At 65.3% G+C, this 54700-nt stretch carries 62 protein-coding genes and 1 tRNA gene (1 of these 63 cut by a window edge); 25 read left to right on the forward strand and 38 right to left on the reverse strand.

From position 1 onward, the window contains the following. Window positions 1-197: 197 nt before the first annotated feature. Together FG94_RS23340 and FG94_RS23345 are read right to left on the reverse strand one after the other, a co-directional pair. On the reverse strand, window positions 198-938 hold the full coding sequence (locus FG94_RS23340) for a beta-ketoacyl-ACP reductase (RefSeq protein ID WP_036216755.1): 741 nt from the start codon (window positions 936-938) through the stop codon (window positions 198-200). Window positions 939-1008: 70 nt separating this feature from the next. Further along, complete coding sequence (locus tag FG94_RS23345) at window positions 1009-2187, reverse strand: acetyl-CoA C-acetyltransferase (RefSeq protein ID WP_036216757.1); 1179 nt, start codon at window positions 2185-2187, stop codon at window positions 1009-1011. A 301-nt stretch (window positions 2188-2488) separates the two neighbouring features. Between FG94_RS23345 and minC the strand changes: the two genes are divergently transcribed. From minC to minE, 3 genes are read left to right on the forward strand one after another with little or no spacing between them, the layout of a single operon-like run. Next, window positions 2489-3283, forward strand: coding sequence for a septum site-determining protein MinC (minC, locus tag FG94_RS23350; RefSeq protein ID WP_036216759.1), 795 nt, complete (start codon window positions 2489-2491; stop codon window positions 3281-3283). 43 nt (window positions 3284-3326) lie between these two features. After that, window positions 3327-4142: a septum site-determining protein MinD gene (gene minD, locus FG94_RS23355; RefSeq protein WP_027864593.1), complete on the forward strand. Its 816-nt coding sequence runs from the start codon at window positions 3327-3329 to the stop codon at window positions 4140-4142. Between the two features lies 1 nt (window position 4143). Beyond that, window positions 4144-4395 carry a cell division topological specificity factor MinE gene (gene minE, locus FG94_RS23360; protein ID WP_027864594.1) on the forward strand — a complete coding sequence of 84 codons (252 nt, stop codon included), beginning with the start codon at window positions 4144-4146 and terminating at the stop codon, window positions 4393-4395. 30 nt (window positions 4396-4425) lie between these two features. Here minE and FG94_RS23365 read toward each other — a convergent pair whose 3' ends face one another. Continuing rightward, complete coding sequence (locus tag FG94_RS23365; RefSeq protein ID WP_051997038.1) at window positions 4426-4986, reverse strand: hypothetical protein; 561 nt, start codon at window positions 4984-4986, stop codon at window positions 4426-4428. Between the two features lie 187 nt (window positions 4987-5173). Here FG94_RS23365 and FG94_RS23370 point away from each other — a divergent pair, with 187 nt between their 5' ends. From FG94_RS23370 to FG94_RS23410, 9 genes are all read left to right on the forward strand, one after another. Beyond that, complete coding sequence (locus FG94_RS23370; RefSeq protein WP_036216761.1) at window positions 5174-5863, forward strand: response regulator transcription factor; 690 nt, start codon at window positions 5174-5176, stop codon at window positions 5861-5863. Window positions 5864-5959: 96 nt separating this feature from the next. Next, the gene (gene hemA / locus FG94_RS23375; protein ID WP_036216763.1) at window positions 5960-7240 is read left to right on the forward strand and encodes a glutamyl-tRNA reductase; all 1281 of its coding nucleotides are present in this window, start codon (window positions 5960-5962) and stop codon (window positions 7238-7240) included. Window positions 7241-7321: 81 nt separating this feature from the next. After that, window positions 7322-8398, forward strand: coding sequence for a peptide chain release factor 1 (gene prfA, locus FG94_RS23380; protein WP_036216765.1), 1077 nt, complete (start codon window positions 7322-7324; stop codon window positions 8396-8398). Window positions 8399-8483: 85 nt separating this feature from the next. After that, window positions 8484-8957 (forward strand): disulfide bond formation protein B, encoded by a 474-nt coding sequence (locus tag FG94_RS23385; protein ID WP_027864598.1) that lies wholly within the window; start codon window positions 8484-8486, stop codon window positions 8955-8957. Then, window positions 8954-9781: a peptide chain release factor N(5)-glutamine methyltransferase gene (prmC, locus tag FG94_RS23390; protein ID WP_036216767.1), complete on the forward strand. Its 828-nt coding sequence runs from the start codon at window positions 8954-8956 to the stop codon at window positions 9779-9781. Before FG94_RS23385 ends, prmC begins: the two co-directional genes overlap by 4 nt. A 58-nt stretch (window positions 9782-9839) precedes the next feature. Beyond that, window positions 9840-11627, forward strand: a complete 1788-nt coding sequence (locus FG94_RS23395; protein WP_051997039.1) for a DUF885 family protein — start codon at window positions 9840-9842, stop codon at window positions 11625-11627. Window positions 11628-11711: 84 nt separating this feature from the next. After that, window positions 11712-13316, forward strand: coding sequence for a glutamate--cysteine ligase (gene gshA, locus FG94_RS23400; protein WP_036216769.1), 1605 nt, complete (start codon window positions 11712-11714; stop codon window positions 13314-13316). A 30-nt stretch (window positions 13317-13346) separates the two neighbouring features. After that, window positions 13347-14339, forward strand: coding sequence for an acetylpolyamine aminohydrolase (locus tag FG94_RS23405; protein WP_036216771.1), 993 nt, complete (start codon window positions 13347-13349; stop codon window positions 14337-14339). Between the two features lie 38 nt (window positions 14340-14377). Continuing rightward, window positions 14378-14830, forward strand: a complete 453-nt coding sequence (locus FG94_RS23410) for a GNAT family N-acetyltransferase (RefSeq protein ID WP_036216955.1) — start codon at window positions 14378-14380, stop codon at window positions 14828-14830. Here the strand turns inward: FG94_RS23410 and FG94_RS23415 are convergent. The 5 genes from FG94_RS23415 to FG94_RS23430 all read right to left on the reverse strand — a co-directional run bounded on the left by FG94_RS23415 (window position 14827) and on the right by FG94_RS23430 (window position 19065). Next, window positions 14827-15204 carry a PEP-CTERM sorting domain-containing protein gene (locus FG94_RS23415; protein WP_161783991.1) on the reverse strand — a complete coding sequence of 126 codons (378 nt, stop codon included), beginning with the start codon at window positions 15202-15204 and terminating at the stop codon, window positions 14827-14829. The genes FG94_RS23410 and FG94_RS23415 overlap by 4 nt on opposite strands. A gap of 134 nt (window positions 15205-15338) precedes the next feature. Continuing rightward, on the reverse strand, window positions 15339-16184 hold the full coding sequence (locus FG94_RS23420) for an HAF repeat-containing protein (RefSeq protein ID WP_036216775.1): 846 nt from the start codon (window positions 16182-16184) through the stop codon (window positions 15339-15341). A 141-nt stretch (window positions 16185-16325) separates the two neighbouring features. Further along, window positions 16326-16508 (reverse strand): hypothetical protein, encoded by a 183-nt coding sequence (locus FG94_RS27470; RefSeq protein ID WP_152571089.1) that lies wholly within the window; start codon window positions 16506-16508, stop codon window positions 16326-16328. 124 nt (window positions 16509-16632) lie between these two features. Then, window positions 16633-17070, reverse strand: coding sequence for an FKBP-type peptidyl-prolyl cis-trans isomerase (locus FG94_RS23425; RefSeq protein WP_036216776.1), 438 nt, complete (start codon window positions 17068-17070; stop codon window positions 16633-16635). Between the two features lie 117 nt (window positions 17071-17187). Beyond that, window positions 17188-19065, reverse strand: a complete 1878-nt coding sequence (locus FG94_RS23430) for a potassium transporter Kup (RefSeq protein ID WP_036216958.1) — start codon at window positions 19063-19065, stop codon at window positions 17188-17190. A 168-nt stretch (window positions 19066-19233) separates the two neighbouring features. Between FG94_RS23430 and rarD the strand changes: the two genes are divergently transcribed. The 3 genes from rarD (at window position 19234) to FG94_RS23445 (ending at window position 22566) form a co-directional block, all read left to right on the forward strand. After that, window positions 19234-20112, forward strand: coding sequence for an EamA family transporter RarD (rarD, locus tag FG94_RS23435; protein WP_036216778.1), 879 nt, complete (start codon window positions 19234-19236; stop codon window positions 20110-20112). An 84-nt stretch (window positions 20113-20196) separates the two neighbouring features. Next, entirely contained in the window at window positions 20197-21864 is a 1668-nt protein-coding gene (ettA, locus tag FG94_RS23440; RefSeq protein ID WP_036216780.1) for an energy-dependent translational throttle protein EttA, read from the forward strand. 168 nt (window positions 21865-22032) lie between these two features. Further along, complete coding sequence (locus FG94_RS23445; RefSeq protein ID WP_036216782.1) at window positions 22033-22566, forward strand: transposase; 534 nt, start codon at window positions 22033-22035, stop codon at window positions 22564-22566. A 49-nt stretch (window positions 22567-22615) separates the two neighbouring features. Here the strand turns inward: FG94_RS23445 and FG94_RS23450 are convergent, their stop codons facing one another. Together FG94_RS23450 and FG94_RS23455 are read right to left on the reverse strand one after the other, a co-directional pair. Then, the gene (locus FG94_RS23450; protein WP_027864610.1) at window positions 22616-23188 is read right to left on the reverse strand and encodes a porin family protein; all 573 of its coding nucleotides are present in this window, start codon (window positions 23186-23188) and stop codon (window positions 22616-22618) included. A 173-nt stretch (window positions 23189-23361) separates the two neighbouring features. Then, entirely contained in the window at window positions 23362-23958 is a 597-nt protein-coding gene (locus FG94_RS23455) for an alpha-ketoglutarate-dependent dioxygenase AlkB (protein WP_036216784.1), read from the reverse strand. 52 nt (window positions 23959-24010) lie between these two features. Here FG94_RS23455 and FG94_RS23460 point away from each other — a divergent pair, with 52 nt between their 5' ends. Beyond that, window positions 24011-24598: a molybdopterin-dependent oxidoreductase gene (locus FG94_RS23460; protein ID WP_027864612.1), complete on the forward strand. Its 588-nt coding sequence runs from the start codon at window positions 24011-24013 to the stop codon at window positions 24596-24598. Here FG94_RS23460 and FG94_RS23465 read toward each other — a convergent pair. The 7 genes from FG94_RS23465 to FG94_RS23495 form a co-directional block, all read right to left on the reverse strand. Beyond that, a complete protein-coding gene (locus tag FG94_RS23465; protein WP_027864613.1) occupies window positions 24589-24951 on the reverse strand; it encodes a hypothetical protein in 363 nt (120 codons plus the stop codon). The genes FG94_RS23460 and FG94_RS23465 overlap by 10 nt on opposite strands. A gap of 120 nt (window positions 24952-25071) precedes the next feature. After that, window positions 25072-25449, reverse strand: a complete 378-nt coding sequence (locus FG94_RS23470) for an MAPEG family protein (protein ID WP_027864614.1) — start codon at window positions 25447-25449, stop codon at window positions 25072-25074. A gap of 157 nt (window positions 25450-25606) precedes the next feature. Next, the gene (locus tag FG94_RS23475) at window positions 25607-26434 is read right to left on the reverse strand and encodes a Rossmann-like and DUF2520 domain-containing protein (RefSeq protein WP_036216785.1); all 828 of its coding nucleotides are present in this window, start codon (window positions 26432-26434) and stop codon (window positions 25607-25609) included. Between the two features lies 1 nt (window position 26435). Then, window positions 26436-27014 (reverse strand): DUF924 family protein, encoded by a 579-nt coding sequence (locus tag FG94_RS23480; RefSeq protein WP_036216786.1) that lies wholly within the window; start codon window positions 27012-27014, stop codon window positions 26436-26438. A 49-nt stretch (window positions 27015-27063) separates the two neighbouring features. After that, window positions 27064-27807: an MgtC/SapB family protein gene (locus FG94_RS23485; protein WP_036216787.1), complete on the reverse strand. Its 744-nt coding sequence runs from the start codon at window positions 27805-27807 to the stop codon at window positions 27064-27066. Between the two features lie 9 nt (window positions 27808-27816). Next, a complete protein-coding gene (locus tag FG94_RS23490) occupies window positions 27817-28083 on the reverse strand; it encodes a hypothetical protein (RefSeq protein WP_036216788.1) in 267 nt (88 codons plus the stop codon). After that, window positions 28083-29897, reverse strand: coding sequence for an aminopeptidase P family protein (locus FG94_RS23495; RefSeq protein ID WP_036216789.1), 1815 nt, complete (start codon window positions 29895-29897; stop codon window positions 28083-28085). Before FG94_RS23495 ends, FG94_RS23490 begins: the two co-directional genes overlap by 1 nt. Before the next feature lie 111 nt (window positions 29898-30008). Between FG94_RS23495 and FG94_RS23500 the strand changes: the two genes are divergently transcribed. Continuing rightward, the gene (locus FG94_RS23500; RefSeq protein ID WP_036216790.1) at window positions 30009-30359 is read left to right on the forward strand and encodes an MmcQ/YjbR family DNA-binding protein; all 351 of its coding nucleotides are present in this window, start codon (window positions 30009-30011) and stop codon (window positions 30357-30359) included. A gap of 76 nt (window positions 30360-30435) precedes the next feature. After that, window positions 30436-31065: a hypoxanthine-guanine phosphoribosyltransferase gene (locus tag FG94_RS23505; RefSeq protein WP_051997040.1), complete on the forward strand. Its 630-nt coding sequence runs from the start codon at window positions 30436-30438 to the stop codon at window positions 31063-31065. A gap of 1 nt (window position 31066) precedes the next feature. Here FG94_RS23505 and FG94_RS23510 read toward each other — a convergent pair whose 3' ends face one another. The 5 genes from FG94_RS23510 to FG94_RS23530 form a co-directional block, all read right to left on the reverse strand. Next, entirely contained in the window at window positions 31067-32023 is a 957-nt protein-coding gene (locus tag FG94_RS23510) for a nitronate monooxygenase family protein (RefSeq protein WP_036216792.1), read from the reverse strand. Between the two features lie 95 nt (window positions 32024-32118). Continuing rightward, the gene (locus FG94_RS23515; RefSeq protein WP_036216794.1) at window positions 32119-33030 is read right to left on the reverse strand and encodes an MBL fold metallo-hydrolase; all 912 of its coding nucleotides are present in this window, start codon (window positions 33028-33030) and stop codon (window positions 32119-32121) included. Window position 33031: 1 nt separating this feature from the next. Further along, entirely contained in the window at window positions 33032-33256 is a 225-nt protein-coding gene (locus FG94_RS23520; protein WP_036216796.1) for a DUF1289 domain-containing protein, read from the reverse strand. Then, the gene (locus FG94_RS23525; RefSeq protein WP_051997041.1) at window positions 33256-34725 is read right to left on the reverse strand and encodes a UbiA family prenyltransferase; all 1470 of its coding nucleotides are present in this window, start codon (window positions 34723-34725) and stop codon (window positions 33256-33258) included. The genes FG94_RS23520 and FG94_RS23525 overlap by 1 nt, the downstream gene beginning before the upstream one ends. Window positions 34726-34812: 87 nt before the next feature. Further along, on the reverse strand, window positions 34813-35259 hold the full coding sequence (locus FG94_RS23530; protein WP_036216800.1) for a thioesterase family protein: 447 nt from the start codon (window positions 35257-35259) through the stop codon (window positions 34813-34815). Window positions 35260-35338: 79 nt separating this feature from the next. Here FG94_RS23530 and FG94_RS23535 point away from each other — a divergent pair, with 79 nt between their 5' ends. Continuing rightward, window positions 35339-36406: a PHB depolymerase family esterase gene (locus tag FG94_RS23535; protein WP_036216802.1), complete on the forward strand. Its 1068-nt coding sequence runs from the start codon at window positions 35339-35341 to the stop codon at window positions 36404-36406. Window positions 36407-36409: 3 nt separating this feature from the next. Here FG94_RS23535 and FG94_RS26855 read toward each other — a convergent pair whose 3' ends face one another. Continuing rightward, entirely contained in the window at window positions 36410-36613 is a 204-nt protein-coding gene (locus FG94_RS26855) for a cysteine-rich CWC family protein (protein WP_081926156.1), read from the reverse strand. Window positions 36614-36723: 110 nt separating this feature from the next. Here FG94_RS26855 and argB point away from each other — a divergent pair, with 110 nt between their 5' ends. Then, entirely contained in the window at window positions 36724-37653 is a 930-nt protein-coding gene (gene argB, locus FG94_RS23540; protein WP_051306276.1) for an acetylglutamate kinase, read from the forward strand. 41 nt (window positions 37654-37694) lie between these two features. Next, window positions 37695-37769: transfer RNA gene (locus tag FG94_RS23545), tRNA-Thr, on the forward strand. A gap of 24 nt (window positions 37770-37793) precedes the next feature. Here the strand turns inward: FG94_RS23545 and FG94_RS23550 are convergent. After that, window positions 37794-38696, reverse strand: coding sequence for a TraB/GumN family protein (locus FG94_RS23550; RefSeq protein WP_036216804.1), 903 nt, complete (start codon window positions 38694-38696; stop codon window positions 37794-37796). Between the two features lie 40 nt (window positions 38697-38736). Here FG94_RS23550 and FG94_RS23555 point away from each other — a divergent pair, with 40 nt between their 5' ends. Genes FG94_RS23555 through pabB form a run of 3 tightly spaced genes read left to right on the forward strand, consistent with a single transcriptional unit; the run spans window position 38737 to window position 41926 of the window. Beyond that, window positions 38737-39465: an HAD-IA family hydrolase gene (locus FG94_RS23555; protein ID WP_036216806.1), complete on the forward strand. Its 729-nt coding sequence runs from the start codon at window positions 38737-38739 to the stop codon at window positions 39463-39465. Between the two features lie 30 nt (window positions 39466-39495). Continuing rightward, window positions 39496-40071 (forward strand): nucleoid occlusion factor SlmA, encoded by a 576-nt coding sequence (gene slmA, locus FG94_RS23560; protein WP_036216808.1) that lies wholly within the window; start codon window positions 39496-39498, stop codon window positions 40069-40071. Between the two features lie 19 nt (window positions 40072-40090). Continuing rightward, window positions 40091-41926, forward strand: coding sequence for an aminodeoxychorismate synthase component I (gene pabB, locus FG94_RS23565; RefSeq protein ID WP_036216809.1), 1836 nt, complete (start codon window positions 40091-40093; stop codon window positions 41924-41926). Window positions 41927-41932: 6 nt separating this feature from the next. Here the strand turns inward: pabB and FG94_RS23570 are convergent, their stop codons facing one another. From FG94_RS23570 to FG94_RS23580, 3 genes are all read right to left on the reverse strand, one after another. Then, window positions 41933-42544, reverse strand: a complete 612-nt coding sequence (locus tag FG94_RS23570) for an OmpW family protein (protein WP_152571091.1) — start codon at window positions 42542-42544, stop codon at window positions 41933-41935. A 110-nt stretch (window positions 42545-42654) separates the two neighbouring features. After that, a complete protein-coding gene (locus FG94_RS23575) occupies window positions 42655-43254 on the reverse strand; it encodes a glutathione peroxidase (protein WP_036216811.1) in 600 nt (199 codons plus the stop codon). A 94-nt stretch (window positions 43255-43348) separates the two neighbouring features. Next, on the reverse strand, window positions 43349-43774 hold the full coding sequence (locus FG94_RS23580; protein ID WP_036216813.1) for a CoA-binding protein: 426 nt from the start codon (window positions 43772-43774) through the stop codon (window positions 43349-43351). Between the two features lie 113 nt (window positions 43775-43887). On the opposite strand from FG94_RS23580, the gene FG94_RS23585 reads away from it, so the two are divergent. Next, on the forward strand, window positions 43888-44502 hold the full coding sequence (locus FG94_RS23585) for a peptidoglycan recognition family protein (protein ID WP_036216816.1): 615 nt from the start codon (window positions 43888-43890) through the stop codon (window positions 44500-44502). A gap of 4 nt (window positions 44503-44506) precedes the next feature. On the opposite strand, the gene FG94_RS23590 is transcribed toward FG94_RS23585, so the two are convergent. The 11 genes from FG94_RS23590 to atpB form a co-directional block, all read right to left on the reverse strand. Next, window positions 44507-46177 (reverse strand): serine hydrolase, encoded by a 1671-nt coding sequence (locus FG94_RS23590; protein WP_036216818.1) that lies wholly within the window; start codon window positions 46175-46177, stop codon window positions 44507-44509. A gap of 102 nt (window positions 46178-46279) precedes the next feature. Further along, window positions 46280-47959 (reverse strand): serine hydrolase, encoded by a 1680-nt coding sequence (locus FG94_RS23595; RefSeq protein ID WP_051997043.1) that lies wholly within the window; start codon window positions 47957-47959, stop codon window positions 46280-46282. Between the two features lie 141 nt (window positions 47960-48100). Beyond that, window positions 48101-48463, reverse strand: a complete 363-nt coding sequence (locus FG94_RS23600) for a hypothetical protein (RefSeq protein ID WP_051997044.1) — start codon at window positions 48461-48463, stop codon at window positions 48101-48103. A gap of 298 nt (window positions 48464-48761) precedes the next feature. Further along, window positions 48762-49184 carry a F0F1 ATP synthase subunit epsilon gene (locus FG94_RS23605; RefSeq protein WP_036216819.1) on the reverse strand — a complete coding sequence of 141 codons (423 nt, stop codon included), beginning with the start codon at window positions 49182-49184 and terminating at the stop codon, window positions 48762-48764. Window positions 49185-49211: 27 nt separating this feature from the next. Then, complete coding sequence (gene atpD / locus FG94_RS23610) at window positions 49212-50615, reverse strand: F0F1 ATP synthase subunit beta (RefSeq protein ID WP_027864640.1); 1404 nt, start codon at window positions 50613-50615, stop codon at window positions 49212-49214. Between the two features lie 45 nt (window positions 50616-50660). Next, complete coding sequence (atpG, locus tag FG94_RS23615; RefSeq protein WP_027864641.1) at window positions 50661-51536, reverse strand: F0F1 ATP synthase subunit gamma; 876 nt, start codon at window positions 51534-51536, stop codon at window positions 50661-50663. Window positions 51537-51592: 56 nt separating this feature from the next. Beyond that, window positions 51593-53134 carry a F0F1 ATP synthase subunit alpha gene (atpA, locus tag FG94_RS23620; protein ID WP_036216821.1) on the reverse strand — a complete coding sequence of 514 codons (1542 nt, stop codon included), beginning with the start codon at window positions 53132-53134 and terminating at the stop codon, window positions 51593-51595. Between the two features lie 76 nt (window positions 53135-53210). Then, on the reverse strand, window positions 53211-53744 hold the full coding sequence (locus tag FG94_RS23625; RefSeq protein WP_036216823.1) for a F0F1 ATP synthase subunit delta: 534 nt from the start codon (window positions 53742-53744) through the stop codon (window positions 53211-53213). Between the two features lie 2 nt (window positions 53745-53746). Continuing rightward, on the reverse strand, window positions 53747-54217 hold the full coding sequence (locus tag FG94_RS23630; protein ID WP_027864644.1) for a F0F1 ATP synthase subunit B: 471 nt from the start codon (window positions 54215-54217) through the stop codon (window positions 53747-53749). A 76-nt stretch (window positions 54218-54293) separates the two neighbouring features. Then, window positions 54294-54536, reverse strand: a complete 243-nt coding sequence (gene atpE, locus FG94_RS23635) for a F0F1 ATP synthase subunit C (RefSeq protein ID WP_027864645.1) — start codon at window positions 54534-54536, stop codon at window positions 54294-54296. Window positions 54537-54622: 86 nt separating this feature from the next. Then, window positions 54623-54700: the 3' end of a F0F1 ATP synthase subunit A gene (atpB, locus tag FG94_RS23640; protein WP_027864646.1), read on the reverse strand. 756 nt of this gene lie beyond the right edge of the window; only the last 78 of its 834 coding nucleotides appear in the window; its start codon lies off the right edge, out of view; it ends in the stop codon at window positions 54623-54625.

Below are 54700 nucleotides of genomic sequence, written 5' to 3' on the forward strand. Positions count from 1 at the left end.
GCGGCGTCGCTCTTCGGACACCGTCACGACTTCGATGGTTTGGTTGTTCCTAGTCATACTCACAGTCTTATTCCTATCCGTAAGGATACAGCATCGACTGTGTCTGGTGAATCAAGGGGCTATCTCAGCACCCAAATAAAACTGCCCGGTCGATCACTCGTCCGGGCAGTCTTATCCTGCAGTCCTGTAGAAAACGATCAGGACATGTGCTGCCCCCCATTAATCGCGATATTCGCGCCTGTGACAAACGCTGCTTCATCCGACGACAGGTAAGCCACCAGGCCGGCGACTTCTTCCGGCTTGCCCAGGCGGCCCATCGGAATCTGCGGAATGATTTTGCTTTCCAGAACTTCACTCGGGATGTCCATCACCATCTTGGTGCCGATGTAGCCCGGCGAGATGGTGTTGACGGTGACGCCCTTGCGCGCCACTTCCAGGGCCAGGGCCTTGGTGAAGCCGTGCATGCCGGCCTTGGCCGCCGAATAGTTGGTCTGGCCGAAGGCGCCCTTCTGGCCGTTCACCGACGAGATGTTGATGATCCGGCCCCAGCCGCGCTCGACCATGCCGTCGCAGACCGGCTTGGTCATGTTGAACACGGAATCCAGGTTGGTCTTCATGACCGCGTCCCAGTTCGGCTTGTCCATCTTCTTGAAGGTCATGTCGCGCGTGATGCCGGCGTTGTTCACCAGCACGTCGACCGGGCCGACTTCCTGCTCGACCTGGCGCACGCAGGCCTGGGCCGAATCGTAATCGGCCACGTCGCAGGGATAGGCCCGGAAGTCGTAGCCCTGCTCTTTCATCTGGCTCAGCCAGCTCTCCGCCTTCTTGTTCCCCGGCGAATACGTAGTGACGACCTTGTAACCCAAAGCGGCCAGCTTGATGCACACCGCTTCGCCCAGACCGCCCATGCCGCCCGTCACCAATGCTACTCGTGCCATTGTCTTCTCCAGTTATATTTGTCAGTCACTGCTGTTCGAGGGGCGGCCCTGGGCCGTCCCGTGTATCGCTTCAGTCGCGCTCGACCGCCAGCGCCACGCCCATGCCGCCGCCGATGCACAGGCTGGCCAGGCCGCGCTTGGCGTCGCGGCGCACCATCTCGTGCAGCAGGGTCACCAGCACGCGGCAGCCGGAGGCGCCGATCGGGTGGCCCAGCGCGATCGCGCCGCCGTTCACGTTGATCTTCGAGGTATCCCAGCCCATTTCCTTGTTGACCGCGATGGCCTGGGCGGCAAACGCCTCGTTGATTTCCATCAGGTCGATGTCTTCATGGGTCCAGCCGGCCTTCTTGAGGCACAGCTGGGTGGCCGAGACCGGGCCCATGCCCATGATCGACGGGTCCAGGCCGGCCGATGCGTAGGCCTTGATGCGCGCCAACGGGGTCAGGCCCAGCTCTTTCGCCTTCGAGGCGCTCATCATGATGACGGCTGCGGCGCCGTCGTTGATGCCGGAGGCGTTGCCGGCGGTGACGCTGCCTTCCTTGTTGAAGGCCGGACGCAGGCCGCTCAGCGCTTCGAGCGTCGAGCCGTGCTTCGGGTATTCGTCGGTGTCGAAGATGGTCGGGCCCTTCTTGGACGGGATCTCGACGGGGATGATCTCGTCCTTGAACTTGCCGGCCTTCTGGGCGGCTTCGGCCTTGAGCTGCGACTGCAGCGCGAACTCATCCTGCTCGGCGCGCGACACGTCGTACTTGCGCGCCACGTTCTCGGCGGTCACGCCCATGTGGTACTGGTTGTACACGTCCCACAGGCCGTCGACGATCATGGTGTCGACCAGCTTGGCGTCGCCCATGCGGAAACCGTCGCGCGAGCCGTTCAGCACGTGCGGCGAGGCGCTCATGTTTTCCTGGCCGCCGGCGATGACGATCTGGGCGTCGCCGCACTTGATGGCCTGGGCCGCCAGGTGGGTAGCCTTCAGGCCGCTGCCGCAGACCATGTTGATGGTCTGGGCCGGCACCATGTCGGGCAGCCCACCCTTGATGACGGCCTGGCGGGCCGGGTTCTGGCCGGCGCCGGCGGTGAGGACCTGGCCCATGATCACCTCGCTGACCGAGGCGGGATCGATGCCGGTCTTGGCCAGCAGTTGGCGAATCACGTGCGCGCCGAGCTCGGCGGCAGGTATCTTGGCCAGCGTGCCGCCGAATTTACCGACAGGCGTGCGGCCGGCGGCCACGATGACGACATCTTCCATGTTGCTCTCCCTAGTTCCCGGTCTGGCCGGGGAATGTTAAAAACTGAAGACGGCTGGGCCGAAAAGCATGCATCTTACGGTTTGCGCAAAGCCCATGTTTAATCGAAATCAATCTTATCAGCTTATTCACCGATTACAACCGCGCCATAACAGGCTGTCACCATCTTGCGCACATATTTTTGAACGTGCATCACCTAGTCGTGGTAACACTCATTTCTACTAGGAATCATGCGTACGTAAATGTCCTTTCGGTCAAATTTCACAGTAGAATGCACGAGCGCAACGCCAACCAGACCGTTTTATGCTGAAGACCCCATCCTCTCTGCCCATCGAAATCAAGATTTCCACGGTCGTCGCCATTTCGACGATCCTGCATTCGGCCGACCCGGCCACGATCGACGCGGCACTGAACCAGATGACCGGCGGGGTCTCGGACTTCTTCGAGGACGAGTTCGCGGTGATCGACATCGCCGCCATCGCCCACGAGTGGTCCGCCACTGCGGCACCAAGCATCGACTGGCCGGCCCTGGTGGCGCTGCTGAAGAAATACCGGCTCAATGCGGTGGCCGTGCGCGGCGCCGGTCCGGAAATGGCGGACGCGATCCGCGCCCATGGCCTGTCGCTGGACGACGGATCGAGCGGCGTGCGCGCTCCTGAAACGAAAGAAGTGCCGGCCGCGGCGGCGCCGACCCCGGCACCCACGCCAGCGCCCACGCCGGCGCCTGAACCTGCCCCGGCGTCCGCGCCGGTGGCGGCCATGATCATCGACACCCCGGTGCGTGCCGGCCAGCGCGTCTACGCGCGCGGCACCGACCTGATCATCACCGCGGTCGTCAACAATGGCGCGGAAATCATCGCCGACGGCAGCATCCACGTGTACGCGCCCCTGAACGGCCGGGCACTGGCGGGCGCTTCCGGGAATCCGGAAGCGCGCATCTTTGCCCTGTCGATGCAGCCGGAACTGGTGTCGATCGCGGGCGTGTACCGTACCTTCGACGACGGTTTCCCGAATGACCTGACGCGCCAGCCGGCGCAGATCAAGCTGGTCGGCGACCGGCTGGCGATCTCGTCGCTGGCGCCGGCATCCCGCGCATAAACCTTTGACCGCAGATACTGCTAGAACTGTAAAGGACCTTTTTGTGGCAAGAATTATTGTTGTGACGTCCGGCAAGGGCGGTGTGGGCAAAACCACTTCGAGCGCAAGCTTTTCCAGCGGCCTGGCCCTGCGCGGCCACAAGACCGCGGTCATCGACTTCGACGTCGGCCTGCGCAACCTCGACCTGATCATGGGTTGCGAACGCCGCGTGGTCTACGACCTGATCAACGTGATCAACGGCGAGGCGACCCTGAACCAGGCGCTGATCAAGGACAAGCACACCGACAACCTGTTCATCCTGCCGGCCTCGCAGACGCGCGACAAGGAAGCGCTGAGCGAAGACGGCGTCGAGCGCGTGCTGAACGATCTGGTCAAGATGGGCTTCGAATTCATCATCTGCGACTCGCCGGCGGGCATCGAGCACGGCGCGCTGATGGCGCTGACCTTCGCGGACGAGGCGATCATCGTCACCAACCCGGAAGTGTCCTCGGTGCGCGACTCGGACCGCATCCTCGGCATCCTGCAAGCCAAGTCGCGCCGCGCCCAGAGCGGTTCGGAGCCGGTCAAGGAACACCTCCTGATCACCCGCTACTCGCCGAAGCGCGTGGAAGCCGACGAAATGCTGTCCTACCAGGACGTGCAGGAAATCCTGCGCATCCCGCTGATCGGCATCATCCCGGAATCGGAATCGGTGCTGCATGCCTCGAACCAGGGCAACCCGGCGATCCATTTCAAGGGCACCGACGTGGCCGAGGCCTACGAGGACGTGATCGCCCGCTTCCTGGGCGAAGAGCGTCCGCTGCGTTTCACCAACTACGAAAAGCCGGGCCTGTTCCAGCGTATCTTTGGAGCCAAGTGATATGGCACTTCTCAACTTTCTGTTTCCGGAGAAAAAGAAGAGCGCTTCAGCCGCCAAGGAACGCCTGCAGATCATCATCGCCCGCGAGCGCAGCAGTGTGACCGGTCCGGACTTCCTGCCGGCCCTGCACCGCGAGCTGATCGAGGTCATCTCGAAATACACCAAGGTCAGCGCGGACGACATCAAGATCTCGCTCGACCGCCAGGGCAACCTGGAAGTGCTGGACGTGAACGTGGTGCTGCCGGACGCCTGAGCGATCCTGCTCCGATAAACAAGTGCCCGCTCAAGCGGGCATTTGTTTATCCGCCTGCGCCGTCCCCGCATCGATCACCTGCAGCTTCTGCAACTCGCGCGCTACCTTGGCGCAGGCATCCACGTGCTGGTAGCCCATCTTGCGGAACAAGGCGAAGCCGATCGCCGCCGAGGCCACCTGCCCCGCGACCGGCACCACCTTGGCCACCGTCTTGGCCGCGATCTTCACGCCGGCGCGCTTGAACAGCACCAGCACCAGCCGCTTGGTCACCAGTTTCCCCACCAGCATGCCGCCGACCGAGGCCGCCGCCTGGTAGGCCAATACTCGCAGGCGCGGATGCAGGCGCTCGATCTGTTTCTGGCTCAGGCCGAATTCCTTGTTGACCTCTTCCACCAGCAGCGTGAAGGTGCTCAGGTCCGACAGCACGTCCAGGCCCGGCAACGGTACCGCCGCCACCCCGGCCGACACCAGCGCCCGCTTGCGCACCATCTCGCGGCAGCGCTCGCGCACCACCTCGATCTCGGCCCCGCTCACCGGCGTCACCGGCGATTCGGGCGCGACGAGGTCTTTATTTTTGCGTCGAAACAACATATCGCCTCCCGGTAACTTCGTACCGACAAGTGTAACGCGCGGCCCGCGTTCGCTTGAACACAACACAACGGCGTTTCCTGCGGAAAATCTTTATTTTGCTGTAGCGTTATTTTGTGAAAGTCTGCTATATTCGGTTTAACCCTTGTAGGAGCCTTCCTACATGGGCAACCTCAACAGTAGATGTCCTATGAAGATCGCCGTTCTTGAACAAGACCGCAGCCAGGCTGAACTCATTTGCCAGGTGCTGACGGCCGCGGGCCACAGCTGCCAGCCGTATGACAGCGCCAAGGAATGCCTCGCGCAACTGCGCAAGGAAAATGCCGACATGCTGGTCATGGACTGGAACGTCCCCGACATGGAAGGCGCCGAAGTGCTGCGCCGCGCCAAGGAAAAGATGGCGGCCAGTGCGCCTGTCATTTTCCTGGTCGGTAACAATGCCGAAGACGACATCATCGCCGGCGTCACCGCGGGCGCCGACGATTACCTGGTCAAGCCGCTGCGCCGCGGCGAGCTGGTGGCCCGTGTCTCGGCCCTGCTGCGCCGCGCCTACCCGTCGCAGAACAGCGCCGAGCAGCTGCAGTTCGGTCCGTTCACCTTCGAGACCCGCCCGGGCCGCCTGCTCAAGGACGGTTCGATCATCGACGTCACCCAGAAGGAACTCTCGCTGGCGCTGCTGTTCTTCCGCAACATCGGCCGTCCGCTGTCGCGCGCCTACATCCATGAATCCGTGTGGGTACGCGATACCGACGTGCCTTCGCGCACCATGGACACCCACGTCTCGCGCGTGCGCAACAAGCTCAGCCTGCGTCCGGAAAACGGCTTCCGCCTGGTGCCGGTCTACAGCTACGGCTACCGCCTGGAAAAGCTGGGCGCCTGATCATTGCGTCAACACGGGCGGCCGGCCCCGGCCGTCCGCTGAAACCCTTCTCGCACAAGGGTATAATGGGTGCATACCTGTCGACCCCGTCCCACCATGCAACTGCTTGCCGTTGGCCTGAACCACACGACCGCACCGGTCTCGCTGCGCGAGCAGCTGGCGCTCGCGCCTGACCAGCTCGGCAAGGCGGTACAGGCGGCGCGCAGCTGGTTCGCACGCCAGGGCGCGCCTGGCGCTTCCGGCAACGAGGCGGCCATCCTCTCGACCTGCAACCGCACCGAGATGTATGCGGCCAGCGACATCGCCAATCCGCTCGACGCCTCGGCCCAGTTCCTGGCCCACTACCACGCGCTCAATTTCGCCGAACTGCGCCCGCACCTCTACATGCTGCCGCAAGACAGTGCGGTGCGCCACGCCTTCCGCGTCGCCTCCGGGCTCGACTCCATGGTGCTCGGCGAGCCGCAGATCCTGGGCCAGATGAAGGACGCGGTGCGCACCGCCGAGGAAGCCGGCGGCCTGGGCACCTACCTGCACCAGCTGTTCCAGCGCAGCTTTGCCGTGGCCAAGGAAGTGCGCAGCACCACCGAGATCGGCGCCCACAGCGTCTCGATGGCGGCGGCCGCGGTGCGTCTGTCGCAGCGCATCTTCGACCGCATCGCCGACCAGCACGTGCTGTTCATCGGCGCCGGCGAAATGATCGAACTGTGCGCCGCCCACTTCGCGGCCCAGAACCCGAAATCCGTCACCATCGCCAACCGCACCATGGAGCGCGGCCAGCAGCTCGCCACGCGCTACAACGGCGAGGCGATCCGCCTGGCTGACCTGCCCGAGCGCCTGCAGCATTTCGACATCGTGATCTCCTGCACCGCCTCGTCGCTGCCCCTGATCGGCCTCGGCATGGTCGAGCGCGCGATCAAGGCGCGCCGCCATCGACCGGTGTTCATGGTCGACCTGGCCGTGCCGCGCGACATCGAACCCGAAGTCGCGCGCCTGGACGACGTGTTCCTGTATACCGTGGACGACCTTGCCCAGGTGGTCCAGACCGGCATCGAGAGCCGCCAGGCCGCCGTGGCCCAGGCCGAAGCCATCATCGAGACGCGCGTGCAGTCCTTCATGCACTGGGTCGGCGACCGCGCCATGGTGCCGGTCATCCGCGACCTGCACGAATCGAGCGAAGCGCTGCGCCTGGCCGAACTCGAACGCGCACGCAAGCTGCTGGCGCGCGGCGACGACCCGGAGGCGGTGCTCGAAGCGCTGTCGAAGGGCCTGGCCGCCAAGTTCCTGCACGGTCCCCAGCAGGCGCTGCACCACGCCCAGGGCGACGAGCGCGCCCGCCTCGCCAGCCTGCTGCCCCAGCTGTTCCGCGGCCGCCGTTAGCGGCCCTCTTCCTTTCGTCGTGCGCTTCACGCGAGGCGCGTTCCGGCCGCCCCGCGGCTATCTAGACTCTACCGAGCACCCATGAAACCATCCATGCTGGCCAAGCTGGACCAACTGGCCAACCGACTCGTCGAACTGGACGAACTCCTGATGTCCGAAGGCGCCACCGCCAACATGGACAGCTACCGCAAGATGACCCGCGAGCACGCCGAGCTTTCGCCCCTGGTCGCCCTGTACCGCCAGTACGGCGCGGCGCAGGAAGACATTGTGGCTGCCCAGGAGATGGCCCAGGATCCCGAGATGAAGGACTTCGCCCAGGAAGAAATCGAAGCCGCGAAAGCGCGCCTGGCCGACCTCGACCTCGAGCTGCAGAAGATGCTGCTGCCGAAGGACGCCAACGACGAGCGCAACATCTTCCTCGAGATCCGCGCCGGCACCGGCGGCGACGAGTCGGCCCTGTTCGCCGGCGACCTGCTGCGCATGTACAGCCGCTTCGCGGAGCGCAACCGCTGGCAGGTCGAGCTGGTGTCGGAGTCACCCTCGGACCTGGGCGGCTACCGCGAAGTCATCGTGCGCATCATCGGCAACGGCGTGTACTCGAAACTGAAATTCGAATCGGGCGGCCACCGCGTGCAGCGCGTTCCCGCCACCGAGACCCAGGGCCGTATCCACACTTCGGCCTGTACCGTGGCCGTGATGCCGGAAGCCGACGAGGTCGAGGACGTGAACATCAACCCGGCCGACCTGCGCATCGACACCTACCGGGCCTCGGGCGCCGGCGGCCAGCACATCAACAAGACCGATTCGGCGGTGCGCATCACCCACCTGCCGACCGGCATCGTGGTCGAGTGCCAGGACGACCGCAGCCAGCACAAGAACAAGGCGCAGGCGCTCAAGGTGCTGGCGGCCCGCATCAAGGACGTGCAGCTGCGCGAGCAGCAATCGAAAGAGGCGGCCACCCGCAAGAGCCTGATCGGCTCGGGCGACCGCAGCGAACGGATCCGCACCTACAACTTCCCGCAGGGCCGCCTGACCGACCACCGCATCAACCTGACCTTGTACAAGCTGGACTTCATCATGGATGGCGACCTGTCGGAGCTGACCAATGCGCTGGCGGCCGAGCACCAGGCGGAGCTGCTGGCCGCGCTCGGCGATTGATGGGTTAAGCAAAGATTAAGTAGCCATCGGGGCTTCATGCGAGAATGCCCCGTCTCGAACGAACTACACTACAAGAACCATGATGCTGCCTTCCAACCGCCAGATCCTGTTCGCCATCTCCTCGATCTGCTTTGCCCTGATCGGCGTCGCCCTCTACCTGCAGCATGCCCATGACATGCTGCCCTGCCCGCTGTGCGTCATCCAGCGCTACATGTTCCTGGCGATCGGCGTGGCCAGCCTGGTGGCGGCCATCAGCGGCAAGGTGCGCGAAGGCACGGTGCTGGCCCTGCTGGCGGCGCTTGGCGGCCTGTATACGGTCGGCAAGCACCTGTACGTGATCGCCAACCCGGGCTTCAGCTGCGGCATCGACCCGATGGAGACCTTCCTCAACAAGATCCCCACCGCCGAATACCTGCCCTGGCTGTTCCGCGCCGACGGCCTGTGCGAAGGCGCCACCGACGGCATCATGGGCCTGGCGATCCCGCAGTGGTCCGCGATCTGGTTCGTGGTATTGACCGTGCTGCTGGCCTTTGTCCTGCTGCGCAAGAAACGCACATGACGCAAGCCATCCAGGCCGGAGCGACCATCCGGCAGCTGCTGGCCGCCTTGCCGCTCGAACCGCTGGAAAACCGCATCCTGTTGTGCCACGCGCTGGGAGTGTCGCGCGTCGGCCTGATCACCCAGTCCGAACGTGCCTTGACCAGCGCGGAAGCCGCGCACCTGGGCGCATTGGTACAGCGACGCCTGAACGGCGAACCGATCGCCTACATCGTCGGCGAACGCGAATTCTTCGGCCTGCCCTTCCGGGTCGGCCCGGGCGTCCTGATTCCGCGCCCCGACACCGAACTGATCGTCGAACTGAGCCTGGAGCGCCTGCCGCCGCGCGGCCGCCTGCTCGACATGGGCACCGGCAGCGGCGCCATCGCCGTGGCCTGCGCCCACTCGCGCCGCGATGCCAGCGTGACGGCGCTCGACCTCAGCGAAGAAGCGCTGGCCATCGCGCGCGCCAACGCTGCGGCCAACGGCGCGCAAGTGCGCTTCCTGCGCAGCGACTGGTTCGCCGCCATTGGCGAAGAACGCTTCGAACTGATCGCGTCCAACCCACCCTATATCGCCGCCGGCGACGCGCACCTGTCGCAGGGCGACCTGCGCTTCGAGCCGGTCGGCGCCCTCACCGACCATGCCGACGGCCTGACTGCGCTCTGTAACATCGTCGACGGGGCCCCCGATCACCTGATGCCGGGCGGCTGGCTGCTGCTCGAGCATGGCTACGACCAGGCCGAGGCCGTGCGTGCGCTGCTGGCGGCGCGTGGTTTTCTTGAGGTACAAAGCTGGCGCGACCTGGCCGGCATCGAGCGTGTCAGCGGCGGCCGCCTATCCTGACGGGCGCGCCGCCGGGATCAGTCTTGCTAAAATGACCAGACCATTCCTTGGGTCCGGCATGCGCAAACTGTTCGCCTCGATCGTCCTGCTTGCTCCCTTCGTCTGCGGCGCCGCCGATACGACGACGGATGCCGCACGCCGGCTGTTCGAGCGCGAATGGCAGTGGCAGCTGCGCCAGCAGCCCGAGTATGCGACCACCATCGGTGAACACCGCTTCGACGCCAGCCTGAGCGATACCAGCCTGGCCGCCCGCGCCGCCGCCGCCGAGCACACGCGCCAGGTCCTCGCCGAAATACGCCAGCTCGAGCGCACGGAACTTGAGGGCCAGGACCGGATTTCCTACGACCTGTTCATCGCCCAGCGCGAACGCCTGCTGGCGGCCGACGCCTTCGCGCCCTTCGATCCGCAGCCCCTGAGCAGCGTCGACGGCCTGCAGGTGCGCCTGCCGCGGCTGGTCGCCGCGATGCCCTTCACCAGCGAGCTGGATTACCGCAATTACCTGGGGCGCCTGGCCGCCCTGCCCGCGCACGTGGACGGCCTGGTCGAGCAGCTGCGCGCCGGGATGGCCGCCGGCTGGACCCAGCCGAAAACCGTGATGGCGCCGGTGCCGGCGGCCCTGCACGCGCTGCACGAGGAGATCGCCACGGGCCCGCTGTTCGCGCCTTTCCTGCGCATCCCCGCCACGATCGAGCCGGAGACAAGGGAAAAGCTGCTGGTGGACGGCATCTCGGCGCTGGCGAACGGCGCCCAGGCCCTGCACCGGCTGGAGGAGTTCGTGCGCACCGAATACCTGCCGGCGGCGCGCGAGACCATCGGCGCCTCCAGCCTGCCCGGCGGCGCGGACTGGTATGCTTTCCTGGTGCGCCATGCCACCACCACGCGCCTGACCCCGGGCCAGGTGCACGAGATCGGCGTGCGCGAAGTCACCCGCCTGCGCGCCGAGATGGCCATGCAGGCGGCACGCACCGGTTTTCGCGGCAACCTGGCGCAGTTCCTGGGCTTCGCGCGCACCGACCGGCGCCTGTTCTTCCCGGACCAGGAAGCCCTGCTGGCCCGCTACCGCAAGGCCGTGGCGCGCGCCAGCGCGAAGCTGCCCCGGGTCGTGGCGACGGTGCCGGAAGCCGGCATCGCGGTCAAGCCGATGTCGGCGGAAGGCGCCGGCCAGCCGCTTGCCTATTACGAAGGGGGCAGCGAAGGCCGCAGCGCCGCGCTGGTGGTCAACGTATCGCATCTCGATCAGCGGCCAGCCTGGCAGGTCGACAGCGTGGCCCTGCACGAAGCACTGCCGGGCCACCACCTGCAGGTGGCGCGCGCCCAGGAACTCGCGCTGCCGGCCTTCCGCCGCCACGCCTGGTACCAGGCCTTCGGCGAGGGCTGGGCCACCTATGCCGAGGGCCTCGGTCCGGAACTGGGCTTCTTCGGCGATCCGTTCTCGCGTTTCGGCCACCTGAACGAAGAGATGCTGCGCGCGGCGCGGCTGGTGGTGGACACCGGCATCCACCTGCTCGGCTGGTCGCGCAAGCGTGCGATCGACTACCTGAACGCGAATACCGCCAACCCGCCGCCCGATAACGAGGCGGAAGTCGATCGCATCATCGCCCAGCCGGCGCAGGCGCTCGGCTACAAGATCGGCCAGCTGCGCATCGCCGCGCTGCGCGAGCGCGCCGCCACCGTGCTGGGCCGGCGCTTCGACCTGCGCCGCTTCCACGACGTGGTGCTGGGGAACGGCGCCCTGCCGCTGGACGAGCTCCAGCGCCAGGTCGAGCGCTGGATCACGGCCGAACAGGCGCCGGCAAGCGCCAAAGCGCCCCCCCCCGCCCCTGCCCCCGACTCCCCCAAAGAATGAGGCGGTCGCCGACGCACTCCGCATTTTTCGGTTACTCTCTGCTCCAATCGAATTGGTAGTAAAAGAAAGGAAACACCCGTGGGTATGCAACCAGAGTCGAACCAACTACAGCGCCGCCTGGCCCTGCTCGACGACGATGAGCACCGCGCCCTGCTCGGCCAGGGCCTGCGCGGCATCGAACGCGAAACCCTGCGCGTCGACCACAGCGGCCACCTGGCGCGCACCCCGCATCCGGTCGAGCTCGGTTCCGCACTGACCCATCCGCAGATCACCACCGACTATGCCGAAGCCCTGCTGGAATTCATCACACCGGCCGAGCACGACATCTCCGTGGTGCTGAACCACCTGGACGCCATCCACCGTTTCGCGCATGCGCGCCTGAAGGACGAGATGCTGTGGAGCGTCTCGATGCCGGGCGAACTGCCGCTTGAAGAAGACATCGAGATCGCCTGGTACGGCAAGTCGAACATCGGCATGCTCAAGCACGTCTACCGCCGCGGCCTGGCGCTGCGCTACGGGAAGGCGATGCAGTGCATCGCGGGCATCCACTACAACTACTCGCTGCCGGAAAAACTGTGGCAGCTGGTGGCCGCCAGCGAAGGCATCACGGAAGAACGCCGCCATGCGCTGCGCGACTTCCAGTCCGAAAGCTACATCGCGATGATCCGCAATTTCCGTCGCTACAGCTGGCTCCTGATGTACCTGTTCGGCGCCACCCCGGCCCTGACCACCAGCTTCCTGCGCGGCCGCCCGCACAAGCTGGAAACGCTGTCCGACGACACGCTCTACCTGCCCTACGCGACCAGCCTGCGCATGAGCGACCTCGGTTACCAGAACGACGCCCAGTCCGGCCTGCGCCCGCACGAGAACAGCCTGGAGAGCTACGTCACCAGCCTGATGGCCGCCGTGAACACCCCGTACGAACCGTATGCGGCGCTCGGCACCAAGCGCGACGGCGAGTGGATCCAGCTCTCGACCAACGTGCTGCAGATCGAGAACGAGTACTACTCGACGATCCGTCCGAAGCGCGTGATCCGCACCGGCGAGCGTCCGGTGCAGGCGCTGTGCAACCGCGGGGTGCAGTACATCGAGGTGCGCTGCCTCGACGTCGATCCGTTCGAGCCGGTCGGCATCAGCCTGGAAACCGGCCGCTTCCTCGATGCCTTCCTGCTGTTCTGCGCCTTCGAGGAAAGCCCCCTGATCAGCGCCCACGAAGGCCAGGTCCATGCGCGCAACTTTGCCCGCACCGTCAAGGAAGGCCGCGACCCGGCCCTGCTGCTTACCCGCGACGGCACCGACGTGCCGCTCAAGGACTGGGCGCTGGAACTCATCGAACGCATCCGCCCGGTGGCGCAGCTGCTCGACGACCAGCACAACGAGGGCAATGTGCACGAGTCCTCGCTCAACCTGCAGAAGGCCAAGATCATCAATCCGGCGCTGACCCCGTCGGCGCGGGTGCTGGAAGAGATCCGCAGCCTCGGCTCGGCCACCGCCTTCGGCCTGCGCCAGAGCGAGCTGCATGCGGCGAGCTTCCGCGACAGCCCCTTGATGCCGGCCGAGGAAGCCCTGTTCGACGAACTGGCCCGCAAGTCGCTGGACGAGCAGGCCGCGATCGAAGGCCAGGACAGCGGCAGCTTCGACGATTTCGTCGCCGCCTACAACTGCAGCAAACTGTGTAGCAACCAATAAGAGCGCTCCAAGGCCGATATAATCCCGCGCATGCTGACGTTCTACAACGAACACCACGCCCAGCAAGCCGCCAGCGGCGAGACGGCGCCGTGGGACGAGCAGCCTGACGCGGTCGCGCTGACGCTGGCGGAATTCGAGCGGCGCGGCCTGGGGCGCATCGTGACGCCGCACGGCGTGCCGCTGGTCTCGCTCGAGCGCGTGCACACGCCGCGCTACCTGCACTTCCTGCGCACGGCCTGGGGCATGTGGAACGCGCTGGATGCAGCGAACGCCGGCAAGCCGCTGCTGCCGGTCCTGTGGCCGCCGCGCGGCGCAGCGGGCGAGCCCGAACCGGAGGACTTCTTCGCCCGTCTCGGCCTGTTCGCGTCGGACAGCCGCACGCCCATCGCGGGCGGCACCTGGACCGCGGCCAGACTGGGGGCCGACTGCGCCATCAATGCCGCGCACGCGCTGCGCGTGGGCGAACGCGCCAGCTTCGCGCTGACCCGGCCCGCGGGCCAGCATGCGCGCGCCGAGGGCTACGGCGGCGGCTGCTTCCTGAACAATGCCGCGCTGGCGGCCCAGCACCTGCTGGACGATGGCTTGGCGCGGGTGGCGATCCTCGACATCGCGCGCCACCACGGTCACGGCACCCAGGACATCTTCTATGCGCGCAGCGAAGTGCTGTTCGTGTCGATCCACCTCGACCCGCGCCAGGCCTACCCTTTCTATGCCGGCCATGCCGGCGAACAGGGCGTGGGTGCGGGGCTGGGCGCCAACATGAACCTGGCGCTGCCTCCGGATTGCGGCGGCGGCCCCTGGTTCGCGGCGCTGGAAACGGCCTGCGTCAAGCTGGCCATGTTCCGGCCCGAGGCCCTGGTGGTCTCGCTGGGCGGCCTCGCCCCGGGCTTCGGCCTGCAGGGCGGCGACTTCCTGCGCATCGGCGAGCGCATTGCCCATCTCGGCCTGCCCACCACCTTCGTGTTCGAGGGTGGCGGCACCGGCGCCGTCAGCATCCTCGAAGGTTTCGAAACCGCCGCGTGAGCATCCCGCCGCGCGGCCCCACCATCCCGACTTATCCCATGATCGACTGGCAGTTCTCCCATTTCAACGACCTCACTCCCGCCGAGCTGTACGCCGTGCTGGCCCAGCGCCAGGACGTGTTCATCCTCGAGCAGACCTGCCTCTATCCCGACATCGACGGACTCGACCCGGTGGCGCACCACCTGCTGGGCTGGCGCACGGTCGACGGCGAGCGCCGGCTGGCCGCCTACTTGCGCGTGCTGGGCCCGGGCGTGAAATACCAGGAGATGTCGCTCGGCCGCGTCATCACGACCAGGGCCGCGCGCGGCAGCGGCGCCGGGCGCGCCCTGCTGCTTGAGGGCATCGCGCGCGCCGAAGCGCTCTATCCGGGCCACCGCATCCGCATCGGCGCCCAGCAATACCTGGAAAAGTTCTACCAGGGCTTCGGCTTCGAGACCGTCTCCGCACCGTATGACGAAGACGGCATCATGCACATCGATATGCTGCGCTAGGAAAAGCGCAGGCTTTCCCGCCTGCCCGAGCTGCGCCACCCCGCCAGCAGCACCAGTCCGGCCGTCAGCAGCGCATGGCTGCCCGGCTCGGGCACCGTGGAGACCGGGTCCGGCTGCACCGACAGGCAATCGCCGTCCGGACAGGCCTTGCCGAGGATGTGCCGGTCATCCTTGATCTCGTAGGGGAGGCTGGCCCAGCCGCCGAGGCTGCCCGGGTCGCCCATGGCCCCATCCCGGTACAGGAAAGCGTACCCGGTCCACAGGGTATCAGCCTCTTCGCAGGTCACGCCGCCCACCATCTGTCCTGCGCCCGCAACCGGATTGCCGGCGATGTCGCCTTTACCGTGCATGGCCGAGTAGATGGGTTCTGCCATTGCCAGGGCCGGGCAGGCCAGCAGGACCAGCAAGCAGCCGCGAAAAATTTTTCCATCCATGTTCGCTTTAGCCTTATCTGAATCACAAGCTTGAGGCATGCATGGATGGACACTCTGCGCTAGCTCAGGCGAGCTCAGAGCTCGAGCAGCACCGCGCGGCATTCGCCGTACAGGGTGCAGGCATAGGCGGCGATCTGCTGGGCGTCGTTGATGCCGACCGCGTCGAGCACCGTCCAGATGCCGCGCTTGGCGACCAGGTCGTTCAGGTCATGCATCACGCCGTCGCGGTACAGGAAGGCGTGCTGGACGTCGTCATTGACGAAGCTCATGCCGGCCACCTCGCCGCGCTCGTTGATGGCCGCGGCCGTGCTGGTGGGGCCGCCGAGCGTGCCGAGGTCCTTCATCACGCCGTTCGCGTACGTAAAGGCGTGCTGGGCCGTGAAACCGCGCAGGAAGGACATGCCGGCCACGGTGCCGGCGCCGTTGATCCCGGTGGCGCGCGCGACGCCGCTGCCGAGGCTGCCGATCGCGCTCATCTTGCCGCCGGAAACCACGAAGGCGCGGTCGTTGCCGTTGCGGTCCAGTGCGTACCCGGCCACCTGGCCGCGCGCGTTGATGGCCGTGCCGAAGCTCGGCCGGCCGTTCAGCATGCCGAGGTCGCGCAGCACGCCGCCCTGGTACATGAAGGCGTGGGACACGCCGTTCTTCGCCTCCGACGAACCGGCAACCTGGGCATTCGCGCCGATGGCCGCGGCCGCGCTCCCGTTGCCGCCGAGCGTGCCCAGGCGCGTGATCACGCCGCGCGCCCACAGGAAGCCGCGGCCGTCGGCGCCGACGCCCACGATGCGCCCGCTGGCGTCGATGGCATGGGGCGTGGTGTCGGGCGGGAGAAAAGTCATTTTGTAGAGAGTCTGGCTGTGCGCGGTGAGCGGAGCGGCAAGCGAGGAGGACAGGACGAGGGCGAGCAGGGAATGACGCATGACTTTCCTTTGATGCTTGAGTGAAGAGGACTTTCAGCATCTCGAATAGCCGAGCCAGCAGGTTTGAGATAAATCAATGTCCAAAATCTCATTTCTTCAAAGCGTAATCGGGTTCTGGCTGGGTAGAGGAATAGCGACTCATCAGTTCCGCTGCGCCGCCAGCCGCCCGGCCATGCACACGACCAGCCCCGCCAGCAGCAACCAGCCGTCCGGCTCGCCCTGCACGGCAGGCGGCGGCATGCATGCCGGGGGCGCCGTGGGCGCCGCCGCGCCGGCGGACGATGAACAAAAGAGGAAGACAGAGAGGAAAAGAAGGGTTCGCATGGCGCACAGGAGCTTTGTCGGGATCAGCAGCTTCAGGCATGAAGCGGACCCGGCCTGTGCGCCAGCGCAGGCGTGCGCGCAAAAAAAAACCGGGGCAGCGCCCCGGTCCTGGCCAGCGAGACTTTTACTCGATCTTGGTCAGGGTGATTTCGAAGACCAGGCCATTGCCGCCCGGAATACCGTTCGAGCCTTTATCGCCATAGCCCAGGCTTGCCGGCACTTCGATGGTGCGCTTGCCGCCCACCTTCATGCCGAGCACGCCCTGCTGGAAGCCGGGGATGACACTCGTCGAGCCGAGCAGGAAGGAGAAGCTGTTCGACTCGAGCTGGGTGCCCTTGTGGTCGGCGAGCGCAGTGTTGTACAGCCACAGGGTATAGGTGACGGTGGCGGTCTTGCCGTTGACGGCTTCGGCCCCAGTGCCCAGGACGTTGTCGGTCTTGACCAGTGCGGTCGGGTTGTTCGGGTTGACGATAGGCGCACTGGAATCGCCGCCACCGCCGCCGCAGGCGGTCAGGCTCAGGAGGGCAACAAAGGCGGCGATCAGGGGGAACTTCAGTTTCATGGGGCGGGTCCTTGGGTACGGAGGGGCGGAAAGTTTATGCAGCGAAACTTCAAACCTTACCCGAGCCCTCGACGGGCGTCTATCCCTGGACTGTCCGCCTTTTGTATTTTTCTGTAATTAAATTTCCACTTGCGTGCCGAGCTCGATGACGCGGTTGGGCGGGATCTGATAATAATCGGCCGCAGCGCGTGCATTGCGCGACAACATCACGAACAGGTGCTCGCGCCATGGCGCCATGCCGCCGCCCGGGGCCGAGATCACGGTCTGGCGCGCGATGAAGAAGGAAGTCTCCATCATCTCGAAGGTCAAGCCCAGTCCGCCGCACTGGCGCAAGATGCCGGGAATGTCCGGCTCGTCCTTGAAGCCGTACTGGACGTCGAGCTGGAAGCAGTTGTGGCCGAGCTCCACCACCGCGACCTGTTCTTCCGCCGGCACCCAGGGCACTTCGCGCATGTGCACGGTGAGGAAGACGACGCGCTCGTGCAGGACCTTGTTGTGCGACAGGTTGTGCAGCAGCGCATGCGGCACGCCGTCGCTCTCGCCGCGCAGGAACAGCGCGGTGCCCGGCACGCGCGCCGGCGGCGCCACGAACAGCGACTCCATGAAGGCGTCCAGCGGGATCGCATGCTTTTCCAGGTTCTCGAACACCAGCTCGCGGCCGCGCTTCCAGGTCAGCATCAGGGTCAGCAGGATGGTGCCGAGCAGCAGCGGGAACCAGCCGCCGTGCAAGAGCTTGAGCGTGGTCGACGAGAACAGCAGCACGTCGATCACCAGGAAGAAGCCGGTGGCGCCCACGCACACCACCAGCGGCAGGTGCCAGCGGTAGCGGGTGACGAAGAAGGTCAGGATGGTGGTCGCCATCATGGTCGCGGTCACGGCGATGCCGTAGGCGCCGGCCAGCCCGTCCGAGGAACCGAAGCCGATCACGGCGATCAAGACAATGGCCAGCTGCAGCCAGTTGACGGCCGGGATGTAGATCTGGCCGATCTCGCTTTCCGAGGTGTGCAGGATGCGCATGCGCGGCAGCAGGCCCAGCGCGATCGCCTGCTTGGTCATCGAATAGGTGCCGGAGATGGTCGCCTGCGAGGCGATCACGGCCGCCATGGTCGACAGGATCACCAGCGGGATCACGCTCCAGGTGCCGAGCTGGTGGAAGAAGGGATTCTCGACCGCGCTCGGATCATTGATCAGGAGGCCGCCCTGGCCGAGGTAGTTCAGCACCAGGGCCGGGTAGGCGATCGCGAACCAGGCCAGGCGGATCGGCTTGCGCCCGAAATGGCCCATGTCGGCGTACAGGGCCTCGGCCCCGGTGATCGCCAGCACCACCGCGCCCAGCGCCACGAACGCGAGCAGCTTGTTCTCGAGCATGAAGTGCAGCGCGTGGTAGGGATTGAGCGCGTTCAGGATCACCGGCGAGGCGATGATGTTGATGACGCCCATGGTCGCCAGCGTAATGAACCAGACCAGCATGACCGGCCCGAAGAAGCGGCCGATGCCGGCGGTGCCGTGGCGCTGCACGCTGTAGAGAAGCACCAGCACCACCACCGCCAGCGGCACCACGTAGTGCGACATGCCGGGTGCCGCCACTTCCAGGCCCTCGATCGCGCCCAGCACCGAGATGGCCGGCGTGATCACGCTGTCGCCGTAGAACATGGTAGCGCCCAGCACGCCGATGACCAGCAGCGGGAAATGCCAGCGCGAGGCCTTGGTGACCGAATTAGTGGCCAGGGCCATCAAGGCCATGATGCCGCCTTCGCCACGGTTGTCGGCGCGCAGCACCAGCGTGACGTACTTGAGCGAAACGATGATCGTCAGGCTCCAGAAGATCAGGGAAATGATGCCGAGGATGTTGGGGGTGTTGAGGGGGAGGCCGTGCTCGTGGTGGAAGATCGCGCGCAGGGTGTAGAGCGGGCTGGTGCCGATATCGCCGTAGACGATGCCGATGGCGGCCAGCGTCAGCGCCGCAACGCTGCTCTTCTTGTTTTCGGTACTCAAGTTTGCACCATTGTTCTGTTCTTGGTGCAGCGCACCATAAAATAACAGCAAGAAAATTGCAAGAAGATTTCGTATTGATAGTACACCCTCTCAAAAACCGCTTGCGCCAGCAGAGAAATTGCGCATCAGGGATAATGTCACCTCAGCAATCGCCCTCCCTTTTTCCCCATGCGCTCCGGTATCCTGTCCGCCGCCCTCGCCTTCCTGTGCTGGGGCCTGTTCCCTATTTATTTCCATGCGCTGGGCGACGTGCCGCCGGTGCAGATCCTGGCGCATCGGGTGCTGTGGTCGCTCGGTTTCCTGCTGGTCGTGCTGGCCTTGCGGCGCCAGTGGAAATGGTTATCCCAGGTACGCCAGCCGCGCGTGTTCTGGAGCTTCGCCGCCTCGGCCTTGCTGTTGTCGGCCAACTGGCTGGTGTATATCTGGGCGGTCAAGAACGGCCACGTGATCGAGGCCAGCCTCGGCTACTTCATCAATCCGCTGGTGAACATCATGTTCGGCTATCTGCTGCTGAAGGAACGCATGCGTCCGGCGCAATGGGGGGCGATCGCGATCGCCGCGCTGGGCGTGGGCTGGCTGACCTGGCAGTCGGGCTCGGTGCCCTGGATCGCGCTGGTGCTGGCCGCCACCTTCGGCGCCTACGGCCTGCTGCGCAAGACCGCGGCGCTCGGCGCCCTCGAAGGCCTGTCCTTCGAAACCATGGTGCTGTTTCCGTTCGCGGCCGCCTACGTCGGCTGGCTGAGCGTGACCGGCGACAATGCCTTCGTCAATGCGCCGCTGGACGCGACCCGCATCCTCCTGGTTCTGGCCGGCCCGATCACGGCGATCCCGCTGCTGCTGTTCGCCACCGGCGCGCGCAAGATCCCCCTGTCGATCCTGGGCCTGCTGCAGTACCTGTCGCCGACCATCCAGTTCCTGCTGGGCGTCTGGCTGTTCCACGAAGCCTTCAGCAGCGACCGCCTGGTCGGCTTCCTGATGATCTGGGCTGCGCTGGCGCTGTTCGCGGGCGAAGGCCTGCTGCGCAACCGCGCCGCGAAGACAAGCTGACCCATCCGCGCCGGCACATAAAGTCCTGTGTCCGGCGCGGTTCTGTCGTATCCTGTGCACCTTAAACAACACCAGAGTTAAAGCATGGCCAATTACGTCTATACCATGAATCGCGTGGGCAAAATCGTCCCGCCAAAACGTCAAATCCTGAAAGATATTTCCCTGTCCTTCTTCCCGGGTGCGAAGATCGGCGTGCTGGGCCTGAACGGCTCGGGCAAGTCGACCCTGCTGAAGATCATGGCCGGCATCGACACCGACATCCAGGGCGAAGCGCGCCCGATGCCGGGCCTGAACATCGGCTACCTGCCGCAGGAACCGCAGCTCGATCCGGAAAAGACCGTGCGCCAGGAAGTGGAAAGCGGCCTGGGCGAAGCCTTCGAAGCGCAAGCCAAGCTGGAAGCCGTGTACGCCGCCTATGCGGAAGAAGACGCGGACTTCGATGCCCTCGCCAAGGAGCAGGAGCGTCTGGAAGCCATCATTTCCGCGGCCGACGGCGGCAACCTGAACCTGCAGATGGAAATGGCCGCCGATGCGCTGCGCCTGCCGCCGTGGGACCAGAAGATCGGCGTGCTGTCGGGCGGCGAGAAGCGCCGCGTGGCATTGTGCAAGCTGCTGCTGAGTAAACCGGACATGCTGCTGCTGGACGAACCGACCAACCACCTGGACGCCGAATCGGTCGAGTGGCTGGAGCAGTTCCTGCTGCGCTTCCCGGGCACCGTGGTGGGCATCACCCACGACCGCTACTTCCTCGACAACGCCGCCGAATGGATCCTGGAACTGGACCGCGGCTCGGGCATCCCCTGGAAGGGCAATTACTCGTCCTGGCTGGACCAGAAACAGGCGCGCCTGAAGCAGGAAGAAGCGACCGAATCGGCACGCCAGAAGGCGCTGGCCAAGGAACTCGAATGGGCGCGCCAGAATCCGAAGGCACGCCAGGCCAAGTCCAAGGCCCGCCTGGCCCGCTTCAACGAGCTGAGCGAATTCGAATACCAGAAGCGCAACGAGACCCAGGAGATCTTCATCCCCGTGGCCGAGCGCCTGGGCAATGAAGTCATCGAGTTCAAGAACGTCTCGAAGGCTTTCGGCGACCGCCTCTTGATCGACAACCTGTCCTTCACCGTGCCGCCGGGCGCGATCGTCGGCATCATCGGCCCGAACGGCGCCGGTAAGTCGACCCTGTTCAAGATGATCGCGGGCAAAGAGCAGCCGGACAGCGGCGAAGTCGTGATCGGCAAGACCGCCAAGGTCTCGCTGGTCGACCAGAGCCGCGACGAGCTGGCCAACAACAAGACCGTGTTCGAGGACGTCACCGGCGGCGCCGACTTGCTGAGCGTGGGCCGCTTCGAGATGCCGTCGCGCGCCTACCTGGGCCGCTTCAACTTCAAGGGTTCCGACCAGCAGAAGGTGGTCGGCAACCTGTCGGGCGGCGAACGTGGCCGCCTGCACCTGGCCAAAACCCTGCTGCAAGGCGGCAACGTGCTGCTGCTGGACGAACCGTCGAACGACCTCGACGTGGAAACCCTGCGCGCGCTGGAAGACGCCCTGCTCGAGTTCGCCGGCAGCGTGATGGTGATCTCGCACGACCGCTGGTTCCTGGACCGCATCGCGACCCACATCCTGGCCTTCGAAGGCAATTCGCAAGTCACCTTCTTCGACGGTAACTATCAGGAATACGAAGCCGACAAGAAGAAGCGCCTGGGCGAAGAAGGCGCCAAGCCGAAGCGTATCCGCTACAAGCCGCTGACGACCTGAGCCCATCAGTAAGTGTTTGTTATATAAAAGAAAACCCCGCACTTGCGGGGTTTTTTTATCACCGGAAACGAACGCGGCTTCGAAACCGCTGTGTGTAAAATCCTTGGCGATTAGGCCATGTGGCCTGGGATGTCCGCTGCCTTTGCAAGGGACGGACTGACGGAGCCTATGATTGATTACCGCAACAACCGCGTCCCGGGCGGGACCTTCTTTTTCACGGTGCGGCTGCTCGAACGCGGCAGCACCTTGTTGACAGACCATATCTCCGCCTTCGGCGAAGCCATGCGCCTGGCGCGCGTGCGCAAGCCCTTCCATGTCGATGCCTGGGTGGTCCTGCCGGACCATGCGCATGCGATGTGGACGCTGCCGCCGGGCGACCACGACTGCTCGAGCCGCTGGCGCGCGGTCAAGATCGCCTTTTCCAAGGCCTTGCGCAAGTCCACCATGCCGGAGGCGGCCGACGGCACGATCTGGGAACGCCACTACCAGCACTACCGGGTCGGCGACGACGACGAGTACGCGGCGCTGGTCGACTACACCCACCTCGATGCGGTACGGCACGGCTTCTGCAGCCATCCGCGCGAGTGGCCGTGGTCCTCGCTGCACCGCTTCCTGAGTAGCGGCCACGCGATGCCGGCGCCGGAACTGGTCGTGCCGCCCTGGGTACACCGCCCGCAGCCGCACGGCTACGCGCGCTTGTAGGAAAAACAAAAGGCCCCGCAGGGCCTTTTGTCGTTGAAGCGATGGGCGTTTAGAAAGCGTACTTGGCGCCGATGGTCCAGACGTCGGCCTTCGCGCCGAAGTCCTTGCTCTTGCCATAGCGCTCGTATTCGCCGATCAGCGACACGTTCTGGTTCAGCTTGTACTCCGCCCCGAGCGCGCCATAAGCCTCGGTCTTGCTGCGGCTCATGTTTTGCGAGGCATTGATCAGTTCCAACTCGCTCTTGGTGCGCGCCGCGCCGAGCTTGCCGTAGACCGAGAACTGCTCGTTGACCGGCAGGGTGGCCTTGGCCGCCAGGTAGAAGGCGTGGCCATCGGTCTCGCCGCGGTTGTTCACGCCGCCGATCGAATAATTGACGTCCGACTTGCGGAAGTCGGTATAGCCCGCTTCGACACCCCAGTTCTGGTCGAACTCATAGCCGCCGAAAATCTTGCCGGAGGCCTTATAGCCTTCGGTGTCGACATTGGTCGCGCCGGACATCTTGAAGTCATGATCGGCGCTTGCCACACCGGCGCCGACATAGGCGCGTGGCGCGGTGGTCTGGGCCTGGGCCGCCGACATGGCGGCCGCGGATGCGATCAGTGCAACGATGAGCTTTTTCATGCGAATCCTTTTACTTTGGCTGGTTCGCGATTCCCATTGAATCGCGATACTGCCAAGGTAGCATCGGTTTCGCTTTATTAAAGTCCCAGGGCCGTAAAAACTGTAAGCAGTTGTAAATTACTGACTCAAGCGTTAGATAATTCTCCGAAAAGATACGGAAAGTAGCGTACTGATTAGACGATGTTGCGGAAAGTTAGGTTCAGGCGCGCGCCGACGGGCTTGGCCGTTTTGTTGATCCCGTGCATCCAGTTAGCCTGCAACGAACCAGCCATGAACAGCAGGCTGCCGTCCGTCAGCGGCAGTTTCAGGGTCTCTTTCGTGTGTTTGTGGCGCAGGATGAAGGGCCTGGTCGCGCCGAAGCTGAGCGAGGCGATGGCCGGCTGCGAGCCCAGCTCGGGCTCGTCGTCGCTGTGCATGCCCATGCTGTCTCGGCCGTCGCGGTAATAGTTCAGGAGCACGCTGTTGTAGCGCCGGCCGGTGGCCGCCTCGGCTGCGCGGCGGATGGTGTCGAGCAGTGGCGTGAACGGCAGCGGCGCCAGGCTCAGTCCCGAATAACGGTAGCCCTTCTCGCCATGCCAGGCGCTCAGGCGCGGCTGCAGGTGACGCTTGCCGTAGACGACGACGCTTTCCTCGCGCCAGGCGGTTTCTTCGATCAGGCGCGCCAGTACCACCTCGTTCGGCCAGGGCAGCGGCAACTGGGGCAGGAAGGCCAGTTCCCCATCGCGAATGGGAATCGGGGCAAGCGTGCAGGCTGAGGTAAACAAGTCCATTGTGCAATATCTGTGGCTATGATGACGGTTTTCCGCCACCACGCATTTTCGCATGGACAAACGTCACTTCCTGGGCGCGGCACTTGCCTCCAGCGCCCTGCCCGCCATTGCCGCACCGGCCCCGGCGCCGGCCGGCGGACCTGCCCTGCTCACCATCACGGGTGATATCAAGCGCAGCAACCGCGCTGGCCTCGACCCGGTACGCGACCAGATGATGTTCAAGCAGAAGCTGGCATTCACGCGCGCCTTGGCGCTGGATTTCGCGGCGATCGCGGCCTTGCCGGTCCAGACGATCCGGCCGACGCTGGAATACGACGGCAAGCCGCATACCCTGCGCGGACCGCTGCTGCTTGAGGTACTGGCCCTGGCCGGTGTGCGTCCCGGCGACACCGGCAAGGTCCTCTTGCGTGCGGTGGACGGCTATGCCGCCGCCGTCCCGATGGGCCAGCTGCGTGCCTGGAAATTCATCGTCGCGACCCATCTCGACGGGCAGCCGATGGCGCTGGGTGGATTGGGGCCCTTGTGGGCGGTGTACGACGCGGACCGCGTGCCGGCAATGGCGGCGCGGCCGGTCAGGGAGCGCTTCGGGGCTTGCCCCTGGGCGCTGTATCACATCGAGGTATTAGCGGATCAGGCGTAGGCTTCGGCCAGGCTCATGACGCGCGGCGTCACCGTGACGCCGACATTGCCGAACAGGGCTTCGATCGCCGCCAGGTTGGCCTTGCATTCCTCGGCTTTCCAGCCGTTGAACAGGTCGGTGCCGTCCTTCTGGAAGTGCAGGTCCAGCACCTTGCCCTTGTCCTTGTGGACATAGCTCTGCTGGTGGGTGTTCCTGAAGCCGAGTTCGGCCAGGCCCGCCAGCACGGTTTGCGGCGGATTGTCCGGATCGGTCGCCAGGAAAACACCGAAGGTCTTGCCCGGCGGTTTGGCGGCAACGTCGACTTCATAGATCCCCGGGGCCTTGGTGACGCTGGTGCTCTTCAGGAACAGCATAGGTTCTCCTTCTCCTGTTGCCCGCGCGGCCATGCTGGCGGGCGGACGGTTATTGGTATCAGCGTCCTAGCTTATTGCTCTGCGGGAACTTTGTCGATCACTGTATGCACTTTTTTGGCGTTAGCGCAGTAACAGGCCCCATACGGTGCCGCCAATTAACAACGCGCAAGCCAGCATTCCCGTAATAAACCCCAGTTCGCGCTTCGCCGGGTCGCGGTAATAGCCGAGCGCATAGGCGATGCGGCCCAGGCACCACAGCAGGCCGCCAGCCGCCGCCCACAGGTCGCCCAGGTAGAAGGCGCACAGCCACAGCGGCACCAGCACCAGGGGCAGTTGTTCGAGGGTATTGGCCTGTACGCGCTGGCAGCGCAGGAACTCTTCCGGCCCTTCCATCATCGGCGCCGGCACATCGTGGCGGATACGGGCACGGCCGGCATTCACGCCGGTCCAGAAATAGACGCCGAGCGCGGCCAGGGTGGCCCAGGCGGTGAAGAACATCGGAACTCCTGTGGATAAAGCTTTGGATAAGAACATGGAAAGACCTTGGAAAAACCGGGGAAAAGCGCGTGGATAAACCTTGGATAAGGGCCTGGACAAGCGCTGGATAAGGGGTGGGATATCCCGTGGAAAAGCGCTGGACAAGCCCTGGATAAGTTCAGGATTCGCCGCGCTTGCGGCGCGCCAGCTCGGCGGTCGGCGGCACCAGCGCTTCGTACAGGCGCCCGGTGGCGGCATCCCAGCGCGTGACCGCCTCCTGCTGGCGCGCCACGGTGGCGAAGTCGCCGCGCGCCACCGGTCCGCTGAGCGCCGCTTCAGGGCCCAGGCGGAACACGTTGGCCAGGGCTTCGGTGGCGAGAGGCCGCGCCAGTTCGCGCGCCACCTCCGCCGGCACGCCGGCCGCCTCATAGGCGCGCAGGGCGGCGTCGACCACCGTCACCAGGTAATTCGACGCGAACACCGCGGCCGCGTGGTAGACCGTCTTGGCGGCCGGGTCGATGCGCACCAGGCGCGCACCGATCGCCGCGAAGGCCGGCTCCAGCAGCGCCAGCGCTTCCTGGTCGCCCTCGATGCCGCAGAAGGTGCCGGCGAAATCCGCGGCCACGGCTTGCGGGTCGGCGAAGCTGCGCACCGGATGCACGCTGGCGACGTGGGCGCCGGCCGCGCGCGCCGCCTGCAATTCGCCGGAGGCCTTGGCGCCGCTGCAGTGGAACACGACCGCTCCCGCCAGCTGCCCGCGCGCCGCCAGGGCTTCGCAGGCGGGCACGATGGCGTCGTCGCCCACCGCCAGCATCCACACCCGGGCCGGGCGCATCTGCGCCAGCGTGGTGCAGGCCTGGCCGGCGCCGATGAAATCGACCGCCTCGCGGGCGCTGGCGGCGCTGCGGGTCAGGACGTCCTGCACGGTGAAGGCGCCGCCGGCCGCGAACAGGCGCCCGAGCGCGCGGCCAACGTGGCCGGCGCCCACCAGGTTCAGCGTCGCCACCTCAGAAACCGGAGCCGGGAAGCGCGAGGTAGGCCAGCTCTTCCGGCGACGAGGCGCGACCGAGGATGGTGTTACGGTGCGGGAAGCGGCCGAAGCGGGCGATCACGCCGCGGTGGCGGTGCGCGTAATCCAGCGCCTCGGCGAAGCCTTCGTGCTGGGCGGCCAGCTCGGTGAACAGGGTCACGGCCTGCTCCTGCATGCGCGCGTCCTCCGCATGCTCGAAGGGCATGTAGACGAACTGGCGCTCGACCGGAGAGAGCGCCAGGTGCTCGCCCGAATCCACCAGCTGCTGCGCGCTGGCCAGCGCCAGCGTGTCGCCGGCGAAGGATTCCGGCTTGCCGCGGAAGGCGTTGCGGGTGAACTGGTCGAGCACGAGGATGCGCGCCAGCGCGCCGCGCGGCCCGAGCTCGTCCCATTCGCGCAGCCCGCCCGCCAGCGCCTGGTGGATGAGGGCGCCGAAGCGCTCGCGCAGCGCCGCGTCGAAGGCCTCGTCCTTGCGGAACCATTCGATGCGCTGTTTGCCATGGCCTTCGCTGCCTTCCGGCAGGAACCAGAAATCGAGAACGTCTTGTGCTTGCATTGATGACCCCCAGTTCTGAATAAACTGACTTATTGTTGTTGGATTTTTCTTAATTACGGGCGTGCGACAGCTGGAAGGCTTCCAGTCCCTCGAAAGCGGCCAGCTCCTGCGCCAGTTCCGACAAGGGCGCGCCGCTGCGGTTCGACAGCGCCAGCGCCACGAAGCGCCATTCCTGGCGGCCTTCGTCGCTGCTGATGGTGAGGGAGCTGCCCGCGATCTCGTAGCCGCGCTCCAGCGCGGCCTGGCGCATGATCTCTTCGCGCGGCATCACCTGCGGCTTGAAGCGCATGCGCACCGCCACCGCATGCCGCGAAGGCAGGATGGTTTCCAGGCGGTTCAGGTAGATCATGATCATGCCCGAGAAGAAGGCCAGACCCATGGCCGCCAGGTAGAAGCCGACGCCGACCAGGATGCCGATCGCGGACGAGGCCCAGATCGAGGCGGCCGTGGTCAGGCCGCTGATGTTGAAGCCCTCGCGCATGATGACGCCGGCGCCGAGGAAGCCGATGCCGGTCACTACGCCCTGGATGATGCGGGTCGGGTCGACCGGCGCCAGCACGCCGCCATGGCCGCCGTACCAGAAGTCCGGGTAGCCGGCCAGGATGGTCAGCGCGGCCGAGGCCATGCACACCAGGCCATAGGTGCGCATGCCGGCGGCGCGGCCGTGGTAGGCGCGTTCATAGCCGACCAGCAGGCCGAGCGCCAGCGCGCCGGCCAGGTGCAGCAGGATCAGGCCATTGGTGATGATGCTGGATTCGGACCAGTAGGCAGCTAGCAGGGCATTCGAGGGCATGGCGGGTCGTCACGCTCCCGGCTTCTTGCGCACCAGCTGCTTCTCAAAAGCCTCGTCGTGCTTGCTGATCCGCTTGACCTCCTGCGGGCCGAGGCCGTTCACGAAGGCGACGAAGTCGTCCAGCTCGAGCGGCGCATTGAGCGCGGGCGCGCCCGGGGCTTCGGATAGGTAAAACAGCCCGTCGCCGGTGCGCGCCATCGAATACGCGGCATTCCCGGTGCGCTTCTTGAGACGCTCGACCGCCGCGCTGGCGCGGGTGGAACGGGAGCTCGCCATCAGATCGCCTCCGTGCGTGTCAAGAGCCAGTCGCGCGCCGCGCCGGCGACAATCGGCTCGAGGCGTGCACGCACCGTGGCGTGGTAGGCGTTCAGCCACGCGATCTCGTCTTCGCGCAGCAGCGAGCGCACCAAAGGACGGGTGTCGATCGGGCACAGGGTGAGCGTCTCGAAGCCCAGGTATTCGCCGAACTCGGTATTGTCCACCACCCGGTTCAGCACCAGGTTCTCGATGCGGATGCCCCAACGGCCCGGGCGGTAGATGCCCGGCTCGATCGAGGTGATCATGCCCGGCTCCATCGCGGTGTGCGGGTCCGGCGGCACTGCTGGCGAAATGGTCTGCGGACCTTCGTGCACATTCAGGAAGTAGCCGACGCCGTGGCCGGTGCCGTGGCCGTAGTCGATGCCGGCGGCCCAGATCGGCGCGCGCGCGATCGCGTCCAGCATCGGCGAACGGGTGCCGCGCGGGAAGCGCGTCGCGGACAGGTTGATCAGGCCCTTCAGCACCAGCGTGTAGTCGCGCTTCTGCGCTTCGCTCGGGGTGCCGACCGGGATCACGCGCGTGATATCGGTGGTACCGCCCAGGTACTGGCCGCCGGAATCGACCAGCAGCAGGCCGTCGCCCTCGATCGTCGCGCAGCTCTCTTGCGCGGCGCGGTAGTGCATGATCGCGCCGTTGCTGTTGAAGCCGGCGATGGTCGAGAAGCTCGGGCTGATGAAGTTGGGACGGCGCGCACGGCTTGCCGTGATGTGGGTGTCGATCGCCACTTCGTCCAGCGGCGCGCGGCCCGGGTTGGCCAGTTCGGCTTCCAGCCAGGAGAAGAATTCGCACAGCGCCGCGCCGTCCTGCTCCATGGCGGCGCGCACGTTGACGGCTTCGCTATCGAGCTTGCGCGACTTGGCGAAGGTGGTCGGGTTCATCGCTTCCACCACGTTCACGCCCTGCGCCACCGCGGCGCGCATGCCGGCGGTCACCCGGCGCGGGTCGAGCAGCAGGGTGGCGCCATCCGGCAGCGCCGCCAGCGCGGTGGCGGCATTGGCGTACGGCGCCAGGTGCACGCCGTCGGACTCGAGACGCGCACGCACCTCAGCCGGCACCTTGCCTTCGCCGACGAACAGGGTCGCATCGGCGCGGCCGATCAGCGCATGCGCCAGGAACACCGGATTGAAGCTGACGTCGGCGCCGCGCAGGTTGAACAGGTAGGCGATGTCGTCCAGCGTCGAGATGACATGGAAGCCGGCGCCGTGGTGCTCCATGGCGGCGCGGGTCGCGGCCAGCTTGTCGGCGCGGCTCATGGTCGCGTAGGGCGGCAGGTGCTCGAACACCGGGTCGGCCGGCAATGCCGGGCGGTCCTGCCACACCTCGTCGAGCAGGTCGATATCGGTACGCAGCGCGATGCCCTTGGCCGACAGTGCGTCCGACAAGAGGCGCGCGCCGGCCAGGCCGAGCACGCGCGCATCCACCGCGACGGTCTGGCCGGTGCTCAGGTTGGCCGCCAGCCAGTCCACGTGCATCTGGCTGGCGGCGCCCGGGATCTTCATCAGGGCGATCTCGCTGCCGGCCAGCTCGGTCTCGGCCTGGGTCCAGTAGCGGCCGTCGGTCCACACGCCGGCAAAGTTGGCGGTGGCGATGAAGGTGCCGACCGAGCCGGTGAAGCCCGACAGCCACTCCCTGCCCTTCCAGTGCCCGGGCAGGTATTCCGACAGGTGCGGGTCGCTCGACGGCACGACATAGGCGTCGATGCCGGCACGCGCCATTGCGCTGCGCAGCTGGGCCAGGCGCTTGCTGCGGACTTGTTCAAATTCAGTGGACATGGCTTGGGTCTTGGGTTGTTATCCTAGCCACGTATGATACGCCGAACGGCGCGTTACAATGTTGTCCGAGACGAACAAACGACCGGCGCACACGCCGGCACAGGAGACAGAATGGATTTTGAAGCGGCAAAGGCACTCTGCCGCAGCTTCCCCGGCTGCACTGAAGACACCAAGTGGGACCACGACACCGTCTTTTCGGTCGGCGCCAAGATGTTTGCCGTCACCAACAAGGACGGCCCCTCGACCGGCTTCAGCCTGAAGGCCGACGACGAGCGCTTTCTTGAACTGACCGACCGCCCCGGCATCCTCCCTGCCCCCTACCTGGCGCGCGCCAAGTGGGTGTTCGTGACGCCGGAGGCCCGGCTCGACGACGAGGAGTTCGCCGCCCTGCTGCGCCGCTCGTATCAGCTCGTTTTCGCCAAGCTCACCCGCAAGCTGCAGCGTGAGATCCAGGGCGCCTGATTCCAACAGGAACGCGCCCGCCTACCTGATTGGCGCATAATCGCAGCGCCATCCCGACACCAGAGACAGAACGACCATGCAAGACTACCACCATGACCGCGCCCGCGCGCTGCTCGCCAACGCCACCCAGATCGTCACGCCCGAAGAAGTCCAGGCCGCGGTGGCGCGTGTCGCCACTGAGCTGAACAAGCGCTTCGGCAATCCCGACGAGAAGTCCTTCCCGCTGGTGCTGGGCGTGATGGGCGGCGCCGTCGTGTTCACCGGCCACCTGCTGCCGCAGCTCGACTTCCCGCTCGAATTCGACTACATCCACGTGAGCCGCTACGGCGACGCCGACCGCGGCGGCCAGATCGTGTGGAAGGTCATCCCGCGCCAGGACGTGGCGGGCCGCACCATCGTCGTGGTCGACGACATCCTCGACGAAGGCGAGACCCTCGCCCACGTGAAGCAGCGCCTGCTCGACATGGGCGCGGCCGAAGTGGTCGTCGCGGTGTTCGCCGACAAGGACCTCAAGCGCGCCAAGCCGATCAAGGCCGACCTGGTCGGCCTGACGCTGCCGAACGAGTTCGTGGTCGGCTTCGGCATGGACGTGTACAACTACTGGCGCAACCTGCCGGGGCTGTGGTCGATCAACCAGGACGACCTGAGCGCGGCGGAACCGCCGCCGCCCTTCCCGACGCCCGACGCGAAGCGCCTGGACGACTGATTCACCCGAGCGCGAGGCGCGCGCGCGCCGCGGCGTATTCCGCCTTCAGGCGCTCGACCATCTCGGCCACGCTCGGCACGTCGTCCATCAGGCCCACGCCCTGGCCGGCGCCCCAGATGTCGCGCCAGGCCTTGGCGCTGCCGGCGCCAAAGCTCATCTTGCTCTTGTCCGATTCCGGCAGGTTGTCCGGATCGAGCCCGGCGGCCACGATCGATTTCTTCAGGTAGTTGCCGTGCACGCCAGTGAACAGGTTGGTGTACACCACGTCGGCCGCCGCCGATTCCACGATCGCGTCGCGATAGGCGTCGCTGACGTTCGATTCCTTCGTCGCCAGCCAGCGCGAGCCGATGTAGGCGAAGTCGGCGCCCATGGCCTGGGCTGCGAGGATCGCGTCGCCGGTGGCGATCGAGCCGGACAGCGCGATCGGACCCTTGAAGAACTTGCGCACCTCGCCCACCAGCGCGAAGGGCGACAGCGCGCCCGCATGGCCGCCGGCGCCGGCCGCCACCAGGATCAGGCCGTCCACGCCGGCTTCCAGCGCCTTTTCCGCGTGGCGGATCGAGACCACGTCGTGCATCACGATGCCGCCGTAGGCGTGCACCGCATCGAGCATCTCCTTCGGCGGCGCGCGCAGCGAGGAAATGATGATCGGCACCTGGTGCTTCACGCAGACCTCGACGTCGTGCGCCAGGCGGTCGTTCGAGGTGTGCACGATCTGGTTCACCGCGATCGGGCCGACCTTCACGCCCGGATTGGCGTCCTGGTAGGCGGCCAGTTCGCGCTGCAGGTCCGTCAGCCAGGTGTCCAGCAGCTCGGCCGGGCGCGCGTTCAGGGCGGGGAAGGAGCCGACGATGCCGGCCTTGCACTGGGCCGCCACCAGCGCGGGACCGCTGGCGATGAACATCGGCGAAGCGATGACAGGGAGGGACAGGTCTTGCAGCACGGGTGGCAGCGTCATGGATGGCTCTCGATGGTCGGTTAACTGATCGGTTGATCAAACGTAGTCAAGGCATTATGCCGTGAAAAAAGAACGATCGTGCTAGATTTTTGTCTCTAAACGTCAAGCAGCGTGCCGCCATCGATGCGGGCGGCGCCGGCGCGCACCAGTGCTGCGCAGGCCCAGTGCGCCAGTTCGTCCTTGGCCATCGCCAGCACCCCGGTGCGCACCCGCTCCACCAGCGGGATCGAGGCCAGCAGGCCAGGGAGCGCGTCCAGCGCCAGCGTGCGCCGCTCCAGCAGCAGGAATTTCAGCAGCACCTTGACCGCGTTCTGCGCATTGCGCAGCGGGTCGGCGCTCAGGTAGTCCAGGCGCGTTCTGGCCCGCGCCAGCGCCCCCGGCACGTCGCCGAACACCGCGCCATGGCCGGGAATGACCACGCGCGCATCCAGGGTGGCGATCAGGTCGAGGGTCGCGCCGACCTCGTCGAAGCCCGGCTCGCCCGCCAGTTCCGGGAACACCACGCCGAAGCCGTTTTCCCACAGCGCGTCGCCGGAAATGAGGATGCCTTCGCTTTCGCAGAAGAAGAGCAGCGCATGCGGGTCGTGCCCGGGCGCCGCCGCTACCGCCCAGTGCAGGTCGCCCAGCACCAGCGTGTCGCCCGGCGCCAGGGTGGCGTCGAAACCGAAGCGCGCGCACTGCTGGCCGGTGGCGCGGTAGCTGAGCGCCTCTTCGTCCCATGCCGCCACCTTGGGGGCGTCCAGCGCCGGGATCGCGACCCGGCAGCCATAGGTTTGCGCCAGCAGGGCGTTGCCGCCGCAGTGGTCGGAGTGCAGGTGGGTGTTGAGCAGGCGGTCGAGCGGGCGGGAACCGAGCACCTGGCGCACCAGGGCCAGGGTCTGCGCCGCATGCGTCAGGTAGCCGCTGTCGACCAGCGCCGTGTCATCGGCGCCGGTGAACAGGATGTTGTTGGACGAGAGCCAGCCGCGCTCGAAAACGTGGATCGACGGGGGCAGGCGCAGGCTCACCTCAGCCCCAGTCGATCTCGGATTCGCGGCGCCGGATCTCGGCCCACACGGCGCGCTTGTCCTCGTCGCTGGCGCTGCCCCAGGCGACGATTTCCTCGATCGTGCGCAGGCAGCCCCGGCACAGGCCGGTAGCAGGCTCCATCTGGCACACGTTGATGCAGGGAGAAGGGACGGGGCTTTGCAGTTCCGGTGCGCTCGGCAGCGGCGGTTTTTGCGGCAGGGACATCAGAAGATCGCCGCCAAGTCGAAGAAGTAGGCACAGCCCATGACCACGCCCATCGCGATCACGACCAGCCGGCTGCCGCGGTCCTTGAGCGCATACAGGACCGGGTCGTCGTCCATTTCATCGCGCCCGGTCTTGATCCACAAACGTCCGAGCCAGTAGATCAGCAGCGCCACGGCAGCCCACAGCAGCGTGGGGGTGGCGTAGCGCGCCTGGGTTTCGGGTGCGTGGATGTAGAGGCCGAACACCACCACCGCCGACATTGCCGAGGCCAGGCCCATCGGCCACAGCACGGCCAGGTCACTGACGCGGTAGTCGCGCCCGCGGGTACTGTTGCCGCCGCTGCCCTGCAGGGCCTTGAGCTCGGAACAGCGCTTGACCAGCGCCAGGCTGAGGAAGACGAACAGCGAGAAGGCCAGCAGCCAGGAGCTGGTTTCGATACCCACCGCCACCGAGCCGGTGACGATGCGCATGGTGTAGAGGATCGACAGCGCCATGACGTCCACCAGCACGTATTCCTTCAGGCTCCAGCTGTAAGTCGTGGTCATGACGACGTAGGCCAGCAGCATGGCGGCGAAGCCTGCGTTAACCCCAAGGACGGCGAGCCCGAACGCGACCGCCATCAGGCCGGCAGCAGCCGCGACACCCGAGGTGATCGGCAGCACGCCGCTGGCGAAGGGGCGCAGACGCTTGCGCGGATGCTGGCGGTCGTTGCCGAGGTCCCACAGGTCGTTGGCGATGTAGGTCGCCGAAGCCGCCAGCGAGAAGCACAGGAAGGCCAGCAGCATGGTAGCGATGTCGGCCGGGGCAAACGAGAACGCGGTGAGCATCGGCACGAACAGCAGGACGTTCTTGGCCCACTGGTGCACGCGCAGGGCCTTGCGCCACACTCGCAGCCCGGCGGCGGGACGGGCAAACTCCTTCTCGACCACGTGTTCCTTGCGCACCCGGCGCGCCAGCGATTCGGATGCGCCGACCAGCAGCGCCGCTTGGGCGCCTTTCCATACCGCGAGGTCGGCTGGACTATCGCCGGCGTAGGCAAACTCCGGTCCGACTTCTTCGCGGATCGCGGCCAGCTTGTTGGATCCCTTCAGGTTGCGCGTCTCGTCGGTGGCCAGCACGCGGTCGAACAGGCCGAGGTGGGCGGCAACGCCATCGGCGATCTTGCGGTGAGCGGCAGTGGCCAACACGATCTCGCGGCCGGCCGCCTTTTCGGCGCGCAGGTAATCGAGCAGCTCTTCGCGATAAGGCAGCTGCGCCGCCGGCACCTCGACGCGACGCGCAATTTCGGATTTCAGCGCTTCACGGCCGCGCAGCAGCCAGAACGGCAGGCGCAGCAGGCTGGATGGCGATTGCCGGGCCAGCAGTACGACGGACTCGACCAGCGTATCGGTCAGGGTCAGGGTGCCGTCGAGATCGACGACCAGCGGCACGGCGGTGGACACTGGTTCAGCCTGTTGGAAATTCAACATACACACTCGAAAAAAGGGAACGCAATAGAAGGCATTTTCTACTTGTAGGAATGCCGGTAGAAGGTCAATTGTAATTCTGGTATCGATTTATTGCTTGTCAATTACAACATCGACACGCGCCTGTTGCTTTCGCGCCAGTTTTTCGGCAAAGCGTGCTGTATCGATCAAACAACGCTCATGGATGCCTTCACAGACTTTTTCGACCTCGTCCCAGGCGTCGACCCGGAAACGCACCCGGCGCCCCTCCACTTCCAGCACCTCGCCCTCGATCCGCAGGCGCATACCGGGCGGCGTTGGCGCCAGGTGGCGGAAGTTCACCATCGTCCCCAGGCTCTGCTCGTGCGGCCAGTCGACGTAGGGCATCATTCCGTGCAAGCAGGCAAGTTCCATCATGCCAACAAGGTAACCGATGGCCAGCACATCCGGCATATCGCGGCAAAACAAGGTATCGTGGTAAAGCTGGGGCACGCTGGCGCGCTCCGGGACGGTGTAGTGCCATTCGAAGCGAAGGCCGGGCTGGAAAGTGGGATGCATGGGCGCAGCTTAGCGCATTGCAAGGCTGCCGTAAGCCTGGGAAGGGAGATTGCAAGCAATGGCACGAACAGGAGGGCCAATGAAGCTGAACAAGAAACTGATGGCACAGATGCGTGCCGCCACCCGCTCGACGGTGCGCTCTTTCCTGCACACGGGACCGGCGGCGGCAGACACGATGATCCAGGAAACGCTGAAGAACGCCACCGCCCTGCAGCGCGAAGCCCAGCGCCAGATGCGCAGCGTCGGCGTGGGGGTCGCCGCGGCGGCAAGCGATCCGTTCGAAGCGGAACTCGGCGTCAGCCTGCCAGGCAAGTTCATCGACGGCAGCCACACCAACCCGGCCGGCACCCGCGACTACAAGCTGTACGTCCCCGGCAGCAGTGGCGGCAAGGCGCTGCCGCTGCTGGTGATGCTGCATGGCTGCACCCAGGATCCGGAGGATTTCGCCAACGGCACCGGCATGAACGAACTGGCCGAGGAAGCGCCCTGCCTGGTGCTGTATCCCGCGCAGAGCAAGGCAGCCAACCCGTCGCGCTGCTGGAACTGGTTCAACGCGGTCGACCAGCAGCGCGACCAGGGCGAACCCGCGATCATCGCCGGCATGACGCGTGCGATCATGGAACAGTACCCGGTCGATCCGGAACAGGTGTACGTGGCGGGCCTGTCGGCCGGCGGCGCGATGGCGACCATCATGGGCACGCTCTACCCGGACCTGTACGCGGCCGTGGGCGTGCATTCGGGCCTGCCGTTCGCATCGGCGCACGACCTGCCCTCGGCGCTGGCGGCCATGAAGGGCGAGTTCCGGCGCGCGCAAGCGCAAGCCCAGCTGCCCGGACGACAGCTCCCGATCATCGTCTTCCATGGCGACCAGGACACCACCGTGCATCCCGTGAATGCCGACGAACTGATCGCCCAGGGCGCGCGCCAGGCGGCACGCCGCGCCGCGGAGCCGGGACGGGTGCCCGACGGCCATGCCTACACGCGCACCCTGCACCACCGCGAGGACGGGGCGGTGCATGCCGAACACTGGCTGATCCACGGGGCGGGCCATGCCTGGTCGGGTGGACGCGCGCGCGGCAGCTATACCGACGGGCGCGGACCGGATGCGAGCCGCGAGATGCTGCGCTTTTTCCGCACCCGCCGTTGAACCTCAGCCGGCGCGGCGCTTCGCCTCCTCGGCCTCGATGTGGGCACGCAGGCAGGGCGGGCACCAGCAGCCGGCAGCCTCCCGCGGCACCGGCACGGCGGGCGGCAGCGTCGTGCACCAGCAGGGTTCAGCGCTGCCGGTTACCATGGCACAGCCGAATTCGGCGCCGCAGCGGCTGCATGTACTCGGGGTGGAAACGCTACTCATGGTTCTTTACGGTGGGGATCGAGCCCATAAAATACAACAAGACGCCATATAATCAGCACAAGTACTACCCTGTTGCCTTAAAATCTTGCGACATTTAATTTGGACCCTCCATGAACGCTACTCTGACCAGCCTGAACACCGACGACCAGCCCAATGATCTGACGAAAGTATCGCCGCAGATCAAGGCGCAGATCCTGGCGGAGGCGCTTCCCTACATCCGTAATTTCCACGGCAAGACCATCGTCATCAAATACGGCGGCAACGCCATGACCGACGAGCGCCTGAAGCACGGCTTCGCACGCGACGTCATCCTGCTCAAGCTGGTGGGCATGAACCCGGTCGTGGTGCACGGCGGCGGTCCGCAGATCGACAATGCGCTGAAGAAGATCGGCAAGCAGGGCACTTTCGTGCAGGGCATGCGCATCACCGACGAGGAAACCATGGAAGTGGTCGAGTGGGTGCTGGGCGGTGAAGTCCAGCAGGACATCGTCATGCTGATCAACCACTACGGCGGCCAGGCCGTGGGCCTGACCGGCAAGGACGGTGGCCTGATCCGCGCACGCCGCATGAGCATGCCGGACAAGGAAAAGCCGGGCGAATTCCTGGACATCGGTTTCGTCGGCGAGATCGAGGCGATCAACCCTGCCGTCGTCAAGGCGCTGCAGGACGACGCCTTCATCCCGATCATCTCGCCGATCGGCTTCGGCCAGGACGGCCAGGCCTACAACATCAATGCCGACGTCGTCGCCGGCAAGATCGCCGAGATCCTGAAGGCCGAAAAGCTCATCATGATGACCAATATCGCCGGCGTGCAGGACAAGGCAGGCAACCTGGTCACCGACCTGTCGGCGCGCGAGATCGACGAGATGTTCGAAGACGGCACGATTTCGGGCGGCATGCTGCCGAAGATTTCGTCGGCGCTGGACGCCGCCAAGTCGGGCGTCAATACCGTGCACATCATCGACGGGCGCATCGAGCACAGTTTGTTGCTGGAAGTCTTGACCGAGCAGGCATTTGGCACTATGATCCGGTCTCACTGATTTTTTGTGGCGGAAATTTTCGCCACATTAAATGACAAGATGCCCTTGTAGCTCAGTGGTAGAGCACTCCCTTGGTAAGGGAGAGGCCACGTGTTCAATCCACGTCAAGGGCACCACCTCCCCCCTGCAATACCTCCTCCTTAGTAGATCCGATCCACCTTGATGCCGCGCTTGCGCAGCAGCTCGGGCAGTCCGCCTTGTCCCAGCAGGTGCAGCAGGCCCACCGCCACCACCGCATTGTTTTCGCGCGCCAGCAGCGCCGCCACCTTGTCCGCCATCGGTCCGTTGCGCTCATCGAGCAGGATGTCGCGCATGAATTTCCCGGTCAGGCTGTCGTCGCTTTCCACCCGCCGCATCAGGTCTTCCTGGGCGCGGCGGTCGGCGCGCTCGTAGGCATCGAGCATCTCGCGCGTTTCGCGCAGCTGGCGGCCCGAGGCCATGTCTTCCAGCGTTTCTTCCAGCAGGCGCCACTGGTCTTCGTCCGACAGGCGGTTCAGCAGCCCGGCCTGGTAGTGCATGGTCTCGAGCTCGGCGATGCGAGTCTTGCCCTGCCGCGCCAGCGTGGCGAGGTGGTCGTCGACGCCGAGGGCCGGGTCATAGCCCAGCTTGGCGGTCTCGAACACGGCAAGCATGGTCACCAGCATCCAGGGCTTCAATTGCGCCACGGCGGCCGGCTCCAGCCCGTGCTTGCGCAGCGCGGCTTCGATGCGCGCGCGGCGCTCGGGCGCCAGGCCCGCGTAGCCGGGGCTACCGGGCGGGAACATGCCGTGCTGCCGGACGGCGGCCGCGATCGCGGCCGGGTCGCCCTTCATGTCGATTTCCAGCGCCAGCGTGGGAGCGGCCGCGATCGCCGCCCGGATGCGCGGCTCGAGGGGATAGAAGTCGGCGCGGCCGACGTGCATGGTGCCGTACAGGTACAAGGTATTGCCCTTGTCCGTGGCCTTGAACAGCGCGCCGCGCGCTATGCCCACGTCGGCTGCCAGCGCCTGGAAGGCCAGCAAGAACAAGCTGAGGAACACCACTATAATCGGACGTCGTTGCATTCATTTCTCCTTGTTGTATTCGCGCTGTTAATCTGAAATTGTGGCAAATCATACCCTCCCCTCCCCCGTCTGGCTGTTCGACCTCGACAACACCCTGCACGATGCCTCGCATGCCATCTTCCCGGCCATCAGCGCCAATATGAACACCTATATCGGACGCGTGCTGGGCGACGGCCTCACTCCCGCCACCCAGGCGCAAGTCGATGCGGCGCGCCTGGGCTACTGGAAGCGCTACGGCGCCACCCTGCTCGGCATGATCCGCCACCACGGCGTGTCGGCGGCCGACTTCCTGCACGTCACCCACGATCTCGGCGCCCTCGACAAGCTGGTGCGCGCGGAAAAGGGGCTAGGCACGCTGCTGCGCCGCCTGCCGGGCCGCAAGATCCTGCTCACCAATGCGCCGACGCGCTATTCGACCGACGTGATGCGCCACCTGGGCCTGAGCCGCCACTTCGCCCACCACGTGGCGATCGAGCACATGCATGTGCACCGCCAGCTGCGCCCCAAGCCTTCCAGCCTGATGCTGCGCCGCCTGCTGCGCAAGCACGGCGTGGCGGCGCGCCGCTGCATCCTGGTCGAGGACACGCTGGCCAACCTGAAAAGCGCCAGCCGCCTCGGCCTGCGCACCGTCTGGGTGACGCAGTACCTGCGCATGAGCGATCCGATCGGAAAAGCGCCGCTGCCAAGGACCCTGAAACGCCCCGGTTACGTCGATGTCAAAGTAAAATCCGTGCGGCAGCTTCCGGCGCGTTTGCACCGGCTGCGCTAATACCAACAACAACACGAAACTAGGGATCACATGGCAACCAAGCCAGGTCAGCGCAAGCTGCAAATCCTCCAGGCCCTGGCCTCGATGCTCGAGCAGCCGAAGGGCGAAAAGATCACCACGGCGGCGCTGGCGGCGCGCCTGTCGGTATCGGAGGCGGCGCTGTACCGCCACTTCGCCAGCAAGGCGCAGATGTACGAAGGCCTGATCGAGTTCATCGAGTCCAGCGTCTTCGGCCTGATCAACCAGATCGCCGAACGCGAGGAAGACGGCGTGCACCAGGCGCACGCGATCCTGCAGATGCTGCTCTCCTTTGCCGCCAACAACCCGGGCATGACCCGGGTGCTGATCGGCGACGCGCTGGTGGGCGAGGACGAGCGCCTGCAGCTGCGCATGAACGGGTTCTACGATCGCGTCGAAATGGCCTTCAAGGGCGCACTGCGGATCGCCGTCACCCAGGGCCACGGCCTCGAGACCGACGTCGCGGCGCGCGCCAGCCTCCTGGTGAGCTACGTGACCGGACGCTGGCACCGCTTCGCCAAGAGCGGCTTCAGGCAGAACCCGGCCGAAGGCACGGCCCTGCAGCTGTCGCTGCTGCTGGCGGCATAAGGACAAGCGCCAGGCGATCATGGACACCCAGGAAGTATTCGCGCTGCTGGACGACGCCGGGGCGGCCGGCGAGGCCCGTTCGCGCCTCTACAGCCGCCACGCCGGCACGCTGCATTGCCTTGATACCGCCGGCTGGCCGCAGCTGCTGCGCGAACTGCAGGAAGCACTGGGACGCGGCCTGTACGCGGTGCCGCTGCTCACCTACGAACTGGGCGCGCATCTCCAGGGGGTGGCGGCGCAGCCGGTGCAAGGCGCGCTGGCGCAGGTGCTGCTGTTCGAACAGTGCGAGCACCTGGACGCGGCCCAGGTCGAGGCCTGGATCGCCACCCGCGCACCCGCCGACGAACTGGCGGGCGTGGCCGGCATCACGCCCAATGTGGACGAAGCGGCCTTCACCGAGGCGATCCGGCGCATCCGCGACTACATCGCCGCCGGCGACACCTACCAGGTGAACTACACCTACCGCCTGCGCTTCGACACCTACGGTTCTCTGGTCAAGCTGTATGCGCGGCTGCGGGCGCGCCAGCGCGTGCCCTACGGCGCCCTGGTGGCCCTGCCGGACGGCGGCGCGGTCTTGTCCTTCTCGCCCGAGCTGTTCGTGCGCCACGAGGCCGGCAAGCTGCTGGCGCGGCCGATGAAGGGCACCGCGCCGGCCAGCGGCGACGATGCGGTGGATGAGGAGCGCTCCCGGGCGCTCTCTTCGGACACCAAGAACCGTGCCGAGAACCTGATGATCGTCGACCTGCTGCGCAACGACCTGGGACGGGTCGCCGTCACCGGCAGCGTCGAGGTGCCGGCGCTGTTCGAGGTGCGCCGCTACGGCACCGTGCTGCAGATGACCTCGACAGTGCAGGCGCGCCTGCGCGAGGATGCGAGTCTGGAGGAGGTATTCGCTGCGCTCTACCCCTGCGGCTCGATCACCGGCGCGCCGAAGCGCCGCAGCATGGAGATCATCCACGAACTCGAACCGAGCGCGCGCGGCATCTATACCGGCGCGATCGGCTGGTTCGATCCGCCCGCCGCGGGCAGCGCCAACACCTTTGGCGATTTTTGCCTGTCGGTCCCGATCCGCACCCTGGCGCTGGGTGCGCCGGAGGGCGGCACCCGCAAGGGAGAGCTGGGCGTCGGCGCCGGCATCGTGTACGACAGCGATGCCGCCTCCGAATATGCCGAATGCCAGCTCAAGGCGCGCTTCCTGACCGGCCTGCCCAACGAGTTCGAAATCTTCGAAACCCTGCGCGCTTCCTGGGACGACGGCTGCCGCCACGTCGAGCAGCATCTCGACCGCCTGGCCGCGTCCTGCCGCTACTTCGGCTATCCGTTCGACTATGGCGCCGCCCGCGCGGCATTGAACGAGGCCTGCCTGGCCATGCCCCATGGCCAACTGCACCGGCTGCGCCTGGCGGTGGCCACCGGCGGCGCGCTGACCGTGCAGGCGGCGCCGATCACGCCCTTGGGCGAGCCGGTGGCGCTGTTGCTGGCGCAGGAAAGCACCCATTCGGGCGACGTCTTCCTGCGCCACAAGACGAGCGTGCGCAGCCGCTACAATGCGGCCTGGCGTGCCGCCGAGGCGCAAGGGGCGTTTGACGCCTTGTTCTTCAACGAGCGCGGGGAACTGACCGAGGGAGGACGCAGCAACGTGTTCCTGCGTTTCGGCAGCGAGTGGATCACGCCGCCCCTGTCGAGCGGCCTGCTGCCGGGCGTGATGCGCGGCGTGCTGCTGCGGGCGCCGGCCTGGCGCGCCAGCGAGCAGCTCATCACGCGTGAGATGCTGGCGGAGGCGGACGACATCGTCGTCTGCAATGCGCTGCGCGGGCCGCTGCGGGCGGTCCTGCTGGACGACCCGCAGGGCTAAGCTGTTTCAGAAGCGGTAACCGAACCCCAGGCCGAACAGCACCGGATCCACCTTGACCGCGCTTGCCTTGGCGCCGCCGACCATCACGTCGCTGCGGATGTTCACTTTTTTCACATCGAGGTTCAGCGACCAGCGCGCATCGAGCCGGATGTCCACGCCGGCCTGCAGTGCCAGGCCCCAGCTGTCGTTCTCGAGATCGGCCGCCCCGTCCAGCAGCTTCACGCGCGAGATGCGCGTGTAGTTCAGGCCTGCGCCCACGTAAGGATTCACTGTCGACTGCGGCGCGAAGTGGTATTGGGCCGTCAGGGTCGGCGGCAGGTGGCGGAAGCTGCCGATGCGGGCGCCGTCCAGGGTGACGTCGTGCTTCTGTGGATACGTCAGGATCAGCTCGGCCGCCAGGTGCGGCGTGAAGAAATAGGAGATGTCGACTTCGGGAATGGTCTTGCCGGCCACGTGGATGCGGTCCGCGGCGCCGCTGCCGGCCAAGGGCGCGGATTCATTCGCCGGGTCGATGTGGACGGCGCGTGCACGCACCATCCAGTTGCTGTCCTGTGCCAGGGCCTGGCTGCCGGCAAGTACGAGAGAGATCGCCAGCACAGGCTTCAACAAGGTTTTCATTTTTCTTCCTTTCGTCATGGTAACGAGAGGAAGAATATTGATGCAGCGCAAAAAAATCGTTGATGTGGATCAAATAACCATAACGCTAGGAAGGTTATTCGATCCTTGCCTTACATGGCGAGTGCCTGCTCGATCTTGCCGACCAGGGCTGGGTCTTCCGGCGTCACCTTGCTCGGGAAGTGTTCGAGCACCTTGCCATCGCGGCCGATCAGGTACTTGGTGAAGTTCCACTTCGGCGCCTGGCCGGTCGCCTTGGTGAGGCTGGCGTGCAGCGGGTTGGCTTCCGGACCGGTGACCGCGCTCTTGGCGAACATCGGGAACTTGACGCCGTAGGTGTTGAAGCAGAAGTCCGCGATTTCTTTCGCATTGCCCGGCTCCTGCTTGCCGAAGTCGTTCGAGGGGAAGCCCAGCACCACCAGGCCGCGCCCGCCGTACTTCGCGTACAGCTTCTCGAGTCCTTCGTACTGCTTGGTGAAGCCGCAGTAGCTGGCCGTGTTCACGACCAGAACCACCTTGCCCGCATACTGGCACAGGTCCTGCGGCGCGTCGTCCTGCAGGCGCTTGAAATTCTGCTTGAGGATGGCGGGGCAGCTCATCGGCATGCGCGCGGCAGCGGGGGCGCCCGGCGTGGACGTGGCCTGTGCGGCGGCAGGAAGAGCAGCGCTGGCTGCGGCAAGGGCAGCGAACAGCAGGACGGTGGTCTTGATCATGGCGGGGAGTTCCCTGGTTGGTGATGCCACGATTGTAACGCAGCCGCCGCCTGTAAAGATGGCCGGATGGCCACGGCGCCCGGCCGATATCCGTTCAGCCGGCGTCCAGGCTGCGGTGCTCGATCTTGATGCAGTGGTTCATGACGACGTCGAGGCCGGCGGCGCGCGCCAGGTCGGCGGCGGCCTGGTTTTCGATGTCCAGCTGCATCCACAGGCAGCCGGCGCGCACGGCGATCGCGTCGCGCGCGATCGGCGGGATGTCTTCGGACTTGCGGAAGCAGTCGACGATGTCGATCCGCTGGCCGTTGCTTGCCAGGGCGTCGGCTGCTTCCTGCAGCGTGGCGACCACCTGTTCGCCCAGGATGGTTTCGCCGGCGTAGCTCGGGTTCACCGGCACGATGCGGTAGCCGTTTTGCTGCAAGTAAGCGGCCACTTCATGGCTGGCGCGGTCGGGCTTGTTCGACAGGCCGACGATGGCGATGGTCTTGCTGTCGTTGAGGATCTGGGCAATGCTTCTCATGGTGGCTTGGCTCGATGTGGATTCGGTGCCTAGCTTATCAGATGTGCATCATTGCTGGCGTCGCGGGCGCAAACGTGAAAAGATGCAGGCACGTCCGATTTTCCATTCCAAGCATGCGCCCTACCGCCCTCTCCCTTCTCGTCGCCCTGGCCCTCTCGCTGCCTCTTCACGCGGCCGAACCGCTGGCCGCGGTCGAACGCGCCATCGTCCCCGTCGCCAGTTGGGGCGGCACCCCGGCCGACGCTTCGAAAGCGCGCCGCCACACCATCAGCCAGATTACGCTGCACCACCAGGGCGAGCCCTTCAAGCCGGGCACCGATCCGCAGGGCTACCTGCGGCGCCTGCAGTCGTGGTCGCGCGCCAGCAAGGGCTGGCTCGACATCCCCTACCACTACGTCATCGACCTCGACGGCCGTATCTACGAGGCGCGCAACATCGACTTCGCGGGCGATACCAATACGGAATACGATCCGAGCGGCCACGCCCTGATCGAAGTGGTCGGCAATTTCGAGGAAGTGGAGCCGAACCAGCAGCAGCTGGAGGCCGTGGTCGACCTGATGGCGCTGCTGGCGGCCAAGTACAAGGTCTCGCTGGACGACATCAAGAGCCACCGGGACCACTCCGACAAGACCGTGTGCCCGGGTGCGAACCTGTACCGCTACGTGAAGGAGGACTGGTTCCGCCACAAGGTGGCGCTGCGCCTGGCGGGTGAACAGGCCAGGCGCTGAACCCTTACAACTTGCGCGCCAGGATGCTGCGCCCGCCCTGCTTCAGTACGAAGCCCTGGCCGGCGGCCGGCTCGAAGCTGATCTCGGCATCGACGTCGTTCGAGAAGAACACGGTTTCGCTCATCGCGAAGATTTCCAGCTTGGGCTGCCCGGTGGGCTGGGCAAAATAGCGTTCGCCCTCGCGGCTCAGCTCGATCACGAAGCCGGGATGCAATTCGTAGCGGCCGACGCGGGTATCGAAGGCCGCGTTCGCGATCTTCACCGCCTGGCGGCCGGCCGGTGCGTCGCCGATACGCGGATTGACCAGCGCATTGCCATCCTGGTGCAGCGTCACCGCCGTCACCTTGCCCCCCGCGTCACGCTGGAATTCGAACCAGTCCAGGCCTCCCGGCACGAAGAAAGTATCGTTCGACGCCGCCTTCAGTGCTACCGGCGGCCGGCCGCTGCGCTGCATCACCAGGCCATCGGCGCTGCGGCGGAACACGCGCTGCACGCCCTTCTCGACCTCGTAGGTGCCGGTGACCGCGTCGAGCGCCGCGCCATCCAGCGCCACCTCCTTGAACTCGCGGTAGGGCTTGCCGATGGCGATGCCGGCCGCCTTGCGCGCCACCAGGCCCGGATTGGCCGGCCCGCTGTCGCTGTTGGTCAGCACCGCGACATACACCTTCTGCTCCGGGAAGCGCAGCGCATGCGTCGAGAAGCCGTTGATGCCGCCGCCGTGGCCCATGCTGGTCGCGCCCTGCACCTTGCTGACGTCCCAGCCATAGCCGTAGCCGGTGGCCTTGCCGTCGCCCAGGCGATATGAAGTGAACGCTCGCTCCCAGCTGGAAGGCTTGAGCAGGCGGCCCGCGGCGATCGCCGCGTCCCAACGCGCCAGGTCGTCCACCGTCGACACCAGCGCGCCGGCCGCATAGGGCTGGGTCATGCTGAGCGGAGCGGCGGCAGCATAGCCCTTCTCGGCGCGGCGATGGCCGGCCGCCACCGGCGCCTTGCCGGTCTTGACGCCTTCGCAATAGGTGTCGTGCATGCCGAGCGGCTTGAAGATGCGCTGCTCCAGGAATGCCGCATAGGTCTGGCCCGAGATCTTCTCGATGATGGCGCCGAGCAGGAAGTAACCCGAGTTGTTGTAGCGGTACTGGCTACCGGGTTCGAACTCGAGCGGATCGTTCTTGAAGGTGTCGATCATCTGCGCCACGCTCATGTCCTGGGCCATGTTGACGATGTAGCCCGGCTTGCCCGTATAGCTGGGGATGCCCGAGGTATGCGTCAGCAGGTGCTCGATCGTGATCTTCTTTCCCTTGGCCGGGTAGTCCGGCAGGTGCTTCGTGATGTCGTCGTCCAGCGACAGCTTGCCTTCGTCCGCCAGCATCAGGATGGCGGTCGACGTGAACTGCTTGGTGATGGAACCGAGGCGCAGCGCCATCTCCGGGCTCATTTTCACGCCCTTCGCGGTATCGGCCATGCCGTAGGCACGACGCAATACGGGCTTGCCGTCCTTGACCACGATGACCGTGGCGCCGGGCGCGTCGGCCTTGAAATACGGCGCAATGGAGGCGTCGATGCGGCTGGCCAGGTCCTGCTCCGCAGTCGCGGATGTGGCGGCATCCTGGGCAAACGCAGCTTGTGGATGGCACAGCAGCAGTACGGCAGCACAAATGGCGGTACGAAGCAGCATGGTCGGTCCTTTTGCTTGTTGTAGGGGCTTGAACAGCATAGGCCCGGCTTGCCTGGACGGCAAACGCCGGGCGACAAACAGCCGTTTAACCGGCCCAGGCGGTCAAATCCGGCGACCGGTGAAGTTGCGGCTGCCCTGCTTGAAGCTCAAGGCCTGGCCTTCGAAACTGAGCTCGGCATCGACGTCGCGCGAAAAGAAGCGGGTTTCGCTCAGCGGGAAGATCTCGACCCGGCGCTGGCCGGTCGGCTGTACGAAATAGCGGCTGCCCTCGCGCGTGACCTCGAACACCATGCCCGGCTGGATCTCGTAGCGGCCGGCATGCGCGTCAAAAGCGGCGTCCGCGATCTTCGCCACGATCCGCGGCGCCGGCGCCTCGCCGCTGCGTACGTGGTTCAGCGCCCTGCCGTCCTGGTGGTAGGTCACACCCGTGACCTTGCCGACGGTGCCACCACCCTCGCGCTGGAACACGAACCAGTCCGCCGTATCCGGCACGAAGAACGCGTTGGCCGACATCGGCTTCAAGACCAGGGGCCCGCGGCCGGCGCGCAGCAAGGACAGGAACTCGCCGTCGCGGCGGAAGACCCGTTGCGTATCCTTGTCGAGGCTGTACACGCCCGCCACCGCGTCCAGGGCCGCGGCATCGAGCGCCACCTCGCGGAATTCCGGCAGCGGCTTGCCGATGGCGACGGCGGCCGCCCTGCGCGCCACCACGTCCGGCACCACCATGCCGGCGTCGCCGTTGGTCAGCACCGCCACGTACACGCCCTTGTTGGGCAGGCGCAGGCCATAGGAGCGGAAGCCCCGGGTCGACCCGCTGTGGCCGATGGTCGGCTCGCCCTGGATCAGGGTCAGCTCCCAGCCATAGCCGTAGTGGCTGTCCTTGCCGTCGCTCAGGCGGTAAGAGGTGAAGGCGCGCTGCCAGGTGGCCGGCTTGAGCAGCTTCCTGCCCACGGCCGCATCCCATTTCGCCAGGTCGTCCACGGTCGACACCAGTTCGCCGGCGGCATAGGACTGGTTCTTGCCGAGCGGCCGGGCCGGGCCAAACCCTTTCTCGAGCGGGGAATGGCCGGCGGCGCTCGGCCACGCGCTGCGCTCGTGGCCTTCGTAGGCGGTGTGGTCCATCCCGAGGGGCACGAAGATGCGCTGCGCCAGGAACTGGTGATAGGGCAGGCCGGAGACCTTCTCGATGATGGCCCCGAGCAGGTAGTAGCCCGAATTGTTGTAGCGCCAGGTGCTGCCCGGCTCGAACTGCAGCGGGTCGTTCTTGAAAGAGTCGATCTGGGCCGCCACCGTGATGTCCTGCGGCGCCCGCTGCGGGAAGCCCGGCTTGCCGGTATAGCTGACGATGCCCGAGGTATGGGTCAGCAGGTGTTCGATGGTGATCTTCTTGCCCTGGGTCGGGTAGTCCGGCAGGTATTTGGTGATCTCGTCGTCCAGCGACAGCTTGCCCTCATCCGCCAGCAGTAGGATGCCGGTGGCGGTGAACTGCTTGGTCATCGAACCGATGCGCATGGCCATCTCGGGCGCCATTTTCACGCCCTTGATCGTGTCGGCCATGCCATAGGCGCGACGCAGGACGGTCTGGCCATCCTTGACGACCAGGACGATGCCGCCCGGCGCCTCGGCAGGGAAATAGGGAGCGACGGTCGCGTGCAGGCGGAAGGAGAGGTCGTCGAGTGCGCGCTTGCTGAGCGGCTTGTCAGGGGTGGCGTCGGCGGCGAAGGCGGCGTGCGGCGCGCACAGGAGCAGCGCGGCGGCGCAGATGGCGGTACGAATGAACATGGTCGGCATTCCTTTCTTGTTATGGACTGCCGTGACTGTACGTACGGTGCCGGGCCTGCCGCAATCAGGAGCCGATCAGCGGTCGTTCGGATGGGTCAAGTGGTGGCTATGCGGGGGCGAACGGGAGCGCCCCGGCAGGCGTCAAGGCAGGCGGGCGGCGAGGAACAGCCAGATCACGGTCATCACGAGGATGCCGGTGATGGTGACGCAGGTACCGGTGAAGAACAGGGCCGACAGCATGGTGGCGGACAGGACGCGCTCGAACAGGAAGCCGAGCGCGAAGTCGAAGGTGGCCAGCACCGACCAGCGCCGCATGTAGACCGGCAGGTAGCGGCTCATGCGGCGGTTGTGTTCACGTGCGGCGTGACGCTCATACAAATTGCGCGCCCTGCTCACGTCGCGAAACAGCCAGTCGAAGAAGAGGAAGCGGTACAGGGTCTGGCCGAAGCGGTCGTCCGCCGGCAGGGTTTGCTGCTGTTCGCGATGGTCTGGAGGGCTTGCCATGGTCGGCTCGAGAGCTGTCTCAACGCACAGGAAGCCATACTATGCCGAAAACCGGCGTGCACCCGTGCGCCAGCTAACCGTGCGCCGCCATCTTCATCACCGGCTCTTGCGCAAAAACAATTCCAACCACCCCGGGGTCAGGTCTGACTTTTGGACACGACCTCGACCAAGCATGCCATCCAATGCAAGAAACAATGACAGGCCAAAGCAGAGCCTGTGTCCAAATGTCAGACCTGACCCCCATAAGAAAAAAGGCAGCCCGAAGGCTGCCTCTTTGTGCCGCAGACGCGGATGCTGCTTAGCGTCCTTTCGAACGCAGCTTCTGGATCGCCGCCAGCTGCGCGATTGCCGCGGCCATTTCGGCCTGGGCTTTCGCGTAGTCGATCTTCGATTCCTTGTTCAGCATCAGCTCTTCGGCCTGCTTCTTTGCTTCCAGTGCCTTCGCTTCGTCCAGGTCGCCACCGCGGATTGCGGTGTCGGCCAGCACGGTCACGCCGTTCGGCTGCACTTCGAGGATACCGCCTGCGACGAAGACGAACTCTTCGCCGCCGGCAGCCGTCTGGATCCGGACGGCACCTGGCCTGATGCGCGTGATCAGCGGGGTGTGGCGTGGGTAGATACCCAGCTCACCCGCTTCACCCGGCAGCGCGACGAAGGTAGCCAGGCCGGAGAAGATCTGCTCTTCGGCCGAGACCACGTCCACTTGAATGGTGTTTGCCATGTCTGTCCTTCGGGTTAAGAATCTGGCTTAGGCAGCCAGCTTCTTGGCCTTTTCGATTGCTTCCTCGATGGTGCCGACCATGTAGAAGGCCTGCTCCGGCAGGTGGTCCAGTTCGCCCGATGCGATCATCTTGAAGCCCTTGATCGTGTCTTTCAGCGAAACGTACTTGCCCGGCGAGCCGGTGAACACTTCAGCGACGTGGAACGGCTGCGACAGGAAACGCTGCATCTTGCGAGCGCGTGCGACGACCAGCTTGTCTTCCGGCGCCAGTTCGTCCATGCCCAGAATCGCGATGATGTCGCGCAGTTCCTTGTAGCGCTGCAGGGTGCCCTGCACGGCGCGCGCGGTGGCGTAGTGCTCTTCACCGACGACCAGCGGGTCCAGCTGGCGCGAGGTCGAGTCCAGCGGGTCCACTGCCGGGTAGATACCCAGCGAAGCGATGTCACGCGACAGAACGACGGTCGAGTCCAGGTGGGCGAAGGTGGTTGCCGGCGACGGGTCGGTCAAGTCATCCGCAGGGACGTACACGGCCTGGATCGAGGTGATCGAACCGGTCTTGGTCGAGGTAATACGCTCTTGCAGGCGGCCCATTTCTTCGGCCAGGGTCGGCTGGTAGCCCACCGCGGACGGCATACGGCCCAGCAGTGCCGACACTTCGGTACCGGCCAGGGTGTAACGGTAGATGTTGTCGACGAAGAACAGAACGTCCTTGCCTTCGTCACGGAAGGCTTCCGCCATGGTCAGGCCGGTCAGCGCGACGCGCAGACGGTTGCCCGGCGGTTCGTTCATCTGGCCGTAGACCATCGCCACTTTCGAGTTGGTCGGGTTTTCCAGGTCGACGACCTTGGCGTCCGCCATCTCGTGGTAGAAGTCGTTACCTTCACGGGTACGCTCACCCACGCCGGCGAACACGGACAGACCCGAGTGCGCCTTCGCGATGTTGTTGATCAGTTCCATCATGTTGACGGTCTTGCCGACGCCGGCGCCGCCGAACAGGCCGACCTTACCGCCTTTGGCGAACGGGCAGACCAGGTCAATCACCTTGATGCCGGTTTCCAGCAGGTCGGTCGACGGCGACAGCTCGTCGTAGGCCGGCGCATCGCGGTGGATCGATGCCATGCGCTCGTGGCTGACCGGACCGCATTCGTCGATCGGGTTGCCCAGCACGTCCATGATGCGGCCCAGGGTCGGGGTGCCGACCGGGACCATGATCGGGTTGCCGGTGTTCTGGATAATCATGCCGCGACGCAGGCCTTCCGAGCTGCCCAGTGCAATGGTACGGACCACGCCGTCGCCCAGCTGCTGCTGGACTTCCAGGGTCAGTTCCGAACCTTCCATTTTCAGTGCGTCGTACACTTTCGGCATGGCGTTACGCGGGAATTCCACGTCGACCACTGCGCCGATACACTGAACGATTTTGCCATCAGCCATGTTCGTTCCTTCAGATATATAGTTAAATTCTTGTGCTTTGATCGCTTAGACGGCTGCTGCGCCGGAAACGATCTCGGAGAGTTCTTTGGTAATCGCTGCCTGGCGGGTCTTGTTGTAGACCAGCTTCAGGTCGCTGATGACACTACCGGCGTTGTCGCTCGCTGCCTTCATCGCCACCATGCGCGCCGACTGCTCGGACGCCAGGTTCTCGGCGACGGCCTGGTACACCAGCGCTTCCACATAACGCACCAGCAGTTCGTCGATGACGACGGCCGCTTCCGGTTCGTAGATGTAGTCCCAGCTGATACCGCCCTTGTCCGCTTCCATGTGCTTGGCCGGCAGCGGGAGCAGCTGCTCGACCATCGGTTCCTGCTTCATCGTGTTGATGAACTTGGTGTAGCACAGGTAGACAGCGTCGAGCTTGCCTTCCTGGTACGCGTCCAGCATTACTTTGACCGGGCCGATCAGCTTGTCCAGGTGCGGCGTATCGCCGAGCTGGGTCGCTTGCGAAACAACTTTCATGCCCATGCGGTTCAGGAAGCCCAGGCCCTTGTTGCCGATGGCAACTGCCTCGACGGTGTTACCTGCCTGCTCCATCTCGCGCGCCTTCAGCGTCACCTGGCGCAGCACGTTGGTGTTCATGCCGCCGCACAGACCCTTGTCGGTCGTGACGACGATGAAACCCACGGCCTTCGCCTGCACGTGCTTGGCTTGCGCCATGAACGGGTGCGTGTATTCCGGGTTTGCGCCGGCCAGATTGGCGGTGATGGTACGAACCTTGTCACTGTAGGGACGGGCGGCGCGCATACGGTCCTGCGCCTTGCGCATTTTCGATGCGGCGACCATTTCCATCGCCTTGGTGATCTTCTTCGTATTCTCTACGCTCTTGATCTTGCCACGAATCTCTTTGCCTACTGCCATGAGTCCTTACTCCTTCCGCGCACCGGCGCCGTGCTCACACGGCGCCGGCTTGACGATTAATATGCGCCGGATTTTTTGAAATCAGCAATGGCGGCCGACAGCGCAGCTTCGCCGTCCTTGTCCAGTTGCTTGGTTTCGTCGATCTTCGACAGCAGCGCAGCGTGGCTCGACTTCAGGAAGTTGTGCAGGCCCTGCTCGAACGGCAGGACTTTCTTGACTTCGATGTCGTCCAGGTAGCCCTTGTTGACGGCGAACAGCGATGCGGCCATTAGCGAGGTCGACAGCGGCGAGAACTGCGGCTGCTTCAGCAGTTCGGTCACGCGTGCACCGCGGTCCAGCTGCTTGCGGGTCGATTCGTCCAGGTCCGATGCGAACTGCGCGAACGCAGCCAGTTCACGGTACTGCGCCAGGTCGGTACGGATACCGCCCGACAGGCCCTTGATGACCTTGGTCTGGGCTGCGCCACCGACGCGGGAGACCGAGATACCTGCGTTGATCGCAGGACGGATACCGGCGTTGAACAGCGAGGTCTCCAGGAAGATCTGGCCGTCGGTAATCGAAATCACGTTGGTCGGCACGAATGCCGAGACGTCGCCTGCCTGGGTTTCGATGATCGGCAGTGCGGTCAGCGAACCGGTCTTGCCGGTGACGGCGCCATTGGTGAACTTCTCGACGTAGTCGGCGTTCACGCGTGCTGCGCGCTCGAGCAGACGGCTGTGCAGGTAGAACACGTCGCCCGGGTAGGCTTCGCGGCCCGGCGGACGGCGCAGCAGCAGCGAGATCTGGCGGTAGGCGACTGCCTGCTTCGACAGGTCGTCGTACACGATCAGCGCGTCTTCGCCGCGGTCGCGGAAGTATTCGCCCATGGCGCAGCCCGAGTAGGCCGAGATGTACTGCATCGCAGCCGATTCCGAAGCGGAAGCGGCGACAACGATGGTGTACTCCATCGCGCCGTGCTGTTCCAGCGAGCGGACGATGTTCTTGATGGTCGAAGCCTTCTGGCCGATTGCGACGTACACGCAGGTGACGCCCTGGCCCTTCTGGTTGATGATCGCATCGACAGCCACGGCCGACTTGCCGGTCTGGCGGTCGCCGATGATCAGCTCACGCTGGCCACGGCCGATCGGCACCATCGCGTCGATCGACTTGATGCCGGTCTGCATCGGCTGCGAGACGGATTCACGGGCGATGACGCCCGGAGCGATCTTTTCGATCGGTGCGGTCAGGGTGGTAGCGATCGGACCCTTGCCGTCGATCGGCTGGCCCAGTGCGTTGACCACGCGGCCACGCAGTTCCGGACCGATCGGCACTTCCAGGATGCGGCCGGTGGTCTTGACGGTGTCGCCTTCCGAGATGTGCTCGTAGGCGCCCAGGATGACGGCGCCGACGGAGTCGCGCTCGAGGTTCATCGCCAGGCCGAAGGTGTTGCCAGGGAATTCCAGCATCTCGCCCTGCATCACGTCCGACAGACCATGGATGCGGCAGATACCGTCGGCGACGGAGATCACCGTGCCTTGATTGCGAACTTCAGCCGAACCTTCCAGACCCTGGATGCGGCTCTTGATCAGTTCGCTGATTTCAGAAGAATTAAGTTGCATGAGTGCTAACTCCAAATGTTTTTGATGCGTAGGGCAAGGGCACTAGCGCCGGCGCGTGCTGCTAGATATCGATCGATTAGGACACCAGCGCAACATGCATCTGTTGCAGCTTGGCGCGTACCGAGGTATCGAGCACTTCGTCGCCGACGACCACGCGCACACCACCGATCAGCGAAGGATCCACTGTTACCGTTGGGTTCAGCTTGCGGCCAAATTTCTTTTCCAGCGTTGCGACCAACTGGGCCAGCTGGTCACCCGAGATCTCGAAGGCGCTGACGATCTCCGCATCAGCGGCACCTTCGTTGGCGTTCTTCAGTACCGCGAACTGGGCGGCGATTTCGGGCAGCAGGGTGATGCGGCCGTTTTCGGCCAGCATCGCGATAAAGTTCTTCGCTTCAGCATTCAGCGGCGACTTGACCAGGGACGCAATCGTGTCGGCCAGCTGGGCGTGCGTGACGTTCGGGTTGCCGGCAAAAGCCTGCACGTCCGGGTTGGCGCCGATCTGGCCCAGCTCGGCAGTGACGGCCGACCAGGCGGCCATGTCGCCCGACTGGGCGACACGGAACAGCGCTTCGGCGTAAGGGCGGGCGACGGTTGCGAGTTCAGCCATGATCAGAGCTCGGTCGACAGTTTCGACAGCAGGTCGGCGTGGACCGCTGGGTTCACTTCACGCTTCAGGATCTGCTCGGCGCCTTGCACTGCCAGCGAGGCGACCTGTGCGCGCAGTTCTTCGCGGGCGCGGGTCACTTGCTGCTCGGCGTCGGCCTGGGCGGCAGCGACGATACGGGCGGCTTCTTCGGCAGCGGTTGCCTTGGCTGCGTCGATGATCTGGGCAGCGCGCTTTTCAGCGTCGGCGATGCGCTTCTGGACTTCGTCACGGGCGCCGGCCATTTCGGCCTGCACACGCTTTTCGGCGGCGGCCAGGTCGGCCTTGCCACGATCGGCAGCTGCCAGGCCATTCGCAATCCTCTCAGCACGCTCGTCGAGTGCTTTCATCAGCGGCGGCCACACGAACTTCATCGTGAAGGCGGCCAGGATGAGGAAGACCACGAGCTGTGCAAACATCGTTGCGTTAAGGTTCACGGTATTTTCCTTATTACAGAAACACGGATGCCGAACCGGACCCGGTTCGGCTCTTCAATGCGTCAAGACGTGTGTCTTAGCCCGTGAACGGGTTAGCGAACGCGAACAGCATGGCGATACCAACACCGATCAGGAATGCCGCGTCGATCAGACCGGCCAGCAGGAACATCTTGGTCTGCAGGGTGTTCATCAGTTCTGGCTGACGTGCAGAGGCTTCCAGGTATTTACCGCCCATCAGAGCGATGCCGATGCAAGCACCGATAGCGCCCAGACCGATGATCAAACCGCAAGCCAGTGCAACAAAAGAAAGGTCAGTCATGTGTAACTCCAAAAGTAAATTTAAAAACTAGATTAAAAACTACAACTTCTTTACAACCACTATCTGTTCGATGCTTGCGGCGCCGATCAGTGGCCTTCATGGGCCTGACCGAGGTACACCAGCGTCAGCATCATGAAGATGAATGCCTGCAGGAACACGATCAG

Origin of the sequence: Massilia sp. LC238 (assembly GCF_000735635.1) — a bacterium.
GTDB classification, from domain to species: Bacteria; Pseudomonadota; Gammaproteobacteria; order Burkholderiales; family Burkholderiaceae_D; genus Telluria; species Telluria varians.

Bases quoted from the DNA above. Each gene is read 5' to 3' on its own strand.
- FG94_RS23340 (WP_036216755.1), bottom strand. From the start codon at position 938: ATGGCACGAGTAGCATTGGTGACGGGCGGCATGGGCGGTCTGGGCGAA.
- FG94_RS23345 (WP_036216757.1), bottom strand. From the start codon at position 2,187: ATGGAAGATGTCGTCATCGTGGCCGCCGGCCGCACGCCTGTCGGTAAA.
- minC (WP_036216759.1), top strand. From the start codon at position 2,489: ATGCTGAAGACCCCATCCTCTCTGCCCATCGAAATCAAGATTTCCACG.
- minE (WP_027864594.1), top strand. From the start codon at position 4,144: ATGGCACTTCTCAACTTTCTGTTTCCGGAGAAAAAGAAGAGCGCTTCA.
- FG94_RS23365 (WP_051997038.1), bottom strand. From the start codon at position 4,986: ATGTTGTTTCGACGCAAAAATAAAGACCTCGTCGCGCCCGAATCGCCG.
- FG94_RS23370 (WP_036216761.1), top strand. From the start codon at position 5,174: ATGAAGATCGCCGTTCTTGAACAAGACCGCAGCCAGGCTGAACTCATT.
- hemA (WP_036216763.1), top strand. From the start codon at position 5,960: ATGCAACTGCTTGCCGTTGGCCTGAACCACACGACCGCACCGGTCTCG.
- prfA (WP_036216765.1), top strand. From the start codon at position 7,322: ATGAAACCATCCATGCTGGCCAAGCTGGACCAACTGGCCAACCGACTC.
- prmC (WP_036216767.1), top strand. From the start codon at position 8,954: ATGACGCAAGCCATCCAGGCCGGAGCGACCATCCGGCAGCTGCTGGCC.
- FG94_RS23395 (WP_051997039.1), top strand. From the start codon at position 9,840: ATGCGCAAACTGTTCGCCTCGATCGTCCTGCTTGCTCCCTTCGTCTGC.
- gshA (WP_036216769.1), top strand. From the start codon at position 11,712: ATGCAACCAGAGTCGAACCAACTACAGCGCCGCCTGGCCCTGCTCGAC.
- FG94_RS23405 (WP_036216771.1), top strand. From the start codon at position 13,347: ATGCTGACGTTCTACAACGAACACCACGCCCAGCAAGCCGCCAGCGGC.
- FG94_RS23410 (WP_036216955.1), top strand. From the start codon at position 14,378: ATGATCGACTGGCAGTTCTCCCATTTCAACGACCTCACTCCCGCCGAG.
- FG94_RS23415 (WP_161783991.1), bottom strand. From the start codon at position 15,204: ATGGCAGAACCCATCTACTCGGCCATGCACGGTAAAGGCGACATCGCC.
- FG94_RS23420 (WP_036216775.1), bottom strand. From the start codon at position 16,184: ATGCGTCATTCCCTGCTCGCCCTCGTCCTGTCCTCCTCGCTTGCCGCT.
- FG94_RS27470 (WP_152571089.1), bottom strand. From the start codon at position 16,508: ATGCGAACCCTTCTTTTCCTCTCTGTCTTCCTCTTTTGTTCATCGTCC.
- FG94_RS23425 (WP_036216776.1), bottom strand. From the start codon at position 17,070: ATGAAACTGAAGTTCCCCCTGATCGCCGCCTTTGTTGCCCTCCTGAGC.
- rarD (WP_036216778.1), top strand. From the start codon at position 19,234: ATGCGCTCCGGTATCCTGTCCGCCGCCCTCGCCTTCCTGTGCTGGGGC.
- ettA (WP_036216780.1), top strand. From the start codon at position 20,197: ATGGCCAATTACGTCTATACCATGAATCGCGTGGGCAAAATCGTCCCG.
- FG94_RS23445 (WP_036216782.1), top strand. From the start codon at position 22,033: ATGATTGATTACCGCAACAACCGCGTCCCGGGCGGGACCTTCTTTTTC.
- FG94_RS23450 (WP_027864610.1), bottom strand. From the start codon at position 23,188: ATGAAAAAGCTCATCGTTGCACTGATCGCATCCGCGGCCGCCATGTCG.
- FG94_RS23455 (WP_036216784.1), bottom strand. From the start codon at position 23,958: ATGGACTTGTTTACCTCAGCCTGCACGCTTGCCCCGATTCCCATTCGC.
- FG94_RS23460 (WP_027864612.1), top strand. From the start codon at position 24,011: ATGGACAAACGTCACTTCCTGGGCGCGGCACTTGCCTCCAGCGCCCTG.
- FG94_RS23465 (WP_027864613.1), bottom strand. From the start codon at position 24,951: ATGCTGTTCCTGAAGAGCACCAGCGTCACCAAGGCCCCGGGGATCTAT.
- FG94_RS23470 (WP_027864614.1), bottom strand. From the start codon at position 25,449: ATGTTCTTCACCGCCTGGGCCACCCTGGCCGCGCTCGGCGTCTATTTC.
- FG94_RS23480 (WP_036216786.1), bottom strand. From the start codon at position 27,014: ATGCAAGCACAAGACGTTCTCGATTTCTGGTTCCTGCCGGAAGGCAGC.
- FG94_RS23485 (WP_036216787.1), bottom strand. From the start codon at position 27,807: ATGCCCTCGAATGCCCTGCTAGCTGCCTACTGGTCCGAATCCAGCATC.
- FG94_RS23490 (WP_036216788.1), bottom strand. From the start codon at position 28,083: ATGGCGAGCTCCCGTTCCACCCGCGCCAGCGCGGCGGTCGAGCGTCTC.
- FG94_RS23495 (WP_036216789.1), bottom strand. From the start codon at position 29,897: ATGTCCACTGAATTTGAACAAGTCCGCAGCAAGCGCCTGGCCCAGCTG.
- FG94_RS23500 (WP_036216790.1), top strand. From the start codon at position 30,009: ATGGATTTTGAAGCGGCAAAGGCACTCTGCCGCAGCTTCCCCGGCTGC.
- FG94_RS23505 (WP_051997040.1), top strand. From the start codon at position 30,436: ATGCAAGACTACCACCATGACCGCGCCCGCGCGCTGCTCGCCAACGCC.
- FG94_RS23510 (WP_036216792.1), bottom strand. From the start codon at position 32,023: ATGACGCTGCCACCCGTGCTGCAAGACCTGTCCCTCCCTGTCATCGCT.
- FG94_RS23520 (WP_036216796.1), bottom strand. From the start codon at position 33,256: ATGTCCCTGCCGCAAAAACCGCCGCTGCCGAGCGCACCGGAACTGCAA.
- FG94_RS23525 (WP_051997041.1), bottom strand. From the start codon at position 34,725: ATGTTGAATTTCCAACAGGCTGAACCAGTGTCCACCGCCGTGCCGCTG.
- FG94_RS23530 (WP_036216800.1), bottom strand. From the start codon at position 35,259: ATGCATCCCACTTTCCAGCCCGGCCTTCGCTTCGAATGGCACTACACC.
- FG94_RS23535 (WP_036216802.1), top strand. From the start codon at position 35,339: ATGAAGCTGAACAAGAAACTGATGGCACAGATGCGTGCCGCCACCCGC.
- FG94_RS26855 (WP_081926156.1), bottom strand. From the start codon at position 36,613: ATGAGTAGCGTTTCCACCCCGAGTACATGCAGCCGCTGCGGCGCCGAA.
- argB (WP_051306276.1), top strand. From the start codon at position 36,724: ATGAACGCTACTCTGACCAGCCTGAACACCGACGACCAGCCCAATGAT.
- FG94_RS23550 (WP_036216804.1), bottom strand. From the start codon at position 38,696: ATGCAACGACGTCCGATTATAGTGGTGTTCCTCAGCTTGTTCTTGCTG.
- slmA (WP_036216808.1), top strand. From the start codon at position 39,496: ATGGCAACCAAGCCAGGTCAGCGCAAGCTGCAAATCCTCCAGGCCCTG.
- pabB (WP_036216809.1), top strand. From the start codon at position 40,091: ATGGACACCCAGGAAGTATTCGCGCTGCTGGACGACGCCGGGGCGGCC.
- FG94_RS23570 (WP_152571091.1), bottom strand. From the start codon at position 42,544: ATGAAAACCTTGTTGAAGCCTGTGCTGGCGATCTCTCTCGTACTTGCC.
- FG94_RS23575 (WP_036216811.1), bottom strand. From the start codon at position 43,254: ATGATCAAGACCACCGTCCTGCTGTTCGCTGCCCTTGCCGCAGCCAGC.
- FG94_RS23580 (WP_036216813.1), bottom strand. From the start codon at position 43,774: ATGAGAAGCATTGCCCAGATCCTCAACGACAGCAAGACCATCGCCATC.
- FG94_RS23585 (WP_036216816.1), top strand. From the start codon at position 43,888: ATGCGCCCTACCGCCCTCTCCCTTCTCGTCGCCCTGGCCCTCTCGCTG.
- FG94_RS23590 (WP_036216818.1), bottom strand. From the start codon at position 46,177: ATGCTGCTTCGTACCGCCATTTGTGCTGCCGTACTGCTGCTGTGCCAT.
- FG94_RS23595 (WP_051997043.1), bottom strand. From the start codon at position 47,959: ATGTTCATTCGTACCGCCATCTGCGCCGCCGCGCTGCTCCTGTGCGCG.
- FG94_RS23600 (WP_051997044.1), bottom strand. From the start codon at position 48,463: ATGGCAAGCCCTCCAGACCATCGCGAACAGCAGCAAACCCTGCCGGCG.
- FG94_RS23605 (WP_036216819.1), bottom strand. From the start codon at position 49,184: ATGGCAAACACCATTCAAGTGGACGTGGTCTCGGCCGAAGAGCAGATC.
- atpD (WP_027864640.1), bottom strand. From the start codon at position 50,615: ATGGCTGATGGCAAAATCGTTCAGTGTATCGGCGCAGTGGTCGACGTG.
- atpG (WP_027864641.1), bottom strand. From the start codon at position 51,536: ATGGCAGTAGGCAAAGAGATTCGTGGCAAGATCAAGAGCGTAGAGAAT.
- atpA (WP_036216821.1), bottom strand. From the start codon at position 53,134: ATGCAACTTAATTCTTCTGAAATCAGCGAACTGATCAAGAGCCGCATC.
- FG94_RS23625 (WP_036216823.1), bottom strand. From the start codon at position 53,744: ATGGCTGAACTCGCAACCGTCGCCCGCCCTTACGCCGAAGCGCTGTTC.
- atpE (WP_027864645.1), bottom strand. From the start codon at position 54,536: ATGACTGACCTTTCTTTTGTTGCACTGGCTTGCGGTTTGATCATCGGT.